This is a genomic window from Aeromonas media (assembly GCF_020423125.1).
Lineage (GTDB): Bacteria > Pseudomonadota > Gammaproteobacteria > Enterobacterales > Aeromonadaceae > Aeromonas > Aeromonas media.
The window spans coordinates 1,858,301-1,914,264 of record NZ_CP075564.1 but is presented as its reverse complement, the minus strand read 5'-3'; the positions used below and the strand labels follow the sequence as shown (position 1 = coordinate 1,914,264).

Below are 55,964 nucleotides of genomic sequence, written 5' to 3'. Positions count from 1 at the left end.
AACACTCCTGCTCGCGGCCGGGGCGTCGATCCGCAGTCTGCCAGATCTCGACCTCGCTCAGCGGCAACGGCGTTATCAGGGCTTGCAGCCCCGCCTCATCCAACTGGGTGAAGGCTCGGCCATCGCGCTCGGTCTCGTCTACCCCATATTTGAACGAGCAATAGAGCAGACCACCGTCGGCGAGTTGCTGGCACAGATGGACCATTACGGCATCCAATTCGGCACGGGGAACATGCAGCAGACTGGCACAGGCCCAGATGGCATCGACCGGCGCGGGAGCCACGAACTGATCGAAACGGCACAGTTGCACCGGCTGACCAAGCAGGCGCTCGGCGCGCAGGGCCAGCTCCGCGCTGGCATCGAACGCAGTGACCTGAAAGCCCTGCTCTCGGAAGTAGAGACTGTCCCGACCAGAGCCGCAGCCCGCATCGACGATATGAGCGCCGGGAGCGAGCAGAGGCAGGAAGCGCTGGTAAAGCGGCTGCATATCGACCGACAGCGTGCCTTCGACGAAGCTATCTGCGTGTTGGTTGTAGTAATCGATAGACATATTAAGCAGGCACCTAGCAGAAAACGCTCAGATTAACAGAGAGTTAGGGGTAAAAAATCGAGTCAGTGCCATTTCAGACAATCCGCAGTACGGGAAGACCAACTGGCACCTTCTTCGCTATTCATAAATGCTCTATTGACCCTAAGGGCGCTCAGTTCATGCTATCAAAAAGAGTGTTATTCTAAGCCTGAGAGCACGGTAGCTCTATGAAGCCAGATCACCAAATCGATCATTTCTACTATTTGGCCAAGATGTACGCTGCGTCAGCGATTCATCATGGCGGTCTAATAGATCAGAACCACAGTCTGGGTTCACTTTGCGCCCAACACTGCTGGCGGTGTGCTCTGCCCATCACATCTAACTTGCCCCAAGGAGTTGGTGCGACAAGTTGTGCCATTGGAGGACCGCAGGTTGCCGAGGCTATCTTTACGCCAGGTGACGGTCTCGCCGGTGCTGGGATTGCTGACCCGTACATTGCCTAGACTATCTTTGCGGTAAGTGGTGCCTTCGCTGCTGCGCACATTGCCGAGAGAGTCTTTGCGCCAGGTGGTGCCGCTTTGCGAATCCCTGACGTTGCCGAGACTGTCCTTGCGCAGGGTGCCGCTATTGCCATCATCACACTGGTAGCGGGTATTACCGAGGCTGTCTTTGCGATAGGTACAGTCGGCGGCCCCGGCACTCTGGACCACCAGCAGTAACAGGGCACCAGCTAATACGCCGAGCGGGGGTAACGAAGGTGACATAAACATGCTCCTTGGTTGGGGCTGACTGGGACTCTCTTCAAGCGGGTCCAGTATATGCCGCCTCAATACCCATGCCGATACTGGTTACATACACATGTCGCATTTTGGAGCAGATGCGGGGTGTCTGATCACCGAGCCGGCGTTTATCGGCGGGGTCTGCTGGACGACGATGGCAATGGGTTGCAACCCAGACAATCAAGGCGCCTGTGTAGCGCCTTGATTGTTTTACGCGATCTGCATCGTTAAACGACTATGCCGTCGGCGCCGTTTCCTCTATGGCAATCGTGCCGGGCTCTTCCAGAGCCTCGACGATCAATGACAACCGATCCTGTTCGAAGTCCATATGCATGGCGTCCAGTTGCGGCAGTGTCTTGCTGGCCTTCGCCGAGAGTTTGTTGAATCTCTCCACTTTGCCATACAGCCCTTGCTTGCCCACCAGCGCCTTGACCGTGTTGTTGTAGTGATTGCTGGCGGTGTTGAGCGTGCCGCCCAAGCTGCTCAGACGTTCGGCAACAAGGCAGACCTGGTTGTAGATGTCGCCGGCTTTTTCACTGATCTCGCGGGCCTCCGTATTGCTGCGTTCGATCATCCACAGATTTGATACCGTGCGCAGGATGGGGATCAGGGTCGTATGTGAGACCAGTACGATGCCCTTGTTGTATCCATACTCGAACAAATCCTTGTTGTGCTTCAACGCTTCGATATAGGCGGGTTCAATCGGCATGAACATCAGCACAAAGCTGGGGCTGTGCATGCCAATCAAGTTGATGTAATCCTTCGATGCCAGATCGTCGATATGCTTGCGCACCGCTTTGAGATGCTCTGCCATCGCCAGCTGATACGCCTCTGGGCTCTCGGCCGCTACCGCCCGATCATAAGCCACCAAAGAAACCTTGCTGTCGATGATGATGTGTTTGCCATCCGGCAGTTTGATCAGATAGTCGGTCTGCTTGTGCTTGCCTTCCGCATCCTTGAAGCTGCTCTGCACTTCGTAGTGGGCCGCTTCAATCAGGCCACTCATCTCCAGTGTGCGGCGCAGTTGCGCTTCCCCCCAGGCTCCGCGCTGCTGGGAATCGCCCTTGAGGGCCGACGTGAGGTTGTTGGCCTCCTTGCTCATATTCAGACCAATTTCCAGCACCTTCCGGATCTCGGCATTGAGCTGAGCGCTGCCTTGCACCGAGACATCGTGCACCTCGTTGATCCGTTTCTGGAATCCTTCGATCTGCTCGCGAAATGGCTTGAGCAGGCTATCGATCCCGATCTGGCTGCTCTGAGTGAACGCCTTGCCCTTCTCGTCGAAAATCTTGTTGGCGAGGTTTTCAAACTCCTGTGCCAGTGTCTTCTTGGCATCGGCAAGTTGACCCAGCTGCTCCTGGAAGTGCTCTTCCCGCTTTTGCAGCGTGGTCTTGAGCTCGGTGTGTTCGTTATCAACCTGATGCAACCGCTCCTGCAGGCCGAGAATGGCGTTCTCACGCTCTTTCAGGGTCTGTTTGACATCCACCAGTTGTTCACGGACTTCGCGCTCCGCGCTCTGCAGGGATTGCGCATGTTTGCCTTCATTGGCCAACTTATCCTTGAGCTGGCTGATCTCATCATGGGCTGCTCGGTTTTGCCCATCAGCCAGATTCAAGCGTTCACGCAAGTCAGCGATCTGCTCTTTCTGACCACGGTTTTCGGCCTGTGCCGTCTCCAGACGCTTCTCCGCGTCATGTTGCTGCTCCTTGGCCGCGCTCAACTGCTGCTGCAAGGCCTCGCTGGCAGCCTTACGTTCGCTCAATTGCGTCGCCAACTCTTGCAGCTGCTCTTTGGCACCCTCTAGCTGGGTCTGCACCTTGCCGGCCTCCACCTGCTGCCCATGACATTGTTGTTCCGCCGCCTTGAGCTGCTCCTGAGCCTGTGCCAATTGCTGTGTCAGCAAGCCCTGTGCCTGCTGTGCCTGCCCCAGTTGGCTAGTGAGCTGACCGAGCCGGTTGCCGTGGCGCAGCGCCGCCACAAAGTAGCCAATCACGCAGCAAGCGACTGCAATGATGACGCTGATGACAATGATCTCCGTAGTCCACTGGCTGATTTGCATGAATACTCCTTAAGCGTGCTTGAAAGGCAGATGTAAGTGGTGCGAATAGTGCTTTTGCCCGGCGATAACCACGATAATCGCGTCAATGCCTATGCTGGCCACTACTGTGCAACAGGCTAACACGCCCGATTTCATGGAAACCGATGGTGACTCACACTCCCGCCTGCTGATGCTCAACTGAGCAGAATGTTTATTAAAAATCCCGTTGGATGGCGACGTTCACAGGCTTGTCGGCCGCACCTTTGAGCATGGCGTCGAGCTTGTCGACGGGCTGGGATGGTATGCGGTCCCCGGGGTTGGCTCATCTTCCTATTCGACGTCTTCTTCGTCCGCTCGCGCGTGGCTCATGGCGCGGCCTTGGGCCGCAAACTCATTGCGACGCGCCCAGCTGAAATCCGCCAACACCAGATCCGGGTAATAGGCGCTGTTAGTGCCCATCATGACGCTGACCACAAAGTCCTGTATCACCTTCAAATACTGAATGAGGCCGTCCAGCGTGGGAGATGGCGCATGGATAAAGGCCAGGATCACCTCGGATACCTGAATGCCGACGGCAGCCAGCCCCTCACTGAGCGTGAAGGCGAGATCTTCCCCTGCGTGCCACCCCTCATCCAACTCGAAGTAATGGATGAGGGCCTTGCCAAGTTGCTCCGCCGTGCGCCACGCCTCCAGGCCGTGCACCTCCCCAGTCTGCCTGCTGATCGCACGCGTTACCCGTTTATTTTCCTCCACAACATCGGCAACGCTTCGCGCTGGGATGCCCTCGATATGCGGCGCCACCCCCTTGCAGAGCAGACAATGGAAGAAGGGAAACAGCAATTCATGCACGACGCTGGGCGAGCCGAAATAACCCGCTTGGGACGCCGTTTGCAGCATCTGCGCAAAGCCATCGGCGGGGACTTGCCCGGCGGCATAAAAGGCAATTTCGCTTTCGATGATCGATTTGGCCTCCTCCAAAGACCAGCCGAAATGATCAGGATCCAGCGACAACCGCATTCTCGATGCCAGCCACCAACCTTCACTGTCACGAACAAAGAGCACTTCCGCCGCCTTGCTCCCCGTCCAGCTCCGGTATAGGTGGAGAGTTTCTCCTTCGAAATAGCAGAACCATTTGTACTCCATCGCCGGAGGGATAAATCCCTGTCGGATGTTGGCCATCTGCTCATCGCGAAAGCGCAGGCTCAGCGGAAGGGTGAGCGCATCTCGATGCAATGGTTGTAACCCTTGCCAATCATGCCGTGTCGCCGCCTTCATCCTTTATCTCCCAAGTCATCAGTTAAAACCCAGATGACTATATCGTTCGAGCAAAGCCGCTTCGATACTGGGGTTTTGCACATGTCGTATTTTCAAGCAGATATTTTCAAACTAATAGACAGATAAGAGGCAGGCGAGACGGACGGGGCAGTTCCTCACAACCACACGGCTTCCTGCTCCAGCGCCATCCCGCTGGCTTGCATTGACCGGATCAATTGCTTCACTTCCACGTCGAAATCGGCTGTCGCAGGGTGTGCCAGCATGGCGTTGAATTCGCGCTGGGTATCCTGCCAAAGCGTGGTACAACCGAAACGCTCGAGACGAGATGGCCACTCGGGCATCAACCACAGGGCCACGCTGTGGCCAAGACGGCTGCGAAGCCGGGCAAAGTTGAGCAGACCCACTCCGTCGTAGTCGGGAAAGAAGTGGATCGCAGGCGCCCGCTGGCGCAAGGCGAGCCAATCCAACAATGTGTTGGGCAATTGGCCACTGTAATAAGCAACACTGGCGGGCTGGGCGCAGGGTAGCCAGTCCAGCTGGTCAAACAGCGCCTGATTTTCCACAAGCCATAGCGGATGTTCGGTATACCAGGTGCTGTCGGCGTGCACAGTCAGAGCGGCGACGCCCAGTTGATCGGTGCTCAGTCGCAAGTCCAGCCGGTTGTCTTTATCGTCTCGCCACGCCACCTGACCGGGACCGGCCTTTAACAGCAGATAGCTGAACTCATGCCCATGATCTGCCCCCTTGCTACGGCGAGTTGCGGCGATGTTACGCGCTCGGCGTGGCAGACCATCGACCAATTCGGCTTGCTCTATCGGCACCAGTTGTCGCCACTGGTGTTCCACCACGGCGGGCAGCCTTATCTCAAATACGACACCCCTGCCCTCGGGCCGCATCTGTATGCTGCCGGTAGCGCGGGCAAAGCTGCTCAGCTCACGTCGCTGCCCCTCGCTCAATTGAGAGCTGGCAAGCCCTCCTCCAGGGGCTTGGCGCAATTTGCGCAAGGCGGCGATCAAACTACGGCTCATGGTCGCTCCTTGGGAGCAAGCACCAGCCAGCTCTGCCGATTGATATGGTTCTTGCCGGCATGGTGATGGATAGGTACGCAATAGCGTGCCGTGGTCAACGGAGCTGGCGAGGCGCAGATCAGGGCAAAACCGAATTCTGCCGCCACATCGATCAGATTTTTCTGGTTGCGGGTATCCAGCGCCAGCGCCTCATCCAGATAACAGATGGTGCGGATGCGCTTGTTCTTGTGATGCATCAGGTGGAGCATGGCCAGCCCGGTCACCAGCTTGGCCATCAATACGGTGCCGTTGGAGGCCGCACTGTCTATCTCGGTGAAGGACTCCTCCTGCTGATCCTGCTTACCTATCACAAACTCCAGGCGAAACAGATCGGCGACACGGAGCCCTTGCCGGGCATTGCCCTCATCAAACAAGGTCTGTTTGGCGCGATCCAATCGCACATCATCCAGCACGCTTTGCTGATTAAACAGATCGAAGCTCTCCCCCGTCTCCACCTGAGCGGACTTATCGAGCAGAATTTCGATGGCTTCCACCAGGTGTGCTTCATCCCTGGGCTCGATTTTGAAAACCCTGAGGTCGGACAGTTGACGCTGACTCACCAGCCGGTTAAAGCCCCGCATCTGCGCCTTAAAAGCATTCAGCCCCTGTCTGAGCTGTTTCAGGCTGGCGGTGACATTGATCACGGCACTGCGGGCCTTCTTCTCCAATGCCTCGGCTTCTTTTGGCAACATCTGATGGAAATCGAGGATCCGACTCCACTCCTCGTCCTGAGTCGGGCAGTGTTCATACTTGGTGAGTCCGCCAGCGTGCAAATCCTGCAAACCGCGCTGCAACGCGCTGTTCAACGCCAACAATTGACGACTATCGGTCTGGAATTCTTGCAAACGGGTATATAGGGTATCCAGCGTTCTGGTGGCTCCCCCGAGCCAGGGATGGTAGGAAAGAGATTCCAGATAACCGAATTCTGGCCCCTGATCCTCGCGCTGGTTACGCATGGTGACGATGCCGTTATGCTCATCATCCAGTCGCATCTGCGCTTGTCGCAAAGCATTGAGTTGATCAACCAAGCTCAATTGCTGCTGGTTAATCGCTGCCAGCTCAGCCTGTAGCCTATCCAGCTCTTGTTCATGGGCTATCAATTGCTCTGCTCGCTGGTCACTCTGGGCCAATAGATGCTGCCAGGTGTCGAAGTCGGCCAGCTCCTGCCGCAGTTGTTGCTGCTCCTGCTCTAATCGTTGCTTGTGTGCCTCGGCCTGGTGGCGCTGCTCGGCTGTTTGCTGCTGCACCTCCAAACTGGCGATATGCCTGTCGGTATCCCTGATCTGCTCCTTCAGCTCGGCTTCACTGAGTTGCTGAAACTGGGGATGCAACCGATGAAGGTTGATGCGCAGGCCAGCCAGCATCAGCGTCTCGCCCGGCGTCTGTGACAACTGTTGTTTCAACCGGGGCATATCCAGTTCGAAATCTGCCGGTCCTAGCTGCATCACTCCGGCCTGGAGCACCCGGTTTAGTCGCAGTAACTCCTCTTCACTCAGATGATCAGCCATGTGTCGATAGAGATTGTCGGTCAAGGTCTCCTGCTGCCGATGCAGGCTCATCGACAACTGCTGTTGCCGACGTAAATCTCGCCTTATGTCCTCTACGCTGCGGCTCTTGACCTGCCCCAGCAGGGTGATCTGAGCCTCCAAATTCTCCTTGACCGCCGCCAGCTGTGTTTCAAGTTGCTCACGTCCCGAAAGCAGGGTAAACCGACGCTCCAGCTCCGCTTGCTGCTGATTGAGCGCCAGCAGCTGAGTATGGGACTGCTGTTTTACGAGCCGTTCGACACTCAGCTCCTGAATACGGCTCCCCGATTGCTTTTGTGCCGTCTCGCATTGCAACACCTTGGCTGCCAATTCCTCTGCTGTGGACTCATAGTAGGAGTGCCACTGCTTGAGGTCTTCTTCTATCTGTGGGCACCAGACGATGAGCTTGCCTCTGAGCGTCAAACGCTCTTGCACTTGTTTGGCCAAGCTCAGGATCCGTGCAGACTGATTGACCGCCGCCTGATACTGAGCCCGTTCACTATTGACCTCGCTAAATGCCTTTTCCCACTCTTGCCGAAAGTCGATGGCCGCATCCGACAAGTCCCGTTTGAAGATTTCCAACAGATAATTTTTGACATCGGCCGAGGTGAGCCTATCCAGCCGTAAGGTACGAGTGAGGACCTGTCGATAGGCAGCAGCATCCGATTGATGCTCCAGATGAAAGAGGGTGAAATCGGGCTCGCTGGCGGCCCGCTTGCGACGACCACCATACAGGGCATCGCGAAAATCATTGGGACTCTTGTAGACAAACACCAGCCGCTGGCGCGTGGCCAGGTGGTTTACCAGTTGGGGCTCCGCCACCAGAGCGCCGCCGTCCAACCGATAATCATCCAGATCCAACGCTCCCTTGTAGGCAAAGTACTGATAGTCATGGCTAACCCCCTTGCCGACACATCCCAGCACCACGGTCCCCGTTTCTGGCAGACAGGCTTCCAGCAGTATGTAGGCGCTGTTGTTGGGGAAGTAGAATCGTTTGGACTTCTCCAGATCGTGGGCGCCAAAGTCCATGCGTCGCTGGTCGATGATCAATAAAAACTGCAGCGCGTTGATGAGGCTGGTTTTACCTGTGTTATTGGGGGCGATGAGTGAGACGGCAGCATCCAGCGGCAACTCGGCTCTCTGATACCCGGCACTGCCCAACAATACCAGACGCTCAAACCCGTACTGGATCATGCTTCCTCCTCCTCATCCAAACCCACCTCTGCCGATTCATCTTCCTCGCCACCCTGCGGCTCATCGAATGAATCGTCTTGGCCAGATGCGCTCAACGATTCGAAGTGTTCCAGATAGCGATAGACCGCCGGCAATAACTGCCAATAACCGTTAAGTGACAACGCAAATCCGAGCTTGACCGCGCTGTCCAGCAACGCGATGAAGCCATCCAGCTCCAACCCCTCGGCCTCAAGGATCTCCTGATGATGCTCGTGAGCCTTGGCCAGCAAGGCCTTGTCTACCCGCCACTCCGTAAAGCGGGACAAGGGTCTGCCCTCATCAGCCTGGGTATCAAACAAGCACATCCATAACAACGCCAGGCGCTTGCTAGTCTTGCTGGCTTGGCTGCCGGACTCCTCGATATGAAACCAGGCATAGCCACGTGGCTCGACTTTAAGCTCAAACCCCAGGGCGGCAAAAATAGCCTGATAGCTTTCCTGACACCGCTCCAGCTCGGCCCACAGGGCAGGCTCCGCCACCCGGTTGAGGTGCTTGCCGCTGTTGAACAGGCGAAACAGCTCACTCAGGGCACCGAGCGACTCCAGATGCGAAATAGAGGTAATCATGATCTCTGGATCCTGTAGGGGTGATAACTGACCAGCACCTCTTGCAAATCCGTTGTGGTGCTATCTGGGTGAAGGCTCGCCAGCCAAAGAGGCTCACGCACCAGTTCGTGGTAGAGTCGCAACAAGGTGGCATCCGGCTGCTCGCCATAATGCTGTAGCAACCAGAGCATCAGGTTCTCCACTGGCAGGCTCTCTTGCAGGTGTTGTTTGAGGGTCTCGTCATCAATGGGCTCTACCAGTGAGGCGTCGAAGGGGACCTCCGTCGGGAAACGGATGAGTTCCGGTATGTACGCCAGGGCGCTGGCCATAAAATCCTTGACCTCGAAGCCTACACTAACGCGTCGCGGTCGCTCCTGCCGCCAGACAGGCAAGGCCCCCTTCGTATTGCGCAACGGCAGAGCTCGCGTGAGGCCACGTTTGCGCACACGCCCCAACAACTGGCTGATGGCGGCAGACAGGCCATTATGCTCGCGCAGCTCTTCACGCAGCGGCAGCAAGGTGGCGGCACATTGCTGGGCTACCAATCTTCCCAACCGCTGCAACTCCTTGGCTTGATAAGAAACCTGACGCAACTGTAACTGGTGGGTATAAAGCCCACCTTGTATGGTGATGGCCTCTACAGCCCGATCCAGAGCCCTCTCCGCCTGCTCCAGAAAGGGATAGAAGTTGCCCGCAAGCCCGGAGTCCATCATCTCGTTCATGGGCTCCACATACTGGTCATAGGCTTCAAGCACTGAGCGATAACGTTGCGCTATTGGCATGGCTGCATCCGCGGATTTAGCCTGTTCGGCCAGCTCCAATATGGCATGGCGATCCTGATCCAATTGCAAACTGATCTGCCGCAACAGGTCTGACATCTTGGCTGAGCCCTGACGCAAATAATCGGGATTGAGTGGTTCAGAACCTTCCAGTATTTGTGCTGTCGCTTGTTTGATGGCCTCGATACGCGCCTTGAGCACGGCAGAAAGCCCTAACTCATGCTCACGTAACAGCCCCCGCGCAAACTCTTGCACCAAGGGGTTGACCTGCAGGGTATCGGTTCGCTCAAGCCACTGCAGGACATCGCTGCTACATAGGCTGCGCAAGATTTCTCCACACTCAGGCTCGCTGTCACTGCCCCGGCTGGACTTGCCAATTAGCCTCAGCACCATCGCCTCATCGAAAGCAGGCCATTCCCGCGAAGCCCGAACCAATGCTTCGATGACGTCCCAATGTTTATGCAGTTGGAATATCAGACTTTTGGGATTTGCCATTCGGTATCCTTGTTCGCTCCCTTGGCCCCAGTCCAAAGAATCATACGATGGACGGCTGGCGTCATTTGACCACAAGAGCATAGAAAGCAACCCAGCTGGCAACAATACTGGATACTTCTACATGTCGTTTTTTCAAGCAGATATCTGACGACTCCGGTCTCCCTTACCGCCATTGCTGCAAATGCTCAAACGCTGAGTGTGGGCCGGACTACCGCCAGGATGTTGGCTTGGATCACGCCTCCAGCAGGCAGATCATGGATGATCGGTATGGAAAATACTCGACGGTAGTGGTCAGTCAACTACCAACGGAAGAGTGGTACGCGAGCTTGGGGGACAACACACCTGGCAGATGCGATCCTGGACCGGCTGATGCACAACGCTCACCGGCTGTCACTGAAGGGAGAATCGATGAGAAAGAGGAGAAGTGAGTTGACCCAATCTGAACAGTCGAGTTAGAAACGAGATGACATGAGCGCGTTAAGGATCAGGGTGTTCACGTTGGCCGGAATCACTGTTCAACTTCACCGGAATACGCAGGGCCAACACTCTGATTTCCACTGATAACTCCTGGGTCAACATGGGCGTGGCTCCAAAGCCACGATCTTGGCCCAGGTGGGTCAACTTTACTCCGGCGTTAGTGGGTCATTTTTACATCGGCGGTGACAGCCAGCATATGGCCGAAGAGTGCAACACCGTCGATAAAGAAGAGGATGCCCGCTTCGACGATGATGAGTTGTTTGCCGATGAGCCTCTCTTCGGCACTGAGCAGCAAGATGCTTTTGCCCACGCGCGCACCCGTCGTGAGCAAGAGGAAGAGGCGCGCATCGAACAGTTGTTCAGCAAATCCAGCCTCAAGCAGCTCTATCGCAAGCTCGCCCTGGCGCTGCACCCGGATCGGGAACCCGACCCCGTCATGCAGGCGGAAAAGACCCGCATCATGGGCCAACTCAGCCAGGCCTGGGAAAACAAAGAGATGTTCACCCTGTTGCAGCTGGCCCACACCCACCTGCCCGAGTTCGATAACCTGCTCAGTGACGAGAACCTCGCTTACCTCAACCCGATGCTGAAACGCCAGCTACGCGAGCTCGAAGTCAGCTACTACGGCGGGCAAGACGGGCTAATGGACGCGGTGCTGCACAAATTCAAGCAATCATCCAAGAAAAAGACCGAGCAGGCCTTTGCCGAACATCGGGACTATTTGCTGCGTGATATCGACCACCTGACTGCCCAGCTGGCCGAGATCACCACCCTACAGACCCTCAAACCCTATCTGGCGGCCCGCTGGGATCAGAAGCAAATGAGGTGGGATGAGGAAGAGGACCATATGGAATGGCTGTTTAGGGAAGGTGCGAACAAGTCCCTGATATGAGATCATGTTTGTCATCTGGAGCCATGAAAAAGGGTTCATCATGAGTCATCAGCTCACCTTCGCCGACAGTGAATTCAGCAGTAAGCGCCGTCAGACCAGAAAAGAGATTTTCTTGTCCCGCATGGAGCAGATCCTGCCATGGCAAAACATGGTGGAAGTCATCGAGCCGTTTTATCCCAAGGCTGGTAATGGCCGGCGACCTTATCCGCTGGAAACCATGCTACGCATTCACTGCATGCAGCATTGGTACAACCTGAGCGATGGCGCGATGGAAGATGCTCTGTACGAAATCGCCTCCATCCGTCTGTTTGCCCGGTTATCCCTGGATAGCGCCTTGCCGGACCGCACCACCATCATGAATTTCCGCCACCTGCTGGAGCAGCATCAACTGGCCCGCCAATTGTTCAAGACCATCAATCGCTGGCTGGCCGAAGCAGGCGTCATGATGACTCAAGGCACCTTGGTCGATGCCACCATCATTGAGGCACCCAGCTCGACCAAGAACAAAGAGCAGCAACGCGATCCGCAGATGCATCAGACCAAGAAAGGCAATCAGTGGCACTTTGGCATGAAGGCCCACATTGGTGTCGATGCCAAGAGTGGCCTGACCCACAGCCTAGTCACCACCGCGGCCAACGAGCATGACCTCAATCAGCTGGGTAATCTGCTGCATGGAGAGGAGCAATTTGTCTCAGCCGATGCCGGCTACCAAGGGGCGCCACAGCGCGAGGAGCTGGCCGAGGTGGATGTGGACTGGCTGATCGCCGAGCGCCCCGGCAAGGTAAGAACCTTGAAACAGCATCCACGCAAGAACAAAACGGCCATCAACATCGAATACATGAAAGCCAGCATCCGGGCCAAGGTGGAGCACCCATTTCGCATCATCAAGCGACAGTTCGGCTTCGTGAAAGCCAGATACAAGGGGTTGCTGAAAAACGATAACCAACTGGCGATGTTATTCACGCTGGCCAACCTGTTTCGGGCGGACCAAATGATACGTCAGTGGGAGAGATCTCACTAAAAACTGGGGATAACGCCTTAAATGGCGAAGAAACGGTCTAAATAGGCTGATTCAAGGCATTTACGGGAGAAATAATCGGCTCAAACATGAAGAAATGAAATGACTGAGTCAGCCGAGAAGAATTTCCCCGCTTATTCGCACCTTCCCTTGGTATGACACCATCACTGCATTTGCAAATTTTCCCGAGAAACCTCGGCTAGATTGGCAAAATTTCGTGCTCATCAATTCAAGAAGGTATTTAAAGAAGCGAACGCGGGTGCGAACTTGTGAGCTCCCGTGAAGCGATCGCAACAATCATGGACTCACTGACAGAGACGATCAACCGACGCACCATCGCTGCCTTGGCTTTTGTTGCGCCAACCCCAGTGCACTCCTGCTGAAACTCGTTACACCTTGTTTTAATGGCCCCTTGAATCGAAAGTGCGACACCCATACCTGAGGATCAAGGTTAAATACCGCCTTTAGCGTGTGAAAAACATTTACCGCCTAAAGCAGGTAAATATTGATATACCTGCCACAGCGTGTAAATTAAAAGAAATTACGCTACCAGGTAAGTCAAATCATGAAAGTAACCAGCGCCAAGCAACTTAGTGCCTGTCTCAAGGATGCCAGGCTTTCGCAAAAGCTCTCCCAAGGCAAAGTGGCCGGCAAGGTGGGGATCAGGCAGGACACGGTGTCCAGCTTCGAGCTCAATCCCGAGTCAACCAAGCTGGAGACCTTGTTCAAGATCCTCGCCGCACTGGAACTCTCCCTCGATATCAGGCCCCGCACCGATCCTGCGGAAAACGCCACGCCTGGCTGGAAGGAGGAGTGGTAATGGCCAGCCTGACGGTCTACATGAACGGATACCGGGTAGGTACCTTTACCAAGGCGACCAATGGTGCTCACCAATTTCAGTACGATGAATCGTGGGTGAAGTTGCCAGGCAGCCGCCCCATCTCGCTCTCCATGCCATTACGCCAGCAGCGCTACCAGGGCGATGAGGCCTATAACTTCTTCGATAATCTGCTGCCAGATAACCCGGAAGTAAGAAACCGGGTGGTGGCGCGCTATCAAGCCGATTCCACCCAACCCTTTGATCTGCTCAGTTGCATTGGCCAGGACAGCGTGGGGGCATTGCAACTGGTGGCTCAGGGCAGACCTGTGCCAGACGTTAAGCGCATTGAGTGCAAGCCGCTCTCTGACGCCGAACTGGAGCAGATCATGACCAGCTACCAGCAAGGGATCCCGCTTGGTATGGTGAGGGAAGAGGACGATTTTCGGATATCCATCGCCGGGGCTCAGGAAAAGACCGCGTTACTCTACCTCGACAACCGTTGGTGCTTACCGCATGCAGCGACCCCAACCACCCACATTATCAAGCTGCCCATTGGCAAGATCGAAAGCCACTCCTACTCGATAGACCTCTCCCAGAGCGTAGAAAACGAATATCTCTGCACCCTGATCGCCAAAGCATTGGGTCTTCCGGTTCCCCATTGCTTCATCATGCAGGTCGGCAAGGTCAAGGCTCTGGCGGTGGAACGCTTCGATCGGCGCTACGCCACGGATCGCAGTTGGATCATGCGCCTGCCCCAAGAGGACTTCTGCCAGGTGTTGAATGTACCGTCAGCACGCAAGTACGAGAGCCATGGTGGACCGGGCATTGCTGACATCATGACGACCCTGCTGGGATCGGCCACGCCGGAGCAGGATCGGTACCTGTTTATGAAGTCTCAGGTGTTGTTCTGGCTGCTGGCTGCCACTGATGGCCATGCCAAGAATTTCTCGGTGTTTATCGAACCTGAAGGGCGTTTCCGGCTTACACCGTTTTACGACATCCTTTCCATGTATCCTGCATTTGGTGGTAAAGGATTACATCCCCGTGATGCCAAGTTGGCCATGGGGCTTACTGCAACCAAGGGCAAAAAATACGCGATAGAGCAGATATTTCCTCGCCATTTTTATCAAACGGCCAAGGCGATTGGTTTTGAACAAGTGCAGATGGAAAAAATCATCAGCGAGCTGACGGATAATCTGGATGAGGTAATATCAATCGTTCGTCAGCAATTGCCTGATACATTTCCCACTGAGATTGCAGATTCAATTTTGGGTGGACTCAGTTCGAGAGCTCAACGCTTAAAACGATAATTAACCAATGTGACAAATGCCTCTTGCATCGCCCCAGGTGAGCTTCTATCGAGGCTCATTTTTTTGCGTACGAGCGAGTGAATGATCCATTTTAGATCAAAAAAACAACTAAAAATGCAGAAACCTGAAGTGCCAATTTTGGCAACATCAAATTTCCTCAGCTAACCTAGAACGACATAATGGCAATAAAGCATTGATTTTAAAGCTCTATATTAATTTGGTGCTTGACGTATCCTGATGACATTTTAACTATATTAACAGGTACGGCCTTCTAAGCCGTGGGTCGCAGGTTCGAATCCTGCAGGGCGCGCCATTGATGTGACTCTTCACTCGAAGAGCGACATCGAAGGCAGATTTCAGTGGTGGCTGTAGCTCAGTTGGTAGAGTCCCGGATTGTGATTCCGGTTGTCGTGGGTTCGAGCCCCATCAGCCACCCCATTATTGCCTGTTAGTGCTGAATCAAGCCGACAGGAGCAAGCCTGACTTGCCATGAACCGGGCATCTGATGCCCTCATCAAAACCGGCCTTGCGCCGGTTTTTTTGTGCCTGTGCCCCAGACCCACCATCTGCGCCGAGCGCTCCGCTTCCTCTTTTATACTCTTTGTCTCCCTGCCCAGGCTCCCTCACGCTTGTCTCTTTGCTGGTCAGTCAGCGTCACGCCAGCCCGCCAGCTTTGTCACGTCGCCTGACCAGATCACAGAAATGAGTGGGGTCATCACGGCTCCCGATGTATCCCTGCTCCCCATGACACAACGCAAGCTTCAATGTTGATGGCCGTGATATGGATAAAAACCAGGCAGGTCCCTTGCCTACTTCCCTCATGAAGGGCGAGCAGCCACTTGCGCCAGGCAGCAGCATCACAAGTTGCCGCCTCTCCTGAAGCGAGGGGAAGACGGGCAGAACGTAAATAGATTGTTAAACTAGATGGTCGTGATTCATCTTTTCGTAATCCACTCACTGCACAATAACGCAATAGATTGAAAATAAAGGGGTTATTGATAAGAGCCCGATCAACTGCAGACGGTTCTCCTGCCATGACCTCACACAGCACAGTGGAAATCTTCCCATACTAAGTGTCAGCAACGTACATGCCCTCCAAGGAGAGACTGAGATGAGTGAAGAAAGCAAATGCCCCTTCAACCACACCGCCGGCGTAGGCAGAACCAATCGTGATTGGTGGCCGAACCAGTTGCGGCTGGATCTGCTGCACCAGCATTCCCCCAGCTCCGATCCCATGGACAACGATTTCAACTATGCCGAGGCATTCAACAGCCTCGACTACAAGGCACTCAAGAAAGATCTGGTCAAGCTGATGACCGACTCCCAGGAGTGGTGGCCGGCGGATTTCGGCCACTATGGTCCCCAGTTCATCCGCATGACCTGGCACGCCGCAGGCACCTATCGCATCACGGATGGTCGTGGCGGCGGTGGTCGCGGCCAGCAACGCTTCGCTCCCCTCAACAGCTGGCCCGACAACGTCAACATCGACAAGTCTCGCCGCCTGCTCTGGCCCATCAAGCAGAAGTACGGCAACAAGATCTCCTGGGCCGATCTGCTGATCCTCGCCGGCAACGTCGCGCTGGAGTCCATGGGCTTTAGAACCTTCGGATTTGGTGGCGGCCGCCCGGATGTGTGGGAGCCGGATCAGGACGTCAACTGGGGTGACGAGATCGCCTGGCTCGGGGTCGACCCCGACCGGGTCAAGGGCGACCGCGAGCTCGCGGCCCCCTTTGGCGCCACCCACATGGGCCTCATCTACGTCAACCCCGAAGGTCCCAATGCCAGCGGCGACTACATGGAGGCGGCCAAGGACATCCGCTCCACCTTCGGCCGCATGGCCATGAATGACGAAGAGACGGTCGCCCTCATTGCCGGTGGCCACACCTTCGGCAAGGCCCATGGGGCCGCACCGGAATCCCACAAGGGGCCCGAGCCGGAAGCCGCCCCCCTCGAAGCCCAGGGCCTGGGCTGGATGAGCGACTACGGCAGCGGCCACGGCAAGGACACCGTCTCGAGCGGCCTCGAGGTGACCTGGACCAAGACCCCTGCCCTTTGGAGCAACAACTTCTTCGAGAACCTGTTCAACTTCGAGTGGGAGCTCACCAAGTCACCGGCGGGCGCCAAGCAGTGGGTGGCCAAGGATGCGCCCGAGATCATCCCCGATGCGCATATCCCGGGCAAGTTCCACAAGCCGACCATGCTGACCACCGACCTGACCCTGCGCTTTGACCCCGAGTTTGGCAAGATCTCCCGCCACTTCTATGAGGATCCCCAGGCCTTCGCCGATGCCTTTGCCCGCGCTTGGTACAAGCTGACCCACAGGGACATGGGCCCCATAGCACGCTACCTGGGGCCGGAAGTGCCCAAGGAGGAGCTGATCTGGCAGGACCCCATCCCCGCCGTCAATCACCCCCTGGTCGATGACAAGGATGTGGCCGCCCTCAAGGAGAAGATCCTGGCGGCCTCCCTGACCGTCGCCGAGCTGGCATCCACTGCCTGGGCTTCGGCATCCACCTTCCGCGGCTCTGACAAACGCGGCGGCGCCAACGGTGCCCGCATCCGCCTGGCCCCGCAGAAGGATTGGGCAGCCAACCAACCGGCACAACTGGCCAAGGTGCTCAAGACCCTCGAAGGGATCCAGCATGGGTTCAACGCCTCGGCCACCGGCGGCAAACGGGTATCCCTCGCCGATCTGATCGTGCTGGCCGGCGGCGTCGGTGTCGAACAGGCGGCCAAACTGGCGGGGGTCACAGTAACTGTGCCCTTCACGCCGGGTCGCATGGACGCCTCCCAGGCCCAGACGGATGTGGACTCCTTCGCTGTGCTCGAGCCCCTCGCCGACGGGTTCCGCAACTACGGGAGCGAGTGCGCCGCCTTCGCGGAGACCATGCTGATCGACAAGGCGCAGTTGCTCACCCTGAGTGCCCCCGAGATGACGGTGCTGGTGGGCGGCATGCGGGTGCTCGGCACCAACGTCGGCAACTGCCACGGGGTCTTTACCTCTGCCCCCGGCACCCTCTCCAACGACTTCTTCGTCAACCTGCTCGACATGGGCACGGAGTGGAAACCTGCAGCAGGAGCCAAGGGCATCTACGAGGGGAGTGATCGCAAGACAGGCAAGGTCAAGTGGACCGGTACCCGCGTCGATCTGGTGTTCGGCTCGAACTCCCAGTTGCGGGCCCTGGCGGAGGTCTATGCCAGTGCGGACGGGAAAGAGAAGTTTGTGAAGGACTTTGTGGCGGCCTGGGCCAAGGTGATGAACCTGGATCGCTTCGATCTCGCCTGACCCGCATCCCCTGCATGTCGCCTGGCCTGCTTCAAGGGACATGCGTGAGGGATGACCGGGCACCACAAAACAGAAACCCGACCATAAGGTCGGGTTTTTATATTGGCGGCGGGTCTGGATTGACCCGGACTGCCCTACCCCTTGTCGAGCGTGAGTCAGAACCGAGCCGCCCATCAGCAGATAAAGTCAAAGGGCCTGTCTTGCGACAGGCCCTTTGACTTTATTTGGCGGTGAGGGAGGGATGATTCGCCACTTCGTGGCTCACCCCTTCGGGGCGGCCTCTGGCCGTTCATCGCGGCAAGCCGCTCTGCTCGAACCCGGCGAGGGTTCTCACCCTCCCTCTATGCGTATCAGGGAACACGGTAACCCAGATGCAAAAAACCGACCCTGAGGTCGGTTTTTCAATTTGGCGGTGAGGGAGGGATTCGAACCCTCGATACGTTGCCGTATACACACTTTCCAGGCGTGCTCCTTCAGCCACTCGGACACCTCACCAAATTTTCGACCGCTGTTTAACGTGTTCAATCTCCACGTGATGTTCTGCACTGTTGCGCCGGAACGGGGCGTAATTTAGGGGAAAGCCCCGCCGGCGTCAACGGCTTTTTGGCTGCTGCGAACCGTTCGCACATTAAACGCGCAACTCAGTGCACAGATTCCGGTGCGACCTGGATCTCCGGCAGATTGAGGAAGCCGAGGCGTTCACATTCGGACACCACTTCATGGGTCGCCGCCGTGGTGCTTTCGACAAACAGCAAGAACTGCTCGACGGAGAGACCGGCCTTGGTAAAGACGGTATGGCCCACGACGAGACGCGGCAGGTTGTCATCTATGATGTCGAGGAACACCTTGAGGGACGGGTATTGCATGTTGAGACGACCCAGCTCGGCCACCAGGGGCAGCAGGGATGAGGGGCGCACCTCCAGTTCGGATGAAAACAGCAACCCTTCCTCTTCCACGAAGATCCGGCTCTCCTGGATGCCCTCGACGGACTGCAGGGAGACCATGTGGATGCCGTGGCACTGATCGCACACATAGTGCTCGATCCGGGCCTGCTGCAGCCAACGCATTATCATTTCAGAGCTGGGGATATTCATCATTTTCACGAACACAATAAGGATCAAGGGGCGCAGTCTAAACCAATTTTCCGACAACCAAAAGCGCACAGGCGGGATCACCCCTGGTCTCGCTTCTTTTTGGCAAGCGCTATGCATATACTCAGCCATTCTCGCACCACACTCGCCTCCACAGAAGGCCCGATGACCATCCAAGAAAAGTATCGCCTGCACCTCAAATCCCTCTCGGATGAACTGCTCGCACTGCAAAAACCCATTCGCATCCTGGATGCCATCAAGTGGCCCCGCCACCTGCAGACCGAGTTTCTCGCCAAGGGCGGACGAGTGCTACCCGCCATCGATGCCGACTTCTATCAGGCCCTCCCCCTCGATTTCGATCCTCGCAACAAATACCTGGAGCTCAAGGAGCTGAGGGACAGGATCCGCAGAAAGCTGGGGCCGCAGGATGATCTCGGCCGGATCCTGCAAGAGACGGTGGATCAGTACATGGTGGTGATCGAGATGCTGCGCCAGCGCGGTCAGCCGGACTTTCAGCGCTACAGCCAGTTGTTGTACGGCTCGGCGAGCGATCATCTGCGCGGGGATCGCAAGACGTTAAAGGAGCTGGGAGCCCGCCTGTGCGACATCTTCTCCCTACCCGGCGCCCGCCACCTGGTGCGCCCCTACCCCAAGGAGTTCGAGGGGGAAGCCGCGGTGGCCAAACTGCAGGGCAAGCTGTCGAACTACTTCAGCGACGGCACAGTGCAGGTCAAGCTGAGCGATGGCATCGTATCCGATGCCGCCGCCGGGGGGGATTACATCAAGCTGAGCGCCCACGCCCGCTTCTCTGAGCTGGACTTGCAGGTATTGGAGGTGCACGAGGGCTGGGTGCACGTCGGCACCACCCTCAACGGCCGCCAGCAATCCTATGCCACCTGGCTGGGGGCCGGCTCGCCGCGCATCACTGCCTGCCAGGAGGGGCTGGCTGTGCTCATCGAAACCCTCACCTTCAGCTCCTTCCCGGACAGGGCCAAGCGCATCTCGGATCGGGTGATGGCCATCGACATGGCGGAGCGCGGCGCCGACTTCATCGAGGTGTTCCGGCACTTCGTCGAGAAGGGTGCCAGCGAACACGATGCCTACAAGATCACCCAGCGAGTGTTTAGGGGCGGCATGGTCGAGGGAGGCGCCTGCTTCACCAAGGATCTCTCCTACGTGAGAGGTTATGTGGAGACGGTCAACTTCATCCGCAGCGCCGTGCTGGAAGGGGTGCCGGAGATCCTGCCCATGCTGTTCGTCGGCAAGGTGACCCTGGACGACATCCCTGTGCTCTATCAGCACTATCTGGAGGGGCTCATCGATGCCCCCCGCTACCTGCCCCCGATGTTTCGCGATCTCACTGGTCTCTATGTCTGGTTCGGCTTTGCCTCCGGCATGTCCCTGGTGGATATAGGCCGGGTACAGCAACATTTTCGCCAGCTGTTCCACCGCCTGCCGGTGGCCGACCCCATCATAGCGCCGGTAGACATAGAGATAGACTGAACCGCTCGTCGACAAAAAAGGGCGCCCACGAGGCGCCCTTATTCATGGCGCTGTCCCAATTACGTGTTGGAAGACTAACCTTGGAGTAGGTCATCACCTTGAGGGCCTCCATCATGGATACCCAAGCCTTCCAACATCTCCTTACCCTGTTCCCGCAACTCTCTGTCCGACAACGACATATCGCTCAACGTGAGTTGCAGCAACCCAGCTTGCCTTCTCGCATTAACGCCTTGCTACCGGATTGCCCTGCTTGTCCCCATTGTCATGCACAGCCAGACCAGCTTGCTCCCTGGGGCTGGACTCGGGGGTTACGGCGTTACCGTTGTAAACAATGCTTGCGGACCTGCTCTACCTTGACCAAGACGCCATTGGCACGCCTGAGAAAATCCCAATGCTGGCAAGCCTATGCCCAGGCGCTCATCGACGGTCTAACCGTCAGAGCAGCGGCTCGGCGCTGTGGGGTCAGCAAGAACACCGCCTTCCTGTGGCGCCATCGCTTTTTGCGTGCCATGGCGGAGCATCGGGCCGACCATGAAGGCGGGATTGTGGAAGTGGATGAGACCTTCTTTCTTGAGTCCTTCAAAGGCCAGCATGTCTGGTCACGACCAGCCCGACAGCGAGGTGGCAAAGGGCGAACCCGAGGAACGGGACCGGATTACATCCCGGTGGTCGTGGTGCAAGACAGGGAAGGCCATCTGGCCGATTTCCAACTGGAGCAACTGGATGCCAGGCATGTGAAGGCGGTCCTGGCGCCGCTAGTCGACAAGGATGCGGTGCTGTGCAGTGATGGGGCAGGCGTGTATGCGAGCTTTGCCCGTAGCCAGGGATTGAGCCATCAGGTGCTGCATAACCGGGCGGGACAGCGAGTGATAAGCGGTGCTTACCATATCCAGCATGTGAACGGGTATCACCGCAGGCTAAAGGAATGGATGGAGCGATTTCACGGTGTCGCGACGTCTTACTTGAAGCATTATCTGGGTTGGCGGCGGATGCTGGAGCGTTATCAACGAGGGATAGACGTCAGGTGTTGCTTGCATGAGGCGCTAGGGCGCCCCATGCAACACGTAATTGGGACATAGCCTTATTCATGCTGCGGACTTACTTGTAAGCCCGTCCTTCCAGATAGTGCTTGCGACAAAGCGACACATAACGGTCGTTGCCTCCTATCTCCACCTGCTCGCCGTCGCGCATCACCTGCCCCGCCTCGTTGACCCGCGAGTTCATGTGCGCCTTGTTGCCGCACCAGCAGATGCTCTTGAGCTCCTCGAACTTGTCCGCCAGGCAGAGCAGGTGGTAGGAGCCGGGGAACAGCTCACCGCGAAAATCGGTCTTGAGGCCATAAGCGATGACCGGGATCTTGAGTTCGTCGACGATGCGGGCCAGCTGGTAGACCTGCTCGCGGGTCAGGAACTGCGCCTCGTCGACGATGAACACATCGATATGGCGATTTGCATGGCGCGCCTTGACCATCTCGAACAGATCGCAGCTGTCACTGAACACCTCCACCTTCAGCTCCAGCCCGACTCGGGCGCTGATGATCCCCGGCCCGAAGCGATCGTCGATGGCAGGGGTCATGGCCAACGGAACCATGCCGCGCTCCAGGTAGTTGAAGTGGGCCTGAATGAGCTGGGTCGACTTGCCCGAGTTCATGGTGGCGAATTTGTAGTGCAGTGAAGCCATGATGGGGTTCCGAAACGGGATTGATGGGGCGCATGCTAACCAAAGCACCTGCCAAAACCAAGGGGCCCGTGGGCCCCTTGTTCTCTTTATGCGACGGCCAGGGCGCGCTGCACCCGAGCCTTGCGCAAATGGTAACCGGAGAAGATCAGGAACCAGAGTCCGCTGACCGTGAAGCCCGCCAGCACAGAGTGCATCATCCCCATGACCAGGTAACCCATGGCCGCACCGAAGGCGATGGCCAGCGCATAGGGCAGCTGGGTCATCACGTGATCGATGTGATGGCAGCCGGCGCCGGTGGCCGAGAGGATGCTGGTACTGGAGATGGGCGAGCTGTGATCACCGAACACCGAGCCGGCCAGCACAGCGGCCAGCATCGGCAGCATCAGGCTGATGTCGCTGGCGGCGGCCATGTCGCCGGCGAGCGGCAGCATGATGCCGAAGGTACCCCAGCTGGTACCGGTGGCAAAGGCCATGGCGCAGGAGAGGATGAATACCACAGCCGGCAACACTTCGATCGGCAAGTTGCCATTGGCCATGGAGGCCAGGTACTTGCCGGTCTCAACGTCACGCACCACGGCACCTATGGTCCAGGCGAACAACAGGATGTTGATGGCGGGCAGCATGGCCATGATCCCTTGCGGAGCCGCCTTCATCCAGTTCTTGGCACCCAGCTTGAGGCGCATGGCCAGACCGATGGAGACCACCAGACTGCACAGGGCGCCATAGACCAGGGAAGAACCGACGTTGGTATTCTCGAACGAGCCGAGCACGCTGAATGGCAGGCCTTTGTCGGCCAGCACGGCCGCGCCGGAATCGATCATGAAGTAGACGGTTGCCAGGGTCAGGGTCAGGATCGGCAGCACCATGTCGATCATGCCGCCATTGCTCTCCTCCGGAGACTCCATGTCCAGCCCGATGGGACGCCCCTTGGACTCATCCCACAGCTTGCCTTCCAGCGCCCACTGCTCGTGTTGACGCATGGAGCCGATGTCGAGCTGGAACGCGATCACCACCAGCACCATGATCAGGGTGAACACGGCGTAGAGGTTCATCGGGATCATCTCGACGAAGGCCGAAATGGGGCTCTGATCGGTCAGGCCATGGGCCGCCATGATGCCCCCCACCAGGGCGATGATGTAGGCGCCCCAGGAGGAGATGGGCATCAGCACGCAGACCGGTGCCGCAGTGGAGTCCAGCAGATAGGCCAGCTTGGCGCGGGAGATCTGGAAGCGATCGGTGACCGGGCGGCAGATGGCCCCTACCGACAGGCTGTGGAAGAAGTCGTCGATGAAGAAGGCAAAGACCATCATGCCGGTGAGGGCCTTGGCCCCCTTGCGGGTCTTGGCGCGGCGCTCGGCCCACTCGGCGAAGGCCCGGGTCGCCCCGGAGACGCTCATCAGGCTGATGAGGCCCCCCAGCAGCAACATGAACAGGATCATGTTGACGTTGTCCCGGTTGAGCGCACCGTCGACCCAGAAGATCTTGAGCACAGTGTTCAGCATGTAATGCAGGGATTCGAGGGGGGAGAACTGGTTGAGCAGCAGACTGCCGGCGACTATGCCCACCCCCAGCGACACCAGGACGCGGCGGGTAATGATCGCAAGGGCGACGGCCAACAGGGGGGGAACGACAGACCAACCGGAGTCGGCGTAATGAACGATGTCCATGATCTCTTTGCACCTAAAGACAACAGGTGGAGATCTACCGAGAGGATCAAAGAAACAAAACCCAGGGCGGGCATACTCCTCAGCCCCTTCAGGTAGCGCTCCATAGTGGATGACTATGGCAGTCCTGCACCTGTTCGATGCAGAACCAGCAACCCGGTATGATGGCCTGGTCACTTCGGCGCCGACTCCTTTCATCGAGCATCGCAGGCATCACCCTCCGCTCGGTTACTCATAGGCAGCGCGCCTCTACTTAAAGGTATTCGCGGCACATTTTATCGAGCCACGGATTGATAGCAAGTTTTTTGATTAAATTTCAAGGCTTGTGTGGCGAAAAGCGGAAAAATGGTAGTCAAATGGTTCATAAAATACGATGCGGTCGATATTTTCATCTGCTCGGAACTCATTCGGAAATGAAACTCCTGCAATGAGAATAAAGCGGGTGTCGTGAATAATTTCCGGACTTTATTTATCTGCCTAATTAATTATTTTGGCAGGCTTGACTTGGTGCCAATCCCCCCTATAAATTATCGAAAAACCAGCCCTTCCCATTAATATTTCTGCTCGCGTGGTAGCTAATATGAACGAATTTCTGAAAATTCTGCTGAATATCCGTAGTCTGCGCGCAGCCTGCCGCGATTTGTCCCTGGAGCAACTGGAAGAGGGACTGCAGAAATTGTCCGAGGTGGTCGCCGAGCGCCAGCAAGATGAATCTGCCGAACGCCAGGCCCGTGAAGAACATCAGAAGAAAATTGCCGAATACGCCGAAATGTTGAAAGCCGCAGGGATAGATCCTGCTGAATTGGTGGGCACAGTTACCACCGAGAGCACCAAGGCCAGCAAAGGCAAACGTGCCCCCCGCCCCGCCAAATACCGTTATCTGGACAATGGTGTGGAAAAAACCTGGACCGGCCAGGGCCGCATGCCCTCCGCCATTGCCAAGGCCGTGGCCGAAGGCAAATCCGTGGAAGACTTTGCCATCTGATCTGAAGCACAGTCCCGCCCAATAAAAAACCTCGCCAGGCGAGGTTTTTTATTGTTTCCATGCCGGGCATCTCAGCGCCTGTCTGCCGCCTTGACCCAGAGCACTTCCGGGGTGCCGGCAGAGACCAGCAAGTATCTAGCCACCGTGAAAAACCAGTCACTTAGCCGATTCAGATAGGGCAGGATCGCCGGGTTCACCTGCTCTTCCCGGCTCAAGCCGAGCAGCAACCGCTCACAGCGACGGGTCAAGGTGCGCACCACATGGGCCTGCGCCGCCGCTCGTGATCCGCTCGGCAGAATGAAATTGCGCAATACCGGCAACTGGACGCTGTAGGCGTCAATCTGTTGCTCCAGCCGCGCCGTCCAGGCCTCATTGACCTGCCACAGAGAGGCATTCTGCGCCTCGCTGGAAAACGCCAGCTCTCCACCCAAATCAAACAGCTCCTGCTGCAGCAATATGAGTTGAGCCAATAATGCCGGCTCATTCTCGGGTATTTCGGCCATCAGCAGACCTATCTGGGAATTGAGCTCGTCAATGGCGCCATAGGTCTCAACCCGCCGATCATCTTTTGCAAGGGAGGAGCCATCAGCCAGCCGCGTGAGGCCCTTGTCCCCTTGCCGGGTATATATTCTCATTCTGACATCCTGTTAATAATGGGAATAATCATGGACTCCAGTCCATTGAGTTTTATCTCGTACGCCAGTGCCAGGGTTTGGCCCAGCGCACCAGCCGGAAAACCGCTGCGCGCCATCCATACCAGATAGGGCTCCGGAATATCGATGATGCGTCGCCCCTGATATTTACCGTAGGGCATCTTGCCCGCCAGGGTGAGCAATACCCGCTCATCGGAGAGTCTGTCCATATCAATCGATATTCAGATATTTATGGGTCTGGATGGAGAGCCGCCAATTACGGGCGATGCAGGTGGCCATGGCCAGCTCGGTGGCCCTGGGCTTCTGACTGATGGGCTGCAATGCGATCACCACGTCGGGACGCAGGCTGGCCGTGGCCAGCAGGGCATCGAGCTCCTCGATGTGGCGCTCGGTGGCCACCGGATGCTTGATCTCGTTGGCCCTCTCCAGAGCCGATACCAGCACAGGTAAGCCCCCCTTCATGCCGATCTTGGGGGAGACGGTGACCCAGGTCTCCCCGTGGGTCAGGATCTCGCTGGTACCACTGGTTTCGATCTGTACCTGATATCCCGCCGCCAGCAGGGCCGACGAGAGTTCGTGCAGATCGTAGAGACAGGGCTCGCCACCGGTCAACACCACATGGCGCGCCCGGTAACCCAGGGTCTCGAAGCTCCCCAGGATCTCCTCCGTACTCATCTTGCTCCAGCCATCGGACTCGTTGGAGCGATCAAGCACCTCGCGACTGCCCACCTCACGAGCAGGATCCACCACCCAGGTATGGCGGGTGTCGCACCAGGGGCAGCCCACAGGGCAGCCTTGCAGGCGAACGAAGATGGCGGGCACGCCGGTGAAGACGCCCTCCCCCTGGATGGTCTGGAAGATCTCATTGATTGGGTAGTGCATCTCGGTCACGGCTTGCTGCAAAAGGCGCGGATTATACCCCAAACCCGGGGAAGAGACAGGCTCACAATCCGGTTTTCTTGTGCAAGCGGGCCATGACGCCAACCCTGTCGGCCAGATACTGATTCAGACCGCGGCTTCGCAGCTCGCAGGCGGGGCAAGTGCCACAGCCATCCCCCTGGATGCCGTTGTAGCAGGTGAGCGTCTGTTGGCGCACCGTCTCGAGATGGCCATAGTGATCCGCCAGCGCCCAGGTTTCCGCCTTGTCGAGCCACATCAGGGGGGTCTCGAAGCGAATGGCACGATCCAGCCCCAGCGACACCGCCTGATTGAGGGCCTTGACGAAGTCGTCGCGGCAATCGGGATAACCGGAGAAGTCGGTCTCGCACACCCCGGTGATCAGGGTGTCGGCGCCGACCTGATAGGCATAGATGGCCGCCAGAGTCAGAAACAATATGTTGCGGCCCGGCACGAAGGTGTTGGGCAGGCCGTTGTCCTGCAGCTCACCGCTGACCGGGATGTCATCCCGAGTCAGGGCCGAGACGGCCAGCTCACCCAGCATGGTCACATCCATCACCTTGTGGGCGGCAATCCCGAGCTGCCCGGCCAGGCGGCGAGCAGTCTCGATCTCCTCCCGATGACGCTGGCCATAGTCGAAGGTGATGGCGTGCACTTCATCATAGAGAGCCAGGGCCTGTACCAGGCAGGTGGTACTGTCCTGACCACCACTGAATACCACGACGGCTTTTTTCACGTTCATCACTCCTGTTTGCAATTCAGATTCAAGCGCGGCGACCTTGGGCAAAGTCATGCCACTGCCGGTTCAACTCGGTAAAGAGGTTCATCAACGGGGCGAAGCGCTCGGGCTCCCCTTCCCACTGGGATAACAGATGGTAGCCCGCCTCCAGGGTCGACAGCGCCTCGGGAAACGGCTTCTTGCGAATGGAATATTGCCCCGCCATGGCACCGAGGGTGATCCTCGGCAACCCCAGCAGGGCCGGGTTGCTGTGCAACATGCGATAGGCCTTGCGCCAGGTGCCATCGAGCAGGATGAAGTGCACCTCTCTGGCTTGCCCCCTACCCTCGCGCACCTGCGCCAGGGTCAGAGCCTCATCATCGGGCCACAGCAGATAGCACTGCACCTTGGGGTCGGCGAGCAGGGCATTGAGCCAGTCGGCATCGGCGAAGTTCTCCCCCACGTGAATGCGGGCATGGCTGAGGGAGGCGGCCAGCAGGGCGGCCGTTCCCTTGGGGTGGGCGACCTCGTTGGGGTGCTGCAGGATATGGAGCGGTGCAAGGTGGGGCACCTGTTGGATATATTCACACAGGCAGGCTTTGAGGGCTCGGGCACAGCGTGTACAGTATCGGCTCTCTCTGTCGTTGGGTTGTTTCATGTTGTCAGAAAAATCGGGTCTGCTCTGGGTCATCACGCTTTCGCTCGTCACTGCCTTGCTCTTCTTCACCGTACCGAACCACCTGCTCTCCTTCGATCGCGACCTGATCGACAAGGGCGAAGGGTGGCGTATCATAACAGGCAATCTGGCCCACACCAACGGATGGCACCTATTGCTCAACCTGAGCGGACTTGCGGTGCTCTACAGCCTGTTTCGTGAATACCTGACTGGCTGGCGCCTGCCCGTGCTGCTCCTGCTGCTGGGAACGGCCGTCGGGCTCGGGATCTGGTGGTGGTGCCCGCAGACCCAATGGTACATGGGGCTCTCCGGCCTGCTGCACGGCTTGTTCGTGTGGGGGGCCATGCAGGATATCCGCTATCGTCGCTACTCGGGCTGGCTCATGCTGCTTGGCATCGTCATCAAGCTCGGGCTGGATTTTTACAGTGCGGGAGAGAGCCCTGTCTCTGCTCTCATTGGCGCCAGGGTGCACATAGAGTCGCACCTCATCGGCTCGGCTTCCGGCCTGCTGCTCGGCCTCTTCCCCATCGGCCTGGGTGTGCAGACCGTCAAGCCCTGATCCTCTTCAAGTAAACGCGGTCACCCGCTCGCAGCCGCGCTCAGCGTACCATCAAAATGTAACAGGCCGGATCTGCAATCCGGCCTATGGTCATCCAGGAGTCGGCCCGTTATCGGCAGAGCTCGGCGTTGATCGCCCCCAGCACGGCGGCAGGATCCGCCGCCTGGGTAATGGGGCGCCCAATCACCAGATAGTCGGCTCCCGCCTCCACCGCCGCCAGCGGCGTCATGACCCGGCGTTGATCCCCGGCAGCGGCTCCGCTCGGGCGAATGCCCGGAGTCACCAGCTTGAAGTCAGAGCCGAGCAAGGTTTTCAACGCACTGGCTTCCTCGGCGGAGCAGACCACGCCGTCCAACCCTGCCGTCTTGGCGAGGGTGGCCAACCGGATCACCTGCTCGGCCGGGCTCACATCCAGACCCAGCGGCGCCATGTCGGACTGCTCCATGCTGGTCAACACGGTCACCCCGATCAGCAGGGGGGCCTTGTCACCATAGGGCAGCAGCGCCTCTCTGGCCGCGCGCATCATGCGCTCGCCGCCGCTGGCATGGACGTTCACCATCCATACCCCCAGCTCGGCACTGGCGGCTACCGCCTTGGCAACCGTGTTGGGAATATCGTGAAACTTCAGATCCAGGAACACGTCAAAGCCCTTGGCCACCAGCTGGCGCACGAACTGGGGGCCAAACAGGGTAAACATCTCCTTGCCCACCTTGAGGCGGCACTCGGCCGGGGAGATCTGTTCAATGAAGGCGAAGGCATCGGCTTCGTGCTGATAATCCAGCGCGACCAGTACTTTGGGGTCTTGCATGTCACTTCCTATGGGTTGTTATGCCACATCCAGACTGCGATCAACGAGTCGATTGCAGTCTGGCATCTTAATCACTTGGGTGTCCTTGCTCACGCCTGATTCGGCTTGCCGCCTCCGCTCGTATACGGGTTTTCTGTGACGAAGGGCTATTCCCCATCCAGGCCACGGATAGGCTTGATCGAGCCCCACTGCCGGCAGGAGGGACACTGCCAGAACAGCGAATGGGTGGCAAAGCCGCACTGGCGGCACTTGTGGGTCGATTTTATCTTGATCTGTTCGCCGACCAGCTGCTGCAGCAGCTCCAGACTCTCCTTGGCAGGCCCTTCCTCTGCGCTCGCCAGCTGAAAGCCGACCAGCTGGTAAAACCCCTTCATGGAGGGATGGCGCCGCAGCTGGCGCAGCACCAGGGCGCGAGCCTGGCTCAGGCCGTCGCGCGCCTCCACCAGGTTGGCCAGGGCCAGGGTCACGCTGACGCCGGCATGATCCTCCACCGCCTTCTCCAGCAGCGGGATCAGCTCCTGGGTACGGCCAAGCTGCTGATAGCAATCGAGCAGCCTGGGCATGGCCTCGGAGGCAAAATCCATGTCCTGTTCGAACACCCGCAGCAGATCCTTGCTGGCCTCCTCGAACTTGCCCTCCTCCATCGACAGATCGGCCAGTCGCAGGCTGGCCCGAGCACAGCCAGGGTGGGCTGCGAGCGCCCGCTTGAACTTGGCGATCCCCGCCCCCTTGTCACCGTCGCGCAAGGCGCTCTCCGCCTGCTCGCAATAGAAATGGGAGATGGGCTCCGCCAGCTTCTTGCCCTGGAATTTCTGCAGCCGAATGGCGACCTCAATGGCCTTGTCCCAGTCACGCAGCTGTTGATGGATTATGAGCAACTGCGCCAGGGCCGTCTCTTCAAAGTCGCTGTCTTCGCACAGCTCCTTCCAGAGCGCTTCGGCCCGGTCCAGCAGGCCGGCAGCCAGGAAATCCCGGGCCAGCTCCTGCAGTGCGAGCTGACGCTGCTCCCGGGTCAGCTGGCGGGCGACCAGGTTCTGGTGGATCTTGATGGCGCGATCGACCTCCCCCCGCTGACGAAAGAGGTTGCCGAGGGAGAGATGGGTTTCGATGGTTTCGCTGTCGACTTCCAGCAGCTGGATAAAGAGATCCACCGCCTTGTCAGACTCGTCAGACAGCAAATAGTTTAGGCCCGCCACGTACTGGCGGGAAAACTGGTTACTCTGTTGCTGGGTGTCCTGGCGAACACTCCTGCGTCCCATGTACCAGCCATAACCAGCGGCAATCGGCAACAGCAGGAAAAGCAGTTCAAGCATCGAGGGACATTATTCCTTGGCTGGCGACCGGGCTAGCTCCAACTCACGGGATTGACGACGCATGGTGCGACTGAGGGTGCGGTTTTGCAGTTTCAAACGCAGGAAGAGCAGACCGAACACCAGCCAGCCCAACAGGAAGCCACCGGCAAAGAAGAACCCCAGCAGCATGGAGAGAGAGAACTCCCCCTGGGCGATGAGATAGTTGAACTGCACCAGCTGGCCATTTTGCGAACCGATGGCGAGGGTCAGTACAAACACCAGCACCAATGGGATGAGGGCCAAGATACGCTTCATAAGATCTCCCTGTCTGTAGCTAATGAGAGACTGATTATCCTTAAAATCACAGGCAGACTCTAGAGCGAATGGGAAAAGACTGCGAGAAACCTGACAAATGACATATCTAAAGACGTAAAAATAAAAAAGGCATACCCAGGTATGCCATTTTCTGCATTATTCGATGATGTTCACGCGTTCGCGTAACTCTTTACCTGGCTTGAAATGCGGGACATATTTCCCGGTCAGTTCAACCTTGTCCCCAGTCTTGGGGTTGCGACCCACGCGGGGCGCACGATAGTGCAGCGAGAAACTTCCAAATCCTCGGATTTCAATCCGGTCGCCGTTTTGCAAGGTCGATGCCATCTGCTCAAGGATCTCCTTGATGGCGGCTTCGACATCTTTGGCCGGCATATGCATGCGGCTGGCAGCCAATTGTTCGATGAGATCTGATTTGGTCATAAGGTTAAATCTCCTTCCCCGATCACATGCAATTTTCATTATGCCAAGATAAAAAAGGGCGGCGTGAAGCCGCCCTTTTCTTGCATCAAGGATTACTCACCCTTGGCGGCTTTGAACGCTTCCATCATGGCATTGCTGAACACAACTTCTTCTTGTTGGTTCAGGCTGTCGATGGCAACACGCTCGTCAGCCTCGTCCTTGGCACGGACAGACAGGCTTACGGTGCGGTTCTTGCGATCAACACCCATGAATTTGGCTTCAACTTCGTCACCGACAGACAGCACCAGAGTGGCGTCTTCTACACGGTCACGAGCAGCGTCGGAGGCACGCAGGTAGCCTTCCACGCCGTCAGCCAGTTCGATCACGGCACCCTTGGCATCAACCTCGGTAACCTTACCCTTCACGATAGCACCTTTCTTGTTGTCAGACAGGTACTTGTTGAACGGGTCTTCTTCGATCTGCTTGACACCCAGGGAGATGCGCTCGCGCTCCGGGTCCACTTGCAGAACAACGGCTTCGATTTCGTCGCCCTTCTTGAATTCACGTACTGCTTCTTCGCCCTGGTTGTTCCAGGAGATGTCAGACAGGTGAACCAGGCCGTCGATGCCGCCGTCCAGACCGATGAAGATACCGAAGTCAGTGATGGACTTGATCTTGCCGGAAACACGGTCGCCCTTGGCGTGAGTTTCGGCAAACAGCTGCCACGGGTTGGATTTGCACTGCTTCAGACCCAGGGAGATACGACGACGCTCTTCGTCGATGTCCAGAACCATCACGTCAACCACGTCGCCAACGTTAACAACCTTGGACGGGTGGATGTTCTTGTTGGTCCAATCCATCTCGGATACGTGTACCAGGCCTTCAACGCCTTCTTCGATTTCAACGAAGCAGCCGTAGTCGGTCAGGTTGGTCACGCGGCCAGACAGACGGGTGGTCTCCGGGTAACGCTTGGCGATAGCAACCCAGGGATCTTCGCCCAGCTGCTTCAGACCCAGGGATACACGGGTACGCTCGCGGTCGAACTTCAGAACCTTGACTGCGATCTCGTCACCAACGTTGACGATTTCGGAAGGATGCTTAACGCGCTTCCACGCCATGTCGGTGATGTGCAGCAGGCCGTCAACGCCGCCCAGATCTACGAATGCACCGTAGTCGGTCAGGTTCTTGACGATACCCTTAACTTCTTGACCTTCTTGCAGGTTGGCCAGCAGGCTTTCGCGCTCGGAGGTGTTCTCGGTTTCGATCACGGCGCGACGGGAAACAACAACGTTGTTGCGCTTCTGGTCCAGCTTGATGACTTTGAACTCGAGTTCTTTGTTTTCCAGGTGAGCGGTGTCACGGATCGGACGCACGTCAACCAGAGAACCCGGCAGGAAGGCACGGATGCCGTTCAGCTCAACGGTGAAACCACCCTTGACCTTGCCGTTGATGATACCGATAACGGTAGCTTGCTCTTCGTATGCCTTCTCAAGCTGCAGCCAGGCTTCGTGGCGCTTGGCTTTTTCGCGGGACAGCTTGGTTTCGCCGAAACCATCTTCGATAGAGTCCAGAGCCACGTCAACGGTGTCGCCTACGTTGATTTCCAGCTCGCCCAGGGCGTTCTTGAACTCTTCAGCAGGAATGGCAGACTCAGATTTCAGACCGGCGTCAACCAGTACAAAACCGTTCTCGATAGCAACGACGGTGCCCTTGACGATGGAACCTTGACGGGTTTCAACGGCGTTCAGGGACTCTTCAAAGAGTTGAGCAAAAGATTCGATCATTGTTTGTGTCACAAATGAAACATCCACTCGCAATCCGGCACAAGCGGGGTTGTTTTAAATTATCTGCGCCATCCATGGTGCAGACGACTGACATCAGCTGGTGCTGACATCACCAAGTTGTTGCTCCGCATAGGCGAGTACCGTTGCCAGTACGTCATCTATGGTCATAGACGTTGAGTCTACTACAAGCGCATCTTCCGCGGGTTTCAGGGGGGCAACGGCGCGATTTCTGTCGCGATCGTCACGGTCCCGAATCTCGGTTAAAAGACGCTCAAAGTTAACATCAAAGCCCTTATCTTGCAACTGCTTATAGCGGCGCTGTGCCCGCTCCTCGGCGCTGGCATCGAGGAAAATCTTCACCTCGGCCTCGGGGAAAACCACAGTACCCATGTCACGGCCATCGGCAATGAGGCCAGGCAACTGACGGAAGGCGCGCTGGCGACGTAACAGGGCCTCACGCACACGGGGGAAGACGGCGACCTTGCTGGCGGCATCGCTCACTTCCTGGGAGCGGATGGTGCGGGAGACATCTTCCCCTTCCAGCACCACCTTGACCTGTCCACCATCGACCTGGAACTGCACGTCCAGATTGGCGGCCAAGGGAACCAGCGCGGCTTCGGCGTCGAGCTCCACATCGTGGTGCAAGGCTGCCAGCGCCAGTACCCGGTAGATGGCACCGGAGTCGAGCAGGTGCCAACCCAGTTTCTCTGCCAACAGCTGGCACAGGGTGCCTTTACCGGCACCACTCGGGCCATCAATTGTCATCACGGGGGCCATCTGAGGCATAATCTTTCTCCTGCGCACTCGGCATGTTGACTGGTTGCCCGCATCCCTGGCGGGAGGGGGTAATGGGCGCCGATTATACCCGAATGCACCGGCACTGGCAGTTGTCGAGGCGCACAATTGCGCAAAAGCCGTCGCGATTGCGCCTATTATGACCAGTCGAGTGGATCATTCCTGAATACAAGCTTTTGTTCTTATGGTTGTTAGGGATGAGGCACGTTAAACTAGCCGCCTTTTTCAAGCAGCTGTAGTCAGGAGCAACCCTATGAGCAGCATTACTCTCGTAGCCAAATCCAAGTTGCCGACCCCTTGGGGTATCTTCACGCTGGTAGGCTTTCAGGAAACCGGCACAGGCAAGGATCACGCCGCGCTGGTGATGGGCGATATCGCGGACGGTGAGCCCGTGCTGGGCCGAATTCATTCCGAGTGTCTGACCGGGGACGCCCTGTTCAGCCTGCGCTGCGACTGCGGCTTCCAGCTGCAGGCAGCCATGGAGAAGATCGCCAAGGCCGGTCGCGGCGTCTTGCTGTATGTCCGTCAGGAAGGCCGTGGCATCGGCCTGCTCAACAAGATCCGCGCCTATCATCTGCAGGATCAGGGCGCCGACACCGTCGAGGCCAACGTGGCGCTTGGTTTTGCCGCCGACATGCGCGATTACACCATCTGTGCCGATATGCTGAAGGCCTTGGAGGTCAAGAGCCTGCGCCTGATGACCAACAACCCGCGCAAGCTGAAGGCGATGGAATCCTTTGGCATTCCGGTGGCCGAGCGCGTCCCCCTGCAGGAGGGTCGCAATCCCCACAATGAGTTCTATCTCTCCACCAAGGCCAACAAGCTGGATCACCTGTTCAAGAAGTGATAGCTCGCAGCCTGGCACCGGCATGAAAAACGCCTCCATCGGGAGGCGTTTTTGTTGGCGATCTTGCTGCCCTAGACGCCGTCTTGGGCTGGCTCTGGATTGGCCTGGGCCAACAGGAAATCTCGCAGCGCCCGGTTGGCCATGGAGAGGGGATCCCCCCGCCGCCAGGCTACGCAGAGATCGAGGAAGATGGGCGGAGCAAAGGGGATCCCGCTGAGAGTTGTCTCCTCCTCCAGCGCCATGCGCAGGAAGGTGGTCACGGCGAACCCCTGCCGCACCACCGCCTTGAGCAGGGGGATGAGGTTGCTCTCGAATGCGATGTTGGGCTCTATCCCCAACTCCTGTGCCAGCGCCTCCATGTGCTCTCTGTGGTAGAAGCCCCGCCGGAACATGGCGAGCTCCTGGCTGAAAAACTGCGGCAGCGAGACGGCATCGGCCCGGCGCAGCGGGTGCTCCTCCCCCACCACCATCAGCATCTCTTCGCGCAAGAGCTGGGCCCCCTCCAGCGCTGGCGGCAAGTCGCTGGTGATGAGGATGGCGAGATCCAGGCTGCCGTCCACCATGCGGCTGAGCAGCTCCCGGGTGCCCGCCTCCTCCACCCGGATCCTAAGGCCCGGATAGCGATGCTTGAAGGCCATCAGGATCGGTGGAAAGTAATAGGAGCCCATCATGTAGGGGATGCCGATGCGCACCTCCCCACGCTCCAATCCCTTGAGCTCGGCCATCTCCGCCTGTGCCTGGTGCATCTGCAGCAGCAGCCGCTCGGCATGACGGCAGAGCACCTCTCCCTCCGGGGTGAGTCGCACGCTGCGATCCTGCCTGTCGAACAGGCGCAGATCGAGTTGTTGCTCCAGCTTGGCGATGGCCATGCTGACGGCCGGTTGCGCCACGTGCAGGCCCTGGGCGGCCTTGGTAAAGGAGCCTGCGTCTCGCACCGCCAGCAGGTAACCTAGCTGCTTCAGATCCATATCAATTCCATTTATCAGACTGATAACTTAAATATATTATATTTATATAAGGCGACCCACTACTCTGCACAAAAGTCGTCGGGACAACTCCATATGATCGAAGTAGGCAGCCGCGAATGGATACGCGCCACCCTGGCCCTCAGCCTGGGCTCCTTCCTGGTCTTTCTCAATCTCTATCAGACCCATCCCCTGCTGCCCCTGCTGGCAGAGGTGTTCTCCGTCAGCTCCCTGTCGGCGGGCTGGACCCTGGCGGGCTGCACCGCCGGGCTCGCAGGATCCCTGCTCATCTGCGCCCGTCTGGCGGACAGGTTCGGGAGACGGCGGATCATGCTGTGGACCTTGACCTGCGCCATCCTGCTCTCCCTGTGCATTCCCTGGGTGACCTGCTTCGATCTGCTGGTGTGCCTGCGCGTGCTGCAGGGGGCCTTGCTGGCCGGGCTGCCGGCCACCGCCATCGCCTACATGGGAGAGGAGTTCAGCAAACGCGCCCTGCTCTCGGCAGTGGGGGTCTATATCGCCGCCAACTCCCTTGGCGGGATCGCCGGCCGGGTGGTCGGGGGGCTCTTGGCGGGCTGGTTCGGGGACTGGCAGCACACCTTCCTCGGGATCGGGCTCATCAGTCTCGCCCTGCTGCCCCTGGTCATCTGGCTGCTGCCGGCCCAGACCCGCTTCGTGGCCGTGGAGGCCGCCCCCGGGCAACTGCGCCGCGCGATCCAGAGCCACCTCGGCAACCCCTTGCTGCTGGGGGCCTACCTCATCGGCGGGCTCAACTTCATGGTGTTCCTGAACCAGTACAGCTACCTCACCTTCCTGCTGGCCAAGGCCCCCTTCTCCCTGCCGACCCAGTGGCTCGGCATGCTGTTTCTGACCTACCTCACCGGCACCCTCGCCTCCTCCCTGAGCGGCCGCTGTGCCAACCGCTGGGGCGCCCAGCGCCTGCTGCTGGCGGGGATAACCCTGATGGCGCTCGGCAGCCTCGCCCTGCTGCAGGGCACCCTGGCCGCCATCATAGGGGGTCTGCTGGTCTCGAGTTTCGGCTTCTTCCTCGCCCACGCCTGTGCCAGCGCCTGGGTCGGCCAGCACGTGGAGCACAACCGGGCCCTGGCCTCGTCGCTCTATCTGGTGGGGTATTATCTGGGGGCCAGCCTGGGGGGGCTTTACTTGCATCCCTTCTGGGAGCGGGGGGGCCTCTGGGGATTGGTGCTCGGCATCGAGCTGGTTCTGTGCGTCACCGCCGCCTTGAGCCTTTGGCTCGGTCATCTCAAGGGGCGCGCGGCGCCGCCCCTTGCCAGTCACGCCCCGTCACGGTGATGACAGGGCTCTCGACTCACAGGCCGTCGTAATAGCCCGCCGGCACCGGCACCACGGCGCCGCTGTGCAATTCCTCGTCGATCACCTCGCTCAAGGGGCGCAGGTGAAACTTGATCTGCCCCGACGGCAGCATCAGCCCCACATCAGGATTACGCCCGTCGCCCATGTTGGCCGTCTTGAATGCAAGCCCGGGATGGGCGGCCACCAGCGCTGGCAGTGAGGGCACCACCAGCTCTATGTGCTCCAGCCCCGCCCGATGGGCGCGGCCCGCCTTGGGGGCGGCCAGCTCGATGCAAGGGACAGTGACCTGCTGCCAGCAGACGGGTTGATGCAGACGATAGGTGGCGATGGGGCGGCCCCCTATCATTCCCTCCACCAGCAGCACCCCATGACGCGCCAGCGTCTCTTTCAGGGCAAGGTATTCCGGCAGGGTGGCGGCGCGGTAGCAGAGATGATCCACCTGGGGGGCCTCGCACTCTCCCATGAGGGCGTGCATTTCAGTGAGCAGTTGGCAAACGAATGGGGCCATGGGCCCCAGCGTGGTATCCAGTGGATGAGACATGATCACCATTTCTTCTTGGGTTGGAACAGGACATCGAGCTCGTCCGCTTCTTTGTCCTTGATGTTTTGCAGCTCCTTCTCGCTGTGCTGCTGCAGATGCTCTTCCAACTGGCGCATCCCCTGGCGCATGTCCTCTTCCCGCGCCAGCAGGTAGGGATCCTTGTCGGAGACATTGGCCAGGGCGCCTAGCCCCTTGGTATAGAGCTGACGACAGGTGCCGTACTGCCCCTGGATCTGGGCATCCATGGCCCGCTTGATCAGGTTGGCGATGTTGATCTTGAGCTGCATCAGCTCGAGGCGGCGATCCTCCTGGGCGAACCCCTGGGGATCTATCTTGCCCTTGTTGTGCTCGACCCGCAGCACGGCCCGCATCTTCTTGGCCAGTTGCAACATCTGGATCGCCTGACGGTCGGACTCCGGGGTCTTGAAGTGCCCCTCGTCCTGACTGCTGTAGTTCTCCTGCACATTCTTGATCTGGGTCTGGACGTCGATGATGCGCTGCTTGACCTGGGGGTTCGGCATGACCTGCACTATGGCGCGGTAGGCATCCAGGATCCGGTGTTGCAGCAGCAGCACCATGTTCTTGGAGAAGGGCACCAGGTTGACGTTCAACAGCACCTCTTCGGTCTCGTCCGCCACAGCCTTGTGGCGGGCGATGGCCTGGCGCTTGTCGGCTTCCGCCTTCTGTTTGTATTGCTGCACCACGTTATAGGCGATGACCAGAAACAGGAGTGCGCCAATCGACAGCAATATCAAGGTTAAAATCATAGGGTATTCACACTCCTGTCCCAATCCAATTGCGTGATCCTACAACAGCTTACCCGCATAGGGTAGCGCCCAGATCGCACCTTGCCTCACAACAACGCAAGGGAGTCGCGGCAAGGGCGATGCCCGGGGCCTCATGCTCCATATCGCCCGCCGCCCCCATTACTTGAGGCAAAAACCCTTCGACTGGAGGAATCCCAGCATGAAGGGACGCGCCTCCTTGCCGAGGATGGACTTGATCTGTCCGCTCCAGGTCTGCACCTTGTTGTTGCTGCTGCGGGCCAGGTAGTAGTCGTGGATTTGACTGTCGTATTGCGCCAGCAGAGCGCGATCGAGCGTCTCTGGATAGCGGTTCTCGTGCACCACCAGCGCGCGGGGCAGCCGCGGCTTCTGCTCCGGCTGCTGGGCGGGGTGGCCCAGGCAGAGGCCGAACAGCGGGATCACCTGATGGGGCAACCCCAGCAGCTCGCTCACCGCCGCCGGGTTGTTGCGAATGCCACCGATGTAGACGCCGCCCAGGTCTAGGGACTGGGCCGCCAGCAGGGCATTCTGGGCCATCAGGGCCCCGTCGATGGCACCGATCATGAGCTGCTCCACGAAGCCGGTCTGGGCCTCCGGCACTATCTGGCTGTGGCGCTGATAGTCGGCGCAAAACAGCAGGAACTCCGCCGCCTCGGCCACGTAGGCCTGGTGCCCGGCCAGCTCGGCCAGGGTGGCGCGCAGCCCCTTGTCCGTCACCCGGATAATGCTGTTGGCCTGCAGGAAGCTGGAGCTGGAGGCGCTCTGGGCGGCGTTCAGTATCTGATCGAGTTGCGAGGCGCTGATGGGCTCAGGGGTGAACTGACGAATGGAGCGATGGGAAAGGATGAGATCTATGGTCGGGTTCATGGTGCCTCCAAAATGAAGGTCACACTGTACCCAAAAAAAGCGAGGGGCCCAAGGCCCCTCGTCACCCTCAGGGGGCAGGATAGACATAGGGGGCCTGCAGCCCGAGCGGGAAGCCCAGCGCCCAGTAGAGCAGCAGGAAGCCGGTCCAGCTCACCAGGAAGGCCAGTGAGTAGGGCAGCATCATGGAGACCAGGGTGCCGATGCCGGTGCTCTTCACATACTGCTGGCAATAGACCACCACCAGGGGGAAGAAGACCATCAGCGGGGTGATGATGTTGGAGGCGGAATCCCCTACCCGATAGGCGGCCTGGGTCAGCTCAGGGGAGATCCCCACCGCCATCAGCATGGGCACCAGAATGGGGCTGATGAGTGCCCACTTGGCCGAGGCCGACCCCACCACCAGGTTGACGCTGGCGGTGAGCAGTATCATGCCGACTATGGTCACCTCCCCCGGCAGCGCCAGGGCGTGAAGCACCTCGGCGCCGGAGAGGGCCAGCAGGGTCCCCAGGTTGGAATCACCGAACGCCTTGATGAAGAGGGCGCAGAAGAAGGCCATCACCATGTAGGAGCCCATCTTGTTCATGGTGGCCGACATGGCATCGATCACATCCTTGCCGCTCTTGAAGCTCCCCGCCACGAAGCCGTAGACGATGCCGGGCAGGATGAAGAGCAGGAAGATGAGGGGCACGATGGACTTCATCACGGGCGCCGCGAAGGTGGTGAGCGATCCATCCGGTGCCCGCATCGGCGAGTCGTCCGGGGACAGGGCCAGCCCCAGCAGCACCATGGCTGCCAGCATGGCAAACCCGGCCCAGTTGAAGGCCCGGCTCTCCTGCGCGCTGTAGCGCCCCATCTCGTCGGCACTCTCCAGATCCTCGTTGAGGGGCACCTGCTTGAGACGCGGCTCCACTATCTTCTCGGTGACAAACCAGCCCACGCAGATGATCAGCAGGGAGGAGGCGCCGGTGAAGATGATGTTGCACAGGGTGTTGACCATGTAGTCGGGGTCGAGCAGTTGGGCCGCTGACTGGGTGAACCCCTGCAGCAGGGCATCCCCGCCGGAAGGCAGGAAGTTGGCGGCGAAGCCACCGGAGACTCCGGCAAAGGCCGCGGCTATGCCCGCCAGCGGATGACGGCCCGCCGCATGGAAGATGATGCCGCCGATGGGGATCACCAGCACATAGCCCGCATCTGCCGCCGTATGGCTGACGATGGCCACCAGGATCAGCATGGGGGTCAGGAAGCGCGCCGGGGTGACCTTGAGCAACTTCTTCAGGCCGGTGTTGATGAAGCCGGACTGCTCTGCCACCCCCACCCCCAGCATGGCCACCAGCACGATGCCAAGGGGCGCAAAGCCGGTGAAGGTGGTGACCATGCTGGCGAGAAACTCGGCCAGCCCAGCCCCGGTCAACAGGTTGTTGACCACCACGGCCTCCCCGGTGCGGGGGTTGACCAGATCGAAGGAGAACTGGGAGCCTATCCAGGAGCCGACCCAGACGATCAGCAAGGCATAGAGGAACAACATGGCGGGATCCGGCAGCTTGTTGCCCGCCTTCTCGACCCCGTTCAGGAAGCGGTTCAACCAGCCATTGGGACTGGCCGGACGCTCGTTCACTGCGGCTTGACTCATTATGGTGATACTCCATGACCAAGGAATGAGCGCGCATACTAGCGATAACGTCTAATGAATCCCATGATATTAGACAAAAACTCGATTAATTATGTTTAATTTGGCATGTCACGCTCCTGAAATGAGACATGCCGCACATTGTCAGCTGTGGTATCAGGTGCCGATCAGCGGATAGTGGCCAAGCTTGCAGCGGATCCCGAAGCCTGCCGCCGCCACCTCCTCCGGGGTCATGGGGGTGCTGAACAGGAATCCCTGGAAGACGTGACAGCCCTGGGCCCGCAGGGCCGCCAGCTCGTGCTCGTCCTCCACCCCTTCCGCCAGGATCCCGAGCCCCAGGCTGGTGGCCATGGCCACGGTGGCCCGGATCACCGGCAGGTTCAGCCCGACCACGAAGGAGCGATCCAGCTTGATGGTGTCGATGGGCAGGCGGTTGAGGTAGGCGAGCGACGAGTAGCCGGTGCCAAAGTCGTCGATGGCGATCTTGATCCCCTGCTCGCTCAGGGCGTCGAGGATCTCGATGCAGCCCTTCATGTCCAGCATCAGCACGGTTTCGGTCAGCTCCAGCGTCAGCAGGCCCGCCTCGACATTGGACTCCCTGAGCTGCTGCGCCACCTGCCCCGGCAGGGAGGCGGAGAGCTGGAAGCCGGAGAGGTTGACCGAGACCGGTACCCGCACCTGCCATTGACGCTGCCACTCCCCCATCTGGGCCAAGGCGGTGGCGAGCACCCAGCTCCCTATTTCACGAATGAGCCCCATCTCTTCGGCCAGCGGGATGAACTCCGCCGGCGAGACATGCCCGAGCACGGGGTTGTACCAGCGCAGCAGGGCCTCGAAACCGATCAGCTTCCCCTGGGCCACGTCCACCTGAGGTTGATAGCGCAGGCTCAGCTCCCCCCGGCCGACGGCCTTGGCCAGAAACTGCTTCAGGGTCAGCTTGCGGTGCAGGCTCTGCTGCATGCTGGGGGTGAAACGCTGCCAGCGCAGGCGCCCCATCTGCTTGGCCTGGTACATGGCCATGTCGGCACGGGTGATGAGGTTGTCGCCATCATCGGCGTCGTCCGGGTAGATGGCGATGCCGATACTGCCGCCTATGGTGACCTCGGGCACTCCGCTCAGTTGCAGCGGCTTGCTCATCTGGGAGAGCATGAGATCCGCCACTTCCTGCGCCCGCTCGCTCGCCTGGTTGAGAGGCACCAGGGCGGTGAACTCGTCTCCGCCGAGCCGCGCCAGCTCCACGTCCCGCGGGCAGATCTGCTTGAGCCGACCGGCCACCCGTTCCAACAGGCGATCCCCCGCCTTGTGGCCATAGTTGTCATTGACCAGCTTGAAGTTGTCGAGATCCATGAACACCAGGGCGAAGCGCCCCCCCAGGCCGCAGTAGGCCTCGAGGGACTTCATCAGGCCGTAGCGATTGAGCAGGCCGGTGAGGGAGTCGTGCCAGGCAAGGTGCCGGTGTTCGAGCTCCTCGAGCTTGCGATCCGTGATGTCCCGCATGGTCAGCAGGATCCGGGCACCCTGCTGGATGTGGCGGAACTGATACTGGAACCAGCGCATTCCCTTCTGGGTCCGGCACTCCCCCTCGGCCACCACCTCCCCCACCCGGGAGAGCCGGGTGTAGAAGGCCTCATCGCAGCCGGAGAAAACCTGGGTCAGCCGGCTGATGCCGGTGCCAAAGCACATGTCGAAATGGTGGTTGCCGCTCTCGAGGCACCCCTCGTTGTCGAACAGACAGGCCAGGGTGTCACCGGTGGCGAGGGAGGATTCCTGATAGAGGGTATCGGCATCGATGACCGCCTCCGTCATCATCATCAGCCGTCCGGCGAGCTGGATACCGGAGAGGCGCAGATAGACCTGTTTCTTGACCCCCTTGGGGGAGAGGGTCCACCACTCGTTGTAACTGCGATCCTGTTGAAAATCACCGAGATAACGCTGCAACAGCAGATCGATGGCGGCGGCCATGTCGGCCGAAAAGTCGCGGGATTGCAGCTCGGACAGGGAACTCGCCTCCCACAATCCCAGGGCGGAGTCATTGGCCCAGTAAATGTGGTGACGCTGGATGTCATAGACCCAGATGGGCGTATGGAGCACATCCATCGCGGTGAGCAGGCGTTCGTCTAGCGTATTCATGTTGAGTGATGATTCATGCTGAAAGCTCATGGCAGAACCGGCCTGGATCCGCGTTTGGTCAACGCGTCCGTGCTGGTACAAAATCCGTTCCGGCCCATAATCTGGAAACAGGCGAGCGAAAAAGGCCGAAATCATATGAAAACGCTACATGTGATCCCCATGGTCAGGAGAAATGGACTCACACTGATATTGTTGGGCATGGTCATAACCATTACTATGATTTTTATACTTTTTTTCCTTCGCGAACAACTGTTAATGCCCGTCATTTTCCTCCTGTTGGCTGGCCTGATGACAATTCTTGTCGGGGCACTGAAACTGTCTGAGCCTCATTTTAGTCTCTCTCTGTGTCAGGATTGCCTGCAATATCACCATAAGTACGGCGGTTGGATCCTGAAATGGAGAAATATTCAGCGAATTGACCAGCCACGTATCCATTTAGGGTGGGATCTGGTGCCCCTGCCCTACATAGGTTTGAAGATTAAGGATTACGACGATTTCTTGACGCTGATCACACCCAGGCTGGCCGTTCGCCTGTTGACCGAGCAGCGCGCCGTGCTGTTGCAGGCAATGAGCAGCGAGCGCCCGGACTGCCTCACCGGAGGCTGCGGCGCCGGCTTGTTGGGAGAGGGGCTGCTGGAGGAGAGCCGCTTTCACTCCTCCTCGGGCCAGCAATACGAGGGGGTGATCGCCATGCTGGGCAACCGCATGACCCGGCTGCGTGACCTGCTGGGTTATGACCTTCTGGTACCGGACAACAGCCTGGACAGATCCCCTGTCGACTTCGTCCGTTTGCTCAATCAGTACCAACGCGAGTCGAATCTAATCCAGATCAATTAAACGCCGGATTGCGCTTGCCAAGCCTGGCGACTCTTCATAAGGTCACGGGCTTGTTACAAACACCCCCCAAGCCGCTTATGAAGTACATCGAAGAGTTCTATCTGTTCGTCAAGGTGGTGCAAGAGGGCGGTTTCTCCCACGCCGCCGCCGCGTTGGGCATGCCGACCGGCACCATCAGTCGACGCATCTCCCAACTGGAAGAACAGCTCGGGTGCGCCTTGCTGCACCGATCCACTCGCAAGCTGCGCCTCACCGACGAGGGGCTGCGCTATTACGAGCGCCTGTGCACGCCGCTGGCCGAAATCGAGCAGGCAACCGGCGAGATCCAGGGTCAGGAGACGGACATCAGCGGCCTCATCCGCCTCGCCGCGCCCATCGCCCTCTCCAACACCATCCTGGTCGACATGCTGGCCGACTTCGGTCTGCGCTATCCCGGGGTGCAGTTCGACATCAGCCAGACCAATGACCAGGCCCCCCTCTGTGATCAGGACAGGGATCTGGTGTTCTTCAACGGCGAGCTTTCCCAGACCCTGCCCAATGCCCTCTGCCTCGGCCACATCGAGTACGGCCTGTTTGCCTCCCCTCTTTATCTGGAGAAGATGGGCATCCCCTCCCATCCGGCGCAACTGGAAGAGCACGATCTCATCTATTGCTGGCCCCACCAGCACTGGCAGCTGAGCGGGCGGGATCAGCAGACGGTGCAGATCAAGCGGACACCGCGCCTGAGCGTCAACCAGACCCAGGCCGCCGTGCGGGCCGCCCGGCGCCACCTCGGCATCGTCAATGCCCCTCTGCACTATGTGCACCCCTTCCTGCAAGACGAGCAGCTGGTCGCCGTGCTGCCGGACTGGCAGTCGGGCAAACGCCCCTTCTACATGCTCCATTGCCAGCCCCGGTTCACGCCGTTGCGTGTTAAGATGTTTGCCGATTTCGTCGAGAAATACTCCGTACGCTATCGCCACCATCAACGGGACGATCAATTTTTGCCGGCCATGCCGCTGCCCGTTGCATCTGACGGTTGATCGCCCACACTTAGCGCAATCCTCGTTGCACAGGTCGGCTAACACTATGAATGTATTGATATGTGATGACTCGGGGTTCGCTCGCAAGCAGTTGATGCGCGCCCTGCCTGCCGGCTGGAATGTCACCCTGCACCAGGCCGCTGACGGCCTGGAAGGGGTCGAGCAGATCCTGATGGGCCACGGCGATCTGATCTTTCTCGATCTGACCATGCCACAAATGGACGGCTATGGCGTGCTGGAGACCCTCAAGCGCGAGGGGCTGCGCAGCAAGGTGATCGTGGTCTCCGGCGATATCCAGCCGGAAGCCCATGCCCGCGTCATGGCGCTCGGGGCCCTCGATTTCATCAAGAAACCGGCGTCTCCTGAAACCCTGCTTGCCCTGCTCCAGCGGCACGGCTTGTGGCAACCGGCACCGCACGCGGCCACCGCCCCTGCCCTTGCCGAACGACAGCTCATCGAGTCCCCCGTCCTGCTCACCCCCGAGCTGCGGGATGTCTATCAGGAGCTCGCCAACGTCGCCATGGGCCAGGGAGCCAATCTGCTGGCCCGCCTGCTGGACGCCTTCGTGCTGCTGCCCATTCCGAACGTCAACGTGCTGGAAGTCTCCGAGCTGCACATGGCCCTCTCGGCCGCCGCGGAGTCGGACACCCTCTCCGCCGTCTGCCAGGGTTTCATCGGGGCCGGTATCGCCGGCGAGGCGCTGCTGCTGTTTCACGATGCCAGCTTCCAGGATCTGGCACGCCTGATGAACCATCAGGGGATGCTGGATCACAACGCCGAGCTGGAGCTGCTGATGGATACCGCCAACGTCTTGATCGGGGCCTTCCTGCGCGGCTACGCCAACCAGCTCGACACCCCCTTCAGCCAGGGCCACCCCGTGGTGCTCGGTCAGCACAGGCCCATTAGAGATCTCATTCGCACCAACCAGAGCCGCTGGCGCCGCACCCTGGCCATCGAGATCAACTACCGGGTGCAGGGTTATGCGGTGCAGTGCGACCTGCTGCTGCTGTTCACCGAAGACTCCATCGCCACCATGAACAACAAGATCATGCATATGCTCTAGCGATGTGACCCCATCGCCAGCATCAATAACAAGATCATGCATATGCGCTAGCGGTGTGATCCCATCGCCAGCATCAACAACACAGACTCAGGCACCAGGAGTGACCATGGAAATCCGGGAATTTCATTGGCTGATGAATATAGTCCAGAACCTGGACGTGGGGCTGGTCGTGCTCGACAAGGGCTACCGGGTACAGGTATGGAACGGCTTCATGGAGAGCCATAGCGGCCGACTGGCCGGCGAGGTGCGCGATCAGGTGCTGTTCGACCTCTTCCCCGACGTGGACCGCGCCTGGCTGGAGCGCAAGGCCAACATGGTGTTCAAGCTCAACAACCGCGCCTTCAGCACCTGGGAGCAGCGCCCCTATCTGCTGCGCTTCTCCAACTATCGCCCCATTACAGGCTCGGCTCCCCACATGTACCAGAACCTGACCCTGGTGCCCCTTGCCGATTTTGGCGGCGAGGTCACCCATCTGGCCATCATGATCTACGACGCCACCGACGAGGCCATGCTGATCACGGGCCAGCGCCAGGGGTGAGCCCTCGGCACAGAGACACAAGAAGGGCGCCATCAGGCGCCCTTCTTTCCATACTTGCCGATCACCTTCAGCCGTTCAGGAACTCGGTGAAGGCATCGATCACCTCGTCTATGTCGTCATCGGTGATCTGCAGATGGGTCACCAGCCTCAGCTCCCCATAGCCGGAGAAGAGGATGCCGCGCTCCTTCATGAAGCCGAGCAAGGTGGCGGGATCCCCCTGGGTCAGGCGCAGGAACACCATGTTGGTCTGCACCTCTTCCATATTGAGCGCGACGCCTGGCAAGGAAGCCAGCCCCTCTGCCAGACGCCGGGCGCGGCGATGATCGTCCGCCAGCCGGGTGACGTGCTGATCCAGGGCAAAAAGTGCGGCCTGGGCCAGGATCCCAGCCTGGCGCATGCCGCCCCCCAGCATCTTGCGCAGCCGTCTGGCCCGCGCGATGAAACCATGGGAACCCACCAGCAGTGAACCGACCGGCGCACCCAGCCCCTTGGAGAGACAGACGGAAATGCTGTCGAAAGGAGCGGCGATAGCCGCGACCGGCTCGCCGCTCGCCACCACGGCATTGAACAGACGGGCGCCGTCCAGGTGCAGCAGCAAGCCGTGCTCATCCACAAAATCGCGCATCTCGCGCAGGTAGGGCAGCGGCAGCACCTTGCCATTGTGGGTGTTCTCAAGGCACACCAGCCGGGTCTGGACGAAGTGGGCGTCATCGGGGGCGATGGCGGCCCGCACGTCCTTAAGCGCCAGGGTACCGTCGGCCTGCATGGGAACAGACTGCAGAGCCACCGAGCCCAGCACGGCGGATCCTTGCGCCTCGTAGCGATAGATGTGAGAGGCCGAGCCCAGCACGGCCCCTTCTCCACGCTGGCAGTGGCTCATCATCGCCAGCAAGTTGGACATGGTGCCAGATGGCACGAACAGGGCCGCCTCCTTGCCCAGCAACTCAGCACCTTTGTGCTCGAGCGCATTGATGCTGGGATCTTCCCCGTAGACATCATCGCCCACCTCGGCGTGCAGCATGCTCTGGCGCATGGCCTCCGTGGGCTGGGTCACGGTATCACTTCGTAAATCGATATAGCGCATGTCATCCTCCTGATGCAGGAGGATGACATTAACCAGCCGGGACTGTGCTGGCAAGGGATGGGGGGCGGGAATGTGAGCCCGGCGGCTCACCAGGGCAGCGGCTGGCCGCGCAAGTCCACGAAGCGGCCAGAGTGCGCCTGGTTCAGCGAGGCCAGGAGATCCAGCAACTGCGGTGCCACCAGGACCGGATCCTGCAACAGGGCTGGGTCAATCTCCTGTCGGAAGGGTTGCTGCATGGGAGTATCCATGAGTCCAGGATGAACCGTGATGACCCCGGCACCGGGGAATCGCTCGGCCCACTCGGCGGCCAGGATCCGGGATCCCATGTTGAGGGCTGCCTTGCTCATCCGATAGCTGTAACGGCGAGCGGGCTCCCTATGAGCCTCACCCAGGCTGCCCGCCAGATCCGAGAGAGAGCAGAGCCACAGCCGGCTCTCGGGGGTCATGAGCCTGCTCAGGCTGGCACCCAAGGCCAGGTGGGGCCAGGCATTGGCCTGCAGGCTTTCCCCAAGCCACTGGGGACTCACCTCCTCCACTCGCCGCTCCGGCATGTGGCTGAGATCGTGCAGCAGACCTATGGTGTTGATCACCACATTCGGCAGGGTGACGGTGTCATAGAGGGTGAACAGGGCGTCGAAGGAGAGCGGGTCCACCTCCTGCAACGGGAAATAACAGGCCGGATCCAGTCCTTTGGGCAGTTGTCTGCCCGCCAGCAACCACTCTTCGCCACGGCTGGCGAGCTCATGGGCCAGGGCCCCCCCCAATCCACCACTGCCCAGGATCAGATAACTCATCTGTGTGTCCTTGGTTTTGTCCTTTGCTTAGAGGGTATCAGAAGAATGGCAGGCTGCCGCTGACCTGCGGCCTCAGGCCTCTGCCAGGTGACGTCCGAACTCCCTCGCCCGCGCCAGATCCAGAAAGCCGTCCGCCTGCTTGTGGCTGCGCAAAAACTGATAGTAAGCGAGCAGGGTCACCAGTTGCTCCTCGTCCGGCATCGGCTGGCCGGGGAGCGTCTCCTGCACCAGCGCCCCCGCCGCCGCCAGCGCGTCCCTGTCCACCACCTCGGCCTGGCGATAGAGGTAACCGCAACCGGTGGCGAGCCACTCCAGGGAACAGTTCGCCCCCATGGCGATCTGGTTCGCCTTGCCAAGGCCGGGCTCGGCCCCTTTCAGATACTTGCGGATCAGAGCCTCACTCAGCCCCACTTTGCGGGCAAAGGCGCTGACGCTACCCTCCCCGATCAGGCTCTGCAGCCTGGCGGCAAATCCTTCCATCACACGCTCTCCTCTCACTGGCATGCTGGCCACGGTCAGTGGGGTGGTCAGAACCATAGTTCGAATTCGCAAAGGGGGTATTATTGCCTTGTCCGCCAGAAGAGACCAAGATGCTGGCAGCATTCATTCTGCCTTTATTTATCCATCTATTTATCCATAGAGGAGTCACCATGTCAGTATCCCGTCTTGCCCTGCACCATCAAGGCCCCACCTTCTCCCGCCTCATCATGGGCTACTGGCGCCTGATGGAGTGGCAACTCTCCCCGGCCGCCCTGCTGGATCTGATGAAATACCACCTGGATCTCGGGATCACCACCATAGATCACGCCGATATCTACGGCGGTTACCAGTGCGAAGAGGCCTTCGGCCACGCCCTGCGTCTGGAGCCCTCCCTGCGCAGCCGGATGGAGATTGTCAGCAAGTGCGGCATCGCCCTCACCGCCAAGCCGGAACACGCTCTCAATCACTACAACACCAGCAAGGGCCACATCGTCGCCAGTGCAGAAGCCTCCTTGCAAAAGCTCGGCACCGATCACCTGGATCTGCTGCTGATCCACCGCCCCGACCCTCTGATGAATGCCGACGAGGTGGCCGAGGCCTTCATCAACCTCAAGCAGGCGGGCAAGATCAAGCACGCCGGCGTCTCCAACTTCACTCCCCACCAGTTCGCGCTGCTGCAATCCCGCCTGCCCTTCCCGCTGGTCACCAACCAGCTGGAGATCTCGCCGCTGCACCAGGAAGGGACGCTGGATGGCGCCCTGGATCAGTGTCAGCAACTGGGCATCAAGCCCATGGCCTGGTCCTGTCTCGGTGGCGGACGGTTGTTCAACGATCCCGCCTATGCCCCGCTGCGGGCCGAGCTCGAACTGATCCGCCAGGAGCTGGGGGCCCAGACCATGGAACAGGTGGTCTACGCCTGGGTGATGATGCTGCCGAGCCAGCCGCTGCCGCTCATCGGCTCGGGCAAGCGGGAGCGGATCGCCGCCGCCGTGGCGGCCGAATCCATCCAGCTCAGCCGCCAGCAGTGGTTCCGCATCCGCAAGGCCGCCCTGGGTTACGATGTGCCCTGATCCCGCCTGCCCCTGATCGCGAGGCAAACAAAAACGGCATGGAGAGATCCATGCCGTTTTTCGTTATCGAGACGATTCAACGATGGCGCTGAGGGCGGCCACGAGGTGCATCTGTCTTCGGTTTGGCCTGGTTGACCGTAATGGTACGGCCACCTATTTCGGTGCCATGCAACTCGGCGATGGCCTTCTCGGCATCCCCGTTGACAGGCATTTCAATGAAGCCAAACCCCTTGGACTGACCGGTATCGCGATCGATGATGATATCGACCTTGTCTACCTGCCCAAATTGGCTGAACACGTTTGTCAGTTCGTCGGCCGTCATCCGGTACGACAGATTACCTACGTAAATCTTCATGCCATCTACTCTCGATTCAAGGTGCCTTATCTATGCATCCACCGACCTGGAGTAAGGGCACAACCCCCCTGCCGGACCAGCCATGGCATCATGCCGTGGCACTCCCTGCTTCACAGCCCAAGTCGTTGATCTCTTGGACTATCGGAGCAGGAAAGATCAATTCGAATCAGAGGGAGTATCTGAGCTTTACGGTGAATTGTCGAGAAAATAGTCAGGCCGGCTGCAGCGCGGCCAACAGCTTGTTCAGGGCTCGGCGGCTGTGCCAGGCCCGTTTAAAACCGAAGCGATAGACCCCGGGGGCCACCTCATGGGTGCCTTCCCGGGTCAGGCCCAGTAAGCCGGCGGCGTCGGCCAGGGTCTCTTCATCCAGCCCGAGATCCAGGCTGAAGTCGAGCCACTGACCGTCGTGACCCACCTTGCGATCCCGCTCTATGCCCACCAGCGCCGCCTTCGGCAGGGCCAGGGCCCGGTCTTCGCCACCGTTGAGCAGATAGAGGTGATGATCGTCCCAGGCGAGCTCCGCCAACCGCCAGCGCTGCCAGTTGCGCGGCAACACCATCATCACCAGCACTATGCCGCCAAACACCAGACCGACCCAGGGCAGCAGCCCCATCTCGGGATAACCCAGCAAGAGTGCGGCCACCACAGTCCCCAGGCTCGCCAGCAACAGGCAGATCATGACCCCGTAGAAGCGCCGCGCCGGGGGCATCAGCCAGTTCACGCCCCCCTGCGATGCCAGTTCACTGACTCTCATTTCATCCTCCTCACATGATGGAAACGGCCCTGCCGCATCGGCGTTGGCCCGCATTGTGCGCGAGCCCGCCCATGGGTTGCAACCGGCGCGGCGGCACGGATGACGGCCAGCCGCAACTCTTGGTATGCTTGGGGCTGTCTGAGCCCGCCATCTTCAGGAGTCCCATGTTCGCCACTGCCCTGCTGCTCACCACCAGCGCCCTCTATGCAGAAGCCATCGGCGGCTACGCGGCCGGTTGCCTGAAAAATGCCGTGGCCCTGCCGCTGACAGGGCCCGGCTATCAGGTGATCCGCAGCAAGCGGCTGCGCTATTACGGTCACCCCGACCTCATTCACTACCTGCAGGGCCTGGCCAACCAGACCAGGCTGGCCGGCATGCCGGATCTCTATATCGCCGATCTCGCCATGGCCCGGGGCGGCCCCTTCACCTCTGGTCATCGCAGCCACCAGACCGGCCTCGATGCCGACATCTGGTTCCGGATGGCCGACAGACCCATCAGCCAGTGGGAGCAGGATGCCCCCAAGGAGTGGGCGCTGATCGACGAGCCCAGCTACCGTATGCTGCCCGGCCGTTTCGGCCCCCAGCAGCTCAATCTTCTGCGCCTCGCTGCCAACAAGCCCGAGGTGGCGCGCATCTTCGTCAACCCCGTCATCAAGGCCGAGGTGTGCAAACGGGCGGCCGATGAACCCTGGGTCGCCAAGCTGCGCCCCTGGGTCGGCCACTTCAGCCACTTCCACGTCAGGTTGCGCTGCCCGGTGAACAGCCCGGATTGCCAGCCCCAGGCGCCCATCCCGCCCGGCAACGGTTGCGATGCCGAACTGGCCTCCTGGCTCAAGGACAAGCCCCAGTTGCCCAAGGTCTCCATGAGCTACCGTGCCCCCGCCCTACCGAGGCGTTGTGAGGGTTGACCACAAGCTGCTATGGTGAGCCGATATCCGCTCGAAATTGCAATGGAGAACAACAAGATGGCCATTTCACTCCGGCACAGGGCCACCCAGTGCCTGCTGACTTTCACCCTGCTGCTAGGATTGACCGGGTGCGGCATGAACAACATCCCCACCCTGGATGAGCAGGTCAAGGCGAGTTGGGGCCAGGTCGAGAACCAGTACCAACGCCGGGCCGATCTCATTCCCAACCTGGTGGCGACCGTCAAGGGGTACGCCAGCCACGAGCAGGAGACCTTGAAGGCGGTGACCGATGCCCGCGCCCGGGTCGGCAGCCTGCAGGTGAGCGACCCCGCCCAGCTCAAGGCCTTTGAAGCGGCCCAGGATCAGCTCTCCAGCGCCCTCTCCCGCCTGATGGTGGTGGTCGAGCGCTACCCGGATCTGAAAGCGGATCAGCAGTTCCTGACCCTGCAGGCCCAGCTGGAAGGCACCGAGAATCGCATTGCGGTGGCGCGACGCGACTACATAGAGGCGGTGCGCCAGTTCAATACCGAGATCCGCACCTTCCCCGGGGTCATCTGGTCCAAGCTGCTCTACTCGGATCTGGAAGCCAAACCCAGTTTCAGCGCCAAACCCGGTGCCGATGAGGCGCCCAAGGTCAGCTTCCAATGACGATGATGTTGCGCGCGCTGCTCCCCTTGCTGTTGCTCTGGACGACAACGCTGCAAGCCGCCCCCGCCTTTCCGCCGTTAAGTGGGCGTGTGGTGGATGAGGCGGCCCTGATGTCTCGCAAGCAGGCCCACCAGCTGACCCAGCAACTGGCCGCCTTCGAGAAGCGCAGCGGCATCCAGCTGGTGGTGGTCTCCATCGACAGCCTCGATGGGGAGACCATAGAGGAGTACGGCTACCAGCTCGGTCGCCACTGGGGCATAGGCCAGAAGGGCAAGAACAACGGCGTGCTGCTGCTGATCGCTCAGGATGAGCGCAAGGTGCGCATCGAAGTGGGTTATGGCCTGGAAGGAGCTCTGCCCGATGCCATCGCCGCCAACATCATCCAGACCCGGATCCTGCCCGCCTTCAAGCGCGGCGACATGGTGGCCGGCGTGGTCGCCGGCAGCCAAGGCATCATGCAGGCCCTGGCCGGGGAGTATCAGCCCGTAGACAACGCCAGCAAGGAGGAGAAGCAAGGCGGCCCCTGGCTCTTCATCCTGGTAGTGATAGTGATGATCGTGCTGCATAACCTGCGGGGAGGTGGTGGTGGTGGTGGCGGCGGTCGCGGCCGGCGCAACGCCGCCTATCTGGTCGGCGGTTTCGGTGCCGGACGCACCGGCGGCGGTTTTGGGGGCGGCGGTGGTTTCAGTGGCGGCGGTGGCAGTTTTAGTGGCGGCGGTGCTTCCGGCGGTTGGTAATCAGGGAACAAGAGACAACAAGATGATTTCGAAACAGTTCTATCACACCTTGCAGGCCAGGGTACGGCAGGCCGAGCAGGCCACGGACGCCGAACTGGTCACAGTGCTGGCCCCGGCCAGCGATGGCTATCGCTATATTCCGACCCTCTGGGCCGCGCTGCTGGCCATGCTCACTCCCCTGCTGGTGTTCCAGCTCGGCTTCTGGCTCGGCTGGTACGAGATCCTGCTGGTGCAGTGGTCGGTCTGGTTGCTGCTGAGCCTGCTGTTCCACTGGACCCCCATCAAGATGCGGCTGATCCCGAAAAAAGTGCGTCAACACAGGGCCGCACTGATGGCCCGCCTGCAATTTGTCGAGCAGGGGCTGCACCGCACCCGCGACCGGCTCGGGGTGCTGATCTTCGTCTCGGTGGCGGAGCACTATGTGGAGATCCTGCTGGATGACGGCATCGCCCAGCACATAGACAACGCGCAGTGGCAACAGATCATCGACGACTTCGTGGTGCGGGTGCGCAACAAGGAGGTGGAACAAGGCTTCCTCGAGTGCGTGGATCGCACCAGCGCCATCCTGACCGATGCGTTTCCGGCCACCCGGGATCAAAACGAGTTGCCCGACAGCCTGATCATTTTGGACAAACCCTGAGTCGGCTTAAAAAACCGGCATTCTGTTCAAGGGATAGGCATTCGATAAAGATTCTGAATAATAAGGGGAAAAGTGTTTGACCCCGAGTCAGCTTTCCCCTAAATTACGCCCCGTTCCAGCGCAACGGCGCAGCGAACGACGTGGTGATTGAACACGTTAAGCAGCAGTCCAAAATTTGGTGAGGTGTCCGAGTGGCTGAAGGAGCACGCCTGGAAAGTGTGTATACGGCAACGTATCGAGGGTTCGAATCCCTCCCTCACCGCCAAATTATAAAAAACCGACCTCAGGGTCGGTTTTTTGCATCTGGGCTACAGTGTTCCCTGATGCGCATAGAGGGAGGGTGAGAACCCTCGCCGGGTTCGAGCAGAGCGGCTTGCCGCGATGAACGGCCAGAGGCCGCCCCGAAGGGGTGAGCCACGCAGTGGCAAATCATCCCTCCCTCACCGCTACGCAGAGCCGACCTCCACTACCACGCCTCGCTCATCACTCCTTTTCATCACCGAGCTGTCGGCGCAATCTCTCTCCACTTCATCAAAGCCCCATACTGCCCGGTTGCTGCCATGTTCGCGCCCGCCAGCCCTCATGATCCCGCGACTCGGGCCGACACAGGAAGGTGGAGCCATATCGGTATCCTCTCGGATATTGCTCACCGATTGTATTTCGTTTTGAAAAACTGATAGTTAAATAGCTACACTAGCCACACACATCGCATAGGGATATGGACAAATGAGTCTTATCGGTTTGCTGCTGGCCCTGGCTGCCATCCTGGGCGGCAACCTCATCGAGGGGGGACATCCCAGCGCCCTGCTCGATCTCCCCGCCTTTCTCATCGTGATCGGGGGAACCGTGGGAGCCGCACTGACCCAGTTCCCCTTCTCCGTGGTCGGCAAAACCTTCAAGCGCTTCAAGTGGCTCATCTCTCCCCTGCGCCTCGACATGCTGGAGCAGGCTCAGCTACTGGAGACCCTGGCAGGCAACGCCCGGCGCAGCGGCATGCTGGCACTGGAGGGGATGATCGATGACATCAAGGATCCCTTCCTGCAAAAGGGGGTACAGATGATGGTGGATGGCTACGAGAAGACCAAAATCCACGAGGTGCTGGAAAACGAGATCGAGTTTGAGCAGGAAGATCTCGAGCAGACCGTCAAATTCTACGAAGCCATGGGGGGCTACTGCCCGACCATGGGGATAGTCGGAGCCGTATTCGGCCTCATTCATGCCATGGGGCTGCTGGATGCACCGGACAAGCTCGGTGGTGCCATCGCGGTGGCCTTCATCGCCACCATCTACGGGGTCGGCGCCGCCAACCTGATCTTCCTGCCCTTTGGCAACCGCTACAAGGGCTTCGCCCACCAGATCCGCCACTACAAGGAGATGACCCTGACCGGCATCCTCTGCATAGTGGACGGCGAGTCACAACAGCGACTGCAAGTGACCCTTGAACCCTACCTCGGAGGCCATGGTGGCGAAAAAGAAAAAGGCTGAGGCACCGGAGAACCATGAGCGCTGGCTGGTCTCCTATGCCGACTTCATGACCCTGCTGTTTGCCCTGTTCGTGGTGCTTTACTCCTTCGCCATGGCCAAGCAATCGGAGACCCGGGTGCTGATCCAGGGCTTTATCGAGTCGCTTGGCAAGATAGGCCTCATCTCTCTGCCCGCCGGTTCTCCCGTGATGCAGGGGGGGACCGGCATTCTGGAGCCGGAGTCCAAGACCACGCCGGGCACCTCCCAGAAGGAGGAAGTGCTGGACACCCAGGCGCCGGCCGTCGCGGCCGATCCCTTCAACGAGACCATAGGCGCCTCTGAGAAACCCAGCGCCACCGAGTCATGGCCCCACAAGACCAAGGAGCAGGAGTGGGCCGCCCTCACCAAGCAAAAACTGGATCAGCAGCTCAAGAGCCAGATTGAATCCAAGGAGATCGAGGTGGAACAACTCGGCAGCCAGCTGGTGATCCGCATCGGCGAGAAGACCCTGTTCCCGGCCGACTCGGCCTTCCTGCAGCCCCAGTTCATCCCCCTGGTCAACAA

55 protein-coding genes, 3 tRNA genes, 2 other RNA genes, 1 pseudogene and 1 riboswitch (2 of these 62 running past the window's edge) are annotated in these 55,964 nt (G+C 59.3%); of the genes and pseudogenes, 26 read left to right on the top strand and 35 right to left on the bottom strand.

The features are described from left to right. The 8 genes from KI797_RS08865 to KI797_RS08830 all read right to left on the bottom strand — a co-directional run. Positions 1 to 550, bottom strand: partial view of a class I SAM-dependent methyltransferase gene (locus KI797_RS08865; RefSeq protein WP_005330546.1) — the 5' portion only. Its footprint begins 35 nt before the window's first position; the window shows 550 of its 585 coding nt (coding positions 1-550); its start codon is at positions 548 to 550; the stop codon falls past the left edge of the window. Positions 551 to 861: 311 nt separating this feature from the next. Continuing rightward, complete coding sequence (locus KI797_RS08860) at positions 862 to 1,293, bottom strand: hypothetical protein (RefSeq protein WP_021140579.1); 432 nt, start codon at positions 1,291 to 1,293, stop codon at positions 862 to 864. A 250-nt stretch (positions 1,294 to 1,543) separates the two neighbouring features. Beyond that, complete coding sequence (gene rmuC, locus KI797_RS08855) at positions 1,544 to 3,367, bottom strand: DNA recombination protein RmuC (RefSeq protein WP_005330548.1); 1,824 nt, start codon at positions 3,365 to 3,367, stop codon at positions 1,544 to 1,546. A 309-nt stretch (positions 3,368 to 3,676) separates the two neighbouring features. Further along, positions 3,677 to 4,621 carry a hypothetical protein gene (locus KI797_RS08850; RefSeq protein WP_021140991.1) on the bottom strand — a complete coding sequence of 315 codons (945 nt, stop codon included), beginning with the start codon at positions 4,619 to 4,621 and terminating at the stop codon, positions 3,677 to 3,679. A gap of 155 nt (positions 4,622 to 4,776) precedes the next feature. Next, the gene (locus KI797_RS08845) at positions 4,777 to 5,649 is read right to left on the bottom strand and encodes a hypothetical protein (protein WP_021140990.1); all 873 of its coding nucleotides are present in this window, start codon (positions 5,647 to 5,649) and stop codon (positions 4,777 to 4,779) included. Then, complete coding sequence (locus KI797_RS08840; protein ID WP_005330554.1) at positions 5,646 to 8,408, bottom strand: coiled-coil domain-containing protein; 2,763 nt, start codon at positions 8,406 to 8,408, stop codon at positions 5,646 to 5,648. The genes KI797_RS08845 and KI797_RS08840 overlap by 4 nt, the downstream gene beginning before the upstream one ends. After that, complete coding sequence (locus KI797_RS08835; protein ID WP_005330555.1) at positions 8,405 to 9,013, bottom strand: condensin complex protein MksE; 609 nt, start codon at positions 9,011 to 9,013, stop codon at positions 8,405 to 8,407. Before KI797_RS08835 ends, KI797_RS08840 begins: the two co-directional genes overlap by 4 nt. Next, a complete protein-coding gene (locus KI797_RS08830; RefSeq protein WP_021140988.1) occupies positions 9,010 to 10,266 on the bottom strand; it encodes a hypothetical protein in 1,257 nt (418 codons plus the stop codon). The genes KI797_RS08835 and KI797_RS08830 overlap by 4 nt, the downstream gene beginning before the upstream one ends. A 251-nt stretch (positions 10,267 to 10,517) precedes the next feature. On the opposite strand from KI797_RS08830, the pseudogene istB reads away from it, so the two are divergent. From istB to katG, 7 genes and pseudogenes are all read left to right on the top strand, one after another. Next, positions 10,518 to 10,722: pseudogene (istB, locus tag KI797_RS08825) on the top strand (IS21-like element ISAs29 family helper ATPase IstB); the annotation flags it as partial. Positions 10,723 to 10,903: 181 nt separating this feature from the next. Next, positions 10,904 to 11,635: a J domain-containing protein gene (locus tag KI797_RS08820; protein ID WP_226172613.1), complete on the top strand. Its 732-nt coding sequence runs from the start codon at positions 10,904 to 10,906 to the stop codon at positions 11,633 to 11,635. Between the two features lie 40 nt (positions 11,636 to 11,675). After that, positions 11,676 to 12,656, top strand: coding sequence for an IS5-like element IS5 family transposase (locus KI797_RS08815; protein WP_026141181.1), 981 nt, complete (start codon positions 11,676 to 11,678; stop codon positions 12,654 to 12,656). Between the two features lie 562 nt (positions 12,657 to 13,218). After that, positions 13,219 to 13,473 (top strand): helix-turn-helix domain-containing protein, encoded by a 255-nt coding sequence (locus KI797_RS08810; RefSeq protein WP_005329233.1) that lies wholly within the window; start codon positions 13,219 to 13,221, stop codon positions 13,471 to 13,473. Further along, complete coding sequence (locus tag KI797_RS08805; protein WP_064338156.1) at positions 13,473 to 14,783, top strand: type II toxin-antitoxin system HipA family toxin; 1,311 nt, start codon at positions 13,473 to 13,475, stop codon at positions 14,781 to 14,783. Before KI797_RS08810 ends, KI797_RS08805 begins: the two co-directional genes overlap by 1 nt. 362 nt (positions 14,784 to 15,145) lie before the next feature. Then, a tRNA-His gene (locus tag KI797_RS08800) sits at positions 15,146 to 15,221 on the top strand. A gap of 673 nt (positions 15,222 to 15,894) precedes the next feature. Beyond that, complete coding sequence (katG, locus tag KI797_RS08795) at positions 15,895 to 18,069, top strand: catalase/peroxidase HPI (RefSeq protein ID WP_226172610.1); 2,175 nt, start codon at positions 15,895 to 15,897, stop codon at positions 18,067 to 18,069. Between the two features lie 225 nt (positions 18,070 to 18,294). On the opposite strand, the gene KI797_RS08790 is transcribed toward katG, so the two are convergent. The 3 genes from KI797_RS08790 to KI797_RS08780 all read right to left on the bottom strand — a co-directional run bounded on the left by KI797_RS08790 (position 18,295) and on the right by KI797_RS08780 (position 19,166). Then, positions 18,295 to 18,423: non-coding RNA, RtT sRNA (locus KI797_RS08790), on the bottom strand. Positions 18,424 to 18,476: 53 nt separating this feature from the next. After that, positions 18,477 to 18,564 (bottom strand) — tRNA-Ser (locus KI797_RS08785). Between the two features lie 146 nt (positions 18,565 to 18,710). Continuing rightward, positions 18,711 to 19,166, bottom strand: coding sequence for a type III secretion system chaperone family protein (locus KI797_RS08780; protein WP_161507131.1), 456 nt, complete (start codon positions 19,164 to 19,166; stop codon positions 18,711 to 18,713). A 159-nt stretch (positions 19,167 to 19,325) separates the two neighbouring features. On the opposite strand from KI797_RS08780, the gene KI797_RS08775 reads away from it, so the two are divergent. Further along, positions 19,326 to 20,663 (top strand): flavohemoglobin expression-modulating QEGLA motif protein, encoded by a 1,338-nt coding sequence (locus tag KI797_RS08775; protein ID WP_226172607.1) that lies wholly within the window; start codon positions 19,326 to 19,328, stop codon positions 20,661 to 20,663. Positions 20,664 to 20,776: 113 nt separating this feature from the next. Continuing rightward, on the top strand, positions 20,777 to 21,742 hold the full coding sequence (locus tag KI797_RS08770; protein WP_226170148.1) for an IS1595 family transposase: 966 nt from the start codon (positions 20,777 to 20,779) through the stop codon (positions 21,740 to 21,742). A 19-nt stretch (positions 21,743 to 21,761) separates the two neighbouring features. Here KI797_RS08770 and KI797_RS08765 read toward each other — a convergent pair whose 3' ends face one another. Both KI797_RS08765 and KI797_RS08760 read right to left on the bottom strand, forming a co-directional pair. Then, a complete protein-coding gene (locus tag KI797_RS08765; RefSeq protein WP_226172603.1) occupies positions 21,762 to 22,343 on the bottom strand; it encodes a thymidine kinase in 582 nt (193 codons plus the stop codon). 86 nt (positions 22,344 to 22,429) lie between these two features. Then, entirely contained in the window at positions 22,430 to 24,010 is a 1,581-nt protein-coding gene (locus KI797_RS08760) for a Na+/H+ antiporter NhaC family protein (protein ID WP_226172600.1), read from the bottom strand. An 85-nt stretch (positions 24,011 to 24,095) separates the two neighbouring features. Then, positions 24,096 to 24,267: riboswitch (Lysine riboswitch) on the bottom strand. Positions 24,268 to 24,587: 320 nt separating this feature from the next. Here KI797_RS08760 and KI797_RS08755 point away from each other — a divergent pair. After that, positions 24,588 to 24,992 (top strand): H-NS family histone-like protein, encoded by a 405-nt coding sequence (locus KI797_RS08755; protein WP_226172597.1) that lies wholly within the window; start codon positions 24,588 to 24,590, stop codon positions 24,990 to 24,992. Between the two features lie 71 nt (positions 24,993 to 25,063). On the opposite strand, the gene KI797_RS08750 is transcribed toward KI797_RS08755, so the two are convergent. From KI797_RS08750 to KI797_RS08730, 5 genes are all read right to left on the bottom strand, one after another. After that, positions 25,064 to 25,627, bottom strand: coding sequence for a cob(I)yrinic acid a,c-diamide adenosyltransferase (locus tag KI797_RS08750; RefSeq protein WP_226172594.1), 564 nt, complete (start codon positions 25,625 to 25,627; stop codon positions 25,064 to 25,066). Then, positions 25,624 to 25,854 carry a DUF3820 family protein gene (locus tag KI797_RS08745; RefSeq protein ID WP_005327834.1) on the bottom strand — a complete coding sequence of 77 codons (231 nt, stop codon included), beginning with the start codon at positions 25,852 to 25,854 and terminating at the stop codon, positions 25,624 to 25,626. The genes KI797_RS08750 and KI797_RS08745 overlap by 4 nt, the downstream gene beginning before the upstream one ends. Position 25,855: 1 nt before the next feature. Next, the gene (gene queE, locus KI797_RS08740) at positions 25,856 to 26,527 is read right to left on the bottom strand and encodes a 7-carboxy-7-deazaguanine synthase QueE (RefSeq protein WP_226172591.1); all 672 of its coding nucleotides are present in this window, start codon (positions 26,525 to 26,527) and stop codon (positions 25,856 to 25,858) included. A 61-nt stretch (positions 26,528 to 26,588) separates the two neighbouring features. Continuing rightward, the gene (gene queC, locus KI797_RS08735; RefSeq protein WP_041206906.1) at positions 26,589 to 27,278 is read right to left on the bottom strand and encodes a 7-cyano-7-deazaguanine synthase QueC; all 690 of its coding nucleotides are present in this window, start codon (positions 27,276 to 27,278) and stop codon (positions 26,589 to 26,591) included. A gap of 28 nt (positions 27,279 to 27,306) precedes the next feature. Further along, positions 27,307 to 27,951: a tRNA-uridine aminocarboxypropyltransferase gene (locus tag KI797_RS08730; protein WP_226172589.1), complete on the bottom strand. Its 645-nt coding sequence runs from the start codon at positions 27,949 to 27,951 to the stop codon at positions 27,307 to 27,309. Here KI797_RS08730 and rrtA point away from each other — a divergent pair. After that, positions 27,917 to 28,495 carry a rhombosortase gene (gene rrtA / locus KI797_RS08725; RefSeq protein WP_226172586.1) on the top strand — a complete coding sequence of 193 codons (579 nt, stop codon included), beginning with the start codon at positions 27,917 to 27,919 and terminating at the stop codon, positions 28,493 to 28,495. The two genes, KI797_RS08730 and rrtA, sit on opposite strands and share 35 nt — an antisense overlap. A 109-nt stretch (positions 28,496 to 28,604) precedes the next feature. On the opposite strand, the gene pyrF is transcribed toward rrtA, so the two are convergent. The 6 genes from pyrF to cmk all read right to left on the bottom strand — a co-directional run bounded on the left by pyrF (position 28,605) and on the right by cmk (position 33,900). Further along, entirely contained in the window at positions 28,605 to 29,303 is a 699-nt protein-coding gene (gene pyrF / locus KI797_RS08720) for an orotidine-5'-phosphate decarboxylase (protein ID WP_042649708.1), read from the bottom strand. Positions 29,304 to 29,449: 146 nt separating this feature from the next. Next, positions 29,450 to 30,616, bottom strand: coding sequence for a lipopolysaccharide assembly protein LapB (gene lapB / locus KI797_RS08715; protein ID WP_042649707.1), 1,167 nt, complete (start codon positions 30,614 to 30,616; stop codon positions 29,450 to 29,452). 9 nt (positions 30,617 to 30,625) lie between these two features. After that, positions 30,626 to 30,910 carry a LapA family protein gene (locus KI797_RS08710; protein ID WP_005327818.1) on the bottom strand — a complete coding sequence of 95 codons (285 nt, stop codon included), beginning with the start codon at positions 30,908 to 30,910 and terminating at the stop codon, positions 30,626 to 30,628. A gap of 156 nt (positions 30,911 to 31,066) precedes the next feature. Then, positions 31,067 to 31,351, bottom strand: a complete 285-nt coding sequence (ihfB, locus tag KI797_RS08705) for an integration host factor subunit beta (protein ID WP_005299934.1) — start codon at positions 31,349 to 31,351, stop codon at positions 31,067 to 31,069. Between the two features lie 92 nt (positions 31,352 to 31,443). After that, the gene (gene rpsA, locus KI797_RS08700; RefSeq protein WP_005327816.1) at positions 31,444 to 33,114 is read right to left on the bottom strand and encodes a 30S ribosomal protein S1; all 1,671 of its coding nucleotides are present in this window, start codon (positions 33,112 to 33,114) and stop codon (positions 31,444 to 31,446) included. Between the two features lie 93 nt (positions 33,115 to 33,207). Then, on the bottom strand, positions 33,208 to 33,900 hold the full coding sequence (gene cmk / locus KI797_RS08695; RefSeq protein ID WP_005327815.1) for a (d)CMP kinase: 693 nt from the start codon (positions 33,898 to 33,900) through the stop codon (positions 33,208 to 33,210). A 262-nt stretch (positions 33,901 to 34,162) separates the two neighbouring features. Between cmk and ribA the strand changes: the two genes are divergently transcribed. Continuing rightward, a complete protein-coding gene (ribA, locus tag KI797_RS08690) occupies positions 34,163 to 34,756 on the top strand; it encodes a GTP cyclohydrolase II (RefSeq protein WP_005327814.1) in 594 nt (197 codons plus the stop codon). 71 nt (positions 34,757 to 34,827) lie between these two features. Here the strand turns inward: ribA and KI797_RS08685 are convergent, their stop codons facing one another. Continuing rightward, positions 34,828 to 35,724, bottom strand: coding sequence for a LysR family transcriptional regulator (locus tag KI797_RS08685; protein WP_226172583.1), 897 nt, complete (start codon positions 35,722 to 35,724; stop codon positions 34,828 to 34,830). A 93-nt stretch (positions 35,725 to 35,817) separates the two neighbouring features. Between KI797_RS08685 and KI797_RS08680 the strand changes: the two genes are divergently transcribed. Further along, positions 35,818 to 37,035, top strand: coding sequence for an MFS transporter (locus KI797_RS08680; protein WP_226172581.1), 1,218 nt, complete (start codon positions 35,818 to 35,820; stop codon positions 37,033 to 37,035). Between the two features lie 16 nt (positions 37,036 to 37,051). Here KI797_RS08680 and KI797_RS08675 read toward each other — a convergent pair whose 3' ends face one another. The 5 genes from KI797_RS08675 to KI797_RS08655 form a co-directional block, all read right to left on the bottom strand. Then, positions 37,052 to 37,606, bottom strand: a complete 555-nt coding sequence (locus KI797_RS08675; RefSeq protein WP_226172579.1) for a VOC family protein — start codon at positions 37,604 to 37,606, stop codon at positions 37,052 to 37,054. Next, positions 37,600 to 38,364 carry a hypothetical protein gene (locus tag KI797_RS08670; protein ID WP_042650272.1) on the bottom strand — a complete coding sequence of 255 codons (765 nt, stop codon included), beginning with the start codon at positions 38,362 to 38,364 and terminating at the stop codon, positions 37,600 to 37,602. Before KI797_RS08670 ends, KI797_RS08675 begins: the two co-directional genes overlap by 7 nt. Before the next feature lie 159 nt (positions 38,365 to 38,523). Then, on the bottom strand, positions 38,524 to 39,249 hold the full coding sequence (gene nfsA / locus KI797_RS08665; RefSeq protein WP_226172577.1) for an oxygen-insensitive NADPH nitroreductase: 726 nt from the start codon (positions 39,247 to 39,249) through the stop codon (positions 38,524 to 38,526). Between the two features lie 67 nt (positions 39,250 to 39,316). Further along, positions 39,317 to 40,879, bottom strand: a complete 1,563-nt coding sequence (locus KI797_RS08660) for an AbgT family transporter (RefSeq protein ID WP_226172576.1) — start codon at positions 40,877 to 40,879, stop codon at positions 39,317 to 39,319. 153 nt (positions 40,880 to 41,032) lie between these two features. After that, positions 41,033 to 42,973: a putative bifunctional diguanylate cyclase/phosphodiesterase gene (locus tag KI797_RS08655; protein WP_226173056.1), complete on the bottom strand. Its 1,941-nt coding sequence runs from the start codon at positions 42,971 to 42,973 to the stop codon at positions 41,033 to 41,035. Between the two features lie 168 nt (positions 42,974 to 43,141). Between KI797_RS08655 and KI797_RS08650 the strand changes: the two genes are divergently transcribed. The 4 genes from KI797_RS08650 to KI797_RS08635 all read left to right on the top strand — a co-directional run bounded on the left by KI797_RS08650 (position 43,142) and on the right by KI797_RS08635 (position 46,466). Further along, a complete protein-coding gene (locus KI797_RS08650; RefSeq protein ID WP_319003260.1) occupies positions 43,142 to 43,843 on the top strand; it encodes a DUF2982 domain-containing protein in 702 nt (233 codons plus the stop codon). A gap of 77 nt (positions 43,844 to 43,920) precedes the next feature. Continuing rightward, on the top strand, positions 43,921 to 44,865 hold the full coding sequence (locus tag KI797_RS08645) for a LysR family transcriptional regulator (RefSeq protein ID WP_005327789.1): 945 nt from the start codon (positions 43,921 to 43,923) through the stop codon (positions 44,863 to 44,865). A 46-nt stretch (positions 44,866 to 44,911) separates the two neighbouring features. Then, positions 44,912 to 45,928: a response regulator gene (locus tag KI797_RS08640; protein ID WP_226172574.1), complete on the top strand. Its 1,017-nt coding sequence runs from the start codon at positions 44,912 to 44,914 to the stop codon at positions 45,926 to 45,928. A 106-nt stretch (positions 45,929 to 46,034) separates the two neighbouring features. Then, entirely contained in the window at positions 46,035 to 46,466 is a 432-nt protein-coding gene (locus KI797_RS08635; protein WP_042650276.1) for a PAS domain-containing protein, read from the top strand. Positions 46,467 to 46,533: 67 nt separating this feature from the next. On the opposite strand, the gene ltaE is transcribed toward KI797_RS08635, so the two are convergent. From ltaE to KI797_RS08620, 3 genes are all read right to left on the bottom strand, one after another. Beyond that, complete coding sequence (gene ltaE, locus KI797_RS08630) at positions 46,534 to 47,550, bottom strand: low-specificity L-threonine aldolase (RefSeq protein WP_042650284.1); 1,017 nt, start codon at positions 47,548 to 47,550, stop codon at positions 46,534 to 46,536. Positions 47,551 to 47,636: 86 nt separating this feature from the next. Further along, positions 47,637 to 48,344 (bottom strand): SDR family oxidoreductase, encoded by a 708-nt coding sequence (locus KI797_RS08625; protein ID WP_226172572.1) that lies wholly within the window; start codon positions 48,342 to 48,344, stop codon positions 47,637 to 47,639. 72 nt (positions 48,345 to 48,416) lie between these two features. After that, the gene (locus KI797_RS08620; protein ID WP_226172570.1) at positions 48,417 to 48,824 is read right to left on the bottom strand and encodes an XRE family transcriptional regulator; all 408 of its coding nucleotides are present in this window, start codon (positions 48,822 to 48,824) and stop codon (positions 48,417 to 48,419) included. Between the two features lie 170 nt (positions 48,825 to 48,994). Between KI797_RS08620 and KI797_RS08615 the strand changes: the two genes are divergently transcribed. After that, positions 48,995 to 49,894 carry an aldo/keto reductase gene (locus tag KI797_RS08615; RefSeq protein WP_226172567.1) on the top strand — a complete coding sequence of 300 codons (900 nt, stop codon included), beginning with the start codon at positions 48,995 to 48,997 and terminating at the stop codon, positions 49,892 to 49,894. 76 nt (positions 49,895 to 49,970) lie between these two features. On the opposite strand, the gene KI797_RS08610 is transcribed toward KI797_RS08615, so the two are convergent. After that, positions 49,971 to 50,249: an RNA recognition motif domain-containing protein gene (locus tag KI797_RS08610; protein ID WP_081805676.1), complete on the bottom strand. Its 279-nt coding sequence runs from the start codon at positions 50,247 to 50,249 to the stop codon at positions 49,971 to 49,973. 211 nt (positions 50,250 to 50,460) lie between these two features. Then, complete coding sequence (locus KI797_RS08605) at positions 50,461 to 51,003, bottom strand: hypothetical protein (RefSeq protein WP_226172565.1); 543 nt, start codon at positions 51,001 to 51,003, stop codon at positions 50,461 to 50,463. Positions 51,004 to 51,167: 164 nt separating this feature from the next. Between KI797_RS08605 and mepA the strand changes: the two genes are divergently transcribed. From mepA to KI797_RS08565, 8 genes are all read left to right on the top strand, one after another. After that, the gene (gene mepA / locus KI797_RS08600) at positions 51,168 to 51,911 is read left to right on the top strand and encodes a penicillin-insensitive murein endopeptidase (RefSeq protein ID WP_226172563.1); all 744 of its coding nucleotides are present in this window, start codon (positions 51,168 to 51,170) and stop codon (positions 51,909 to 51,911) included. 42 nt (positions 51,912 to 51,953) lie between these two features. Then, positions 51,954 to 52,559 (top strand): LemA family protein, encoded by a 606-nt coding sequence (locus tag KI797_RS08595; RefSeq protein ID WP_226172561.1) that lies wholly within the window; start codon positions 51,954 to 51,956, stop codon positions 52,557 to 52,559. Further along, the gene (locus KI797_RS08590; RefSeq protein WP_226172559.1) at positions 52,556 to 53,296 is read left to right on the top strand and encodes a TPM domain-containing protein; all 741 of its coding nucleotides are present in this window, start codon (positions 52,556 to 52,558) and stop codon (positions 53,294 to 53,296) included. The genes KI797_RS08595 and KI797_RS08590 overlap by 4 nt, the downstream gene beginning before the upstream one ends. 22 nt (positions 53,297 to 53,318) lie before the next feature. Continuing rightward, the gene (locus KI797_RS08585) at positions 53,319 to 53,936 is read left to right on the top strand and encodes a TPM domain-containing protein (RefSeq protein ID WP_226172557.1); all 618 of its coding nucleotides are present in this window, start codon (positions 53,319 to 53,321) and stop codon (positions 53,934 to 53,936) included. Between the two features lie 177 nt (positions 53,937 to 54,113). Beyond that, positions 54,114 to 54,201, top strand: a tRNA-Ser gene (locus KI797_RS08580). 55 nt (positions 54,202 to 54,256) lie between these two features. Further along, positions 54,257 to 54,385, top strand: a non-coding RNA gene (locus KI797_RS08575) — RtT sRNA. Positions 54,386 to 54,662: 277 nt separating this feature from the next. Beyond that, positions 54,663 to 55,421 (top strand): flagellar motor protein, encoded by a 759-nt coding sequence (locus KI797_RS08570; protein WP_041205919.1) that lies wholly within the window; start codon positions 54,663 to 54,665, stop codon positions 55,419 to 55,421. Beyond that, positions 55,396 to 55,964: the 5' portion of a flagellar motor protein MotB gene (locus KI797_RS08565; protein WP_226173053.1), read on the top strand. Its footprint extends 310 nt past the window's final position; 569 of the gene's 879 nt are visible here — the first part of the coding sequence; its start codon is at positions 55,396 to 55,398; its stop codon lies off the right edge, out of view. The genes KI797_RS08570 and KI797_RS08565 overlap by 26 nt, the downstream gene beginning before the upstream one ends.

Coding starts and splice junctions, on each gene's coding strand:
- KI797_RS08745 (WP_005327834.1), bottom strand. CDS start 25,854: ATGGACAGACTCTCCGATGAGCGGGTATTGCTCACCCTGGCGGGCAAG.
- pyrF (WP_042649708.1), bottom strand. CDS start 29,303: ATGCAAGACCCCAAAGTACTGGTCGCGCTGGATTATCAGCACGAAGCC.
- KI797_RS08605 (WP_226172565.1), bottom strand. CDS start 51,003: ATGAGAGTCAGTGAACTGGCATCGCAGGGGGGCGTGAACTGGCTGATG.
- KI797_RS08615 (WP_226172567.1), top strand. CDS start 48,995: ATGTCAGTATCCCGTCTTGCCCTGCACCATCAAGGCCCCACCTTCTCC.
- KI797_RS08625 (WP_226172572.1), bottom strand. CDS start 48,344: ATGAGTTATCTGATCCTGGGCAGTGGTGGATTGGGGGGGGCCCTGGCC.
- KI797_RS08620 (WP_226172570.1), bottom strand. CDS start 48,824: ATGGAAGGATTTGCCGCCAGGCTGCAGAGCCTGATCGGGGAGGGTAGC.
- KI797_RS08650 (WP_319003260.1), top strand. CDS start 43,142: ATGAAAACGCTACATGTGATCCCCATGGTCAGGAGAAATGGACTCACA.
- rpsA (WP_005327816.1), bottom strand. CDS start 33,114: ATGATCGAATCTTTTGCTCAACTCTTTGAAGAGTCCCTGAACGCCGTT.
- KI797_RS08635 (WP_042650276.1), top strand. CDS start 46,035: ATGGAAATCCGGGAATTTCATTGGCTGATGAATATAGTCCAGAACCTG.
- KI797_RS08670 (WP_042650272.1), bottom strand. CDS start 38,364: ATGATTTTAACCTTGATATTGCTGTCGATTGGCGCACTCCTGTTTCTG.
- KI797_RS08835 (WP_005330555.1), bottom strand. CDS start 9,013: ATGATTACCTCTATTTCGCATCTGGAGTCGCTCGGTGCCCTGAGTGAG.
- KI797_RS08645 (WP_005327789.1), top strand. CDS start 43,921: ATGAAGTACATCGAAGAGTTCTATCTGTTCGTCAAGGTGGTGCAAGAG.
- KI797_RS08570 (WP_041205919.1), top strand. CDS start 54,663: ATGAGTCTTATCGGTTTGCTGCTGGCCCTGGCTGCCATCCTGGGCGGC.
- KI797_RS08730 (WP_226172589.1), bottom strand. CDS start 27,951: ATGACCCAGAGCAGACCCGATTTTTCTGACAACATGAAACAACCCAAC.
- KI797_RS08680 (WP_226172581.1), top strand. CDS start 35,818: ATGATCGAAGTAGGCAGCCGCGAATGGATACGCGCCACCCTGGCCCTC.
- KI797_RS08755 (WP_226172597.1), top strand. CDS start 24,588: ATGAACGAATTTCTGAAAATTCTGCTGAATATCCGTAGTCTGCGCGCA.
- lapB (WP_042649707.1), bottom strand. CDS start 30,616: ATGCTTGAACTGCTTTTCCTGCTGTTGCCGATTGCCGCTGGTTATGGC.
- KI797_RS08655 (WP_226173056.1), bottom strand. CDS start 42,973: ATGGATGTGCTCCATACGCCCATCTGGGTCTATGACATCCAGCGTCAC.
- KI797_RS08805 (WP_064338156.1), top strand. CDS start 13,473: ATGGCCAGCCTGACGGTCTACATGAACGGATACCGGGTAGGTACCTTT.
- KI797_RS08685 (WP_226172583.1), bottom strand. CDS start 35,724: ATGGATCTGAAGCAGCTAGGTTACCTGCTGGCGGTGCGAGACGCAGGC.
- ribA (WP_005327814.1), top strand. CDS start 34,163: ATGAGCAGCATTACTCTCGTAGCCAAATCCAAGTTGCCGACCCCTTGG.
- KI797_RS08850 (WP_021140991.1), bottom strand. CDS start 4,621: ATGAAGGCGGCGACACGGCATGATTGGCAAGGGTTACAACCATTGCAT.
- KI797_RS08585 (WP_226172557.1), top strand. CDS start 53,319: ATGATTTCGAAACAGTTCTATCACACCTTGCAGGCCAGGGTACGGCAG.
- KI797_RS08830 (WP_021140988.1), bottom strand. CDS start 10,266: ATGGCAAATCCCAAAAGTCTGATATTCCAACTGCATAAACATTGGGAC.
- KI797_RS08775 (WP_226172607.1), top strand. CDS start 19,326: ATGACCATCCAAGAAAAGTATCGCCTGCACCTCAAATCCCTCTCGGAT.
- KI797_RS08590 (WP_226172559.1), top strand. CDS start 52,556: ATGACGATGATGTTGCGCGCGCTGCTCCCCTTGCTGTTGCTCTGGACG.
- ihfB (WP_005299934.1), bottom strand. CDS start 31,351: ATGACCAAATCAGATCTCATCGAACAATTGGCTGCCAGCCGCATGCAT.
- KI797_RS08660 (WP_226172576.1), bottom strand. CDS start 40,879: ATGAGTCAAGCCGCAGTGAACGAGCGTCCGGCCAGTCCCAATGGCTGG.
- katG (WP_226172610.1), top strand. CDS start 15,895: ATGAGTGAAGAAAGCAAATGCCCCTTCAACCACACCGCCGGCGTAGGC.
- KI797_RS08595 (WP_226172561.1), top strand. CDS start 51,954: ATGGAGAACAACAAGATGGCCATTTCACTCCGGCACAGGGCCACCCAG.
- queE (WP_226172591.1), bottom strand. CDS start 26,527: ATGCACTACCCAATCAATGAGATCTTCCAGACCATCCAGGGGGAGGGC.
- KI797_RS08840 (WP_005330554.1), bottom strand. CDS start 8,408: ATGATCCAGTACGGGTTTGAGCGTCTGGTATTGTTGGGCAGTGCCGGG.
- KI797_RS08760 (WP_226172600.1), bottom strand. CDS start 24,010: ATGGACATCGTTCATTACGCCGACTCCGGTTGGTCTGTCGTTCCCCCC.
- KI797_RS08845 (WP_021140990.1), bottom strand. CDS start 5,649: ATGAGCCGTAGTTTGATCGCCGCCTTGCGCAAATTGCGCCAAGCCCCT.
- KI797_RS08810 (WP_005329233.1), top strand. CDS start 13,219: ATGAAAGTAACCAGCGCCAAGCAACTTAGTGCCTGTCTCAAGGATGCC.
- nfsA (WP_226172577.1), bottom strand. CDS start 39,249: ATGAACCCGACCATAGATCTCATCCTTTCCCATCGCTCCATTCGTCAG.
- KI797_RS08770 (WP_226170148.1), top strand. CDS start 20,777: ATGGATACCCAAGCCTTCCAACATCTCCTTACCCTGTTCCCGCAACTC.
- KI797_RS08610 (WP_081805676.1), bottom strand. CDS start 50,249: ATGAAGATTTACGTAGGTAATCTGTCGTACCGGATGACGGCCGACGAA.
- rmuC (WP_005330548.1), bottom strand. CDS start 3,367: ATGCAAATCAGCCAGTGGACTACGGAGATCATTGTCATCAGCGTCATC.
- KI797_RS08815 (WP_026141181.1), top strand. CDS start 11,676: ATGAGTCATCAGCTCACCTTCGCCGACAGTGAATTCAGCAGTAAGCGC.
- KI797_RS08750 (WP_226172594.1), bottom strand. CDS start 25,627: ATGAGAATATATACCCGGCAAGGGGACAAGGGCCTCACGCGGCTGGCT.
- mepA (WP_226172563.1), top strand. CDS start 51,168: ATGTTCGCCACTGCCCTGCTGCTCACCACCAGCGCCCTCTATGCAGAA.
- ltaE (WP_042650284.1), bottom strand. CDS start 47,550: ATGCGCTATATCGATTTACGAAGTGATACCGTGACCCAGCCCACGGAG.
- KI797_RS08640 (WP_226172574.1), top strand. CDS start 44,912: ATGAATGTATTGATATGTGATGACTCGGGGTTCGCTCGCAAGCAGTTG.
- KI797_RS08765 (WP_226172603.1), bottom strand. CDS start 22,343: ATGGCTTCACTGCACTACAAATTCGCCACCATGAACTCGGGCAAGTCG.
- KI797_RS08675 (WP_226172579.1), bottom strand. CDS start 37,606: ATGGTGATCATGTCTCATCCACTGGATACCACGCTGGGGCCCATGGCC.
- cmk (WP_005327815.1), bottom strand. CDS start 33,900: ATGCCTCAGATGGCCCCCGTGATGACAATTGATGGCCCGAGTGGTGCC.
- KI797_RS08780 (WP_161507131.1), bottom strand. CDS start 19,166: ATGATGAATATCCCCAGCTCTGAAATGATAATGCGTTGGCTGCAGCAG.
- KI797_RS08860 (WP_021140579.1), bottom strand. CDS start 1,293: ATGTCACCTTCGTTACCCCCGCTCGGCGTATTAGCTGGTGCCCTGTTA.
- KI797_RS08710 (WP_005327818.1), bottom strand. CDS start 30,910: ATGAAGCGTATCTTGGCCCTCATCCCATTGGTGCTGGTGTTTGTACTG.
- rrtA (WP_226172586.1), top strand. CDS start 27,917: ATGTTGTCAGAAAAATCGGGTCTGCTCTGGGTCATCACGCTTTCGCTC.